This window comes from Klenkia soli (assembly GCF_900103975.1).
Taxonomy (GTDB): Bacteria; Actinomycetota; Actinomycetes; order Mycobacteriales; family Geodermatophilaceae; genus Klenkia; species Klenkia soli.
In genome coordinates this window covers 57009-109886 of sequence record NZ_FNIR01000012.1, presented here as the reverse complement: position 1 = coordinate 109886, position 52878 = coordinate 57009, and the positions used below count along the sequence as shown (strand labels likewise).

The following is a 52878-nucleotide window of genomic DNA, read 5'->3' as shown; positions in this document are numbered from 1 at the left end:
TCGGCCTACGCCTCGTTCTCCGGCTGCCGGCAGTACCACGAGGACGTCGCCCGGGCCCGGGTCGCGCTGGAGTCCGACCCCGACGGCCCCACCGGCCCGACGGCGGAGAAGCTGCCGCACTACTTCGACGCCGAGGGCTTCGTGCAGGCCAACGCCGACGCCCTGGCCGCAGCGCTGGCCGAGCTGCCCGCCGAGCTGCGCGACGGCGCCCGGCTGGTCGCCACCGCGCACAGCATCCCGAACGCGATGGCCGCCGTCGCCGGGCCGCAGGGCCACACCTACGAGCGCGAGCTCGAGGCCGCCGCCCGGCTCGTGGTGGACCGGGTCGCGCCGGGCCGGTCGTTCGACCTCGTGTGGCAGTCGCGGTCCGGCCCGCCGTCCGTCCCGTGGCTGGAGCCCGACGTCAACGACCACCTGCGCACGGTGGCCGAGGCCGGCGAGCAGGCGGTCGTGGTGTTCCCGGTGGGCTTCATCTCCGACCACCTCGAGGTGATCTGGGACCTCGACAACGAGGCCGAGGAGACCGCCGGCGAGCTGGGCCTGGCCTTCGCCCGCGCGGGCACGGCGGGCACCCACCCGGCCTTCGTGCGCAGCCTGGTGGACCTCCTCGCCGAACGCCGCGCCGGCGGCGAGCCGAGACTGGGCACCAACTGCCCCGCGAACTGCTGCTTCGTGGAACGCCCCGCCGGCCGCCCGGGGTCAGTCCCCGCGAGTTGATCATCGCCAGTTGCAGGTGGGACACCCCGGACGCCAGCGTGTCCCACCTGTCGATGGCGATGATCAACTGCGGGAGAAGCGGCTAGCGGGGGAGCCAGTTCCAGACGGCCGTGGTGGCTTCGCGGACGGCGTCGGCGAGCGGGCGCAGGGCCTGCTCCCGGGCGGCCATCTGGCCGACCGTGACCGCCGCACCCGGGGCGTCGGCGAGGGCCAGGTCGAGCACGGTGGCCAGCCGGCGGGCCCGGGTCAGGACCGAGACGGCGACCGGGTCGGTGTCCGGGGGCAGGCCCGGGTCCTCGGCGCGGCCGGCGAGCCCGGCCAGCAGGGCGGGGACCTCGGGGTGCCAACGGGCCAGGTCCAGGGCGGCCAGGGTGCGGGCGGCGTCGCCCACGGCGAGGTCCAGCCGGCCCGACAGCGACCGGAGCGTGCCCTCGACCGGCGGCGGGGCCAGCACCCCCGGCGGTACCTCGACCGCCGTCCACAGCACCGCCTCGGAGGTCGCCGACTCCGGCAGCAGGACCAGGGTGTCCCCGACCACCACCTGGCCGGCCTCGACCGCCGCGGCGGCCAGGCCGGGCAGCGGGGGCAGCCCGTGGACGTCGCCGGGCACCGGCAGCACCAGCCGCAGCCGGCGTTCGCCCCGTCCGCGCAGCGAGGTCAGCACCCCGCCGAGCGGCTGCGCGCCGTCGGGCAGGCCACCGACCACGTGGGCGCGGTCGCCGGTCACCGCCTCCAGCGCGTCGTCGTAGGGGGCGCGTCCACCCAGCCAGGCGGTGGCCCAGGCGGCGAGGCGGCCGGCGGGGTCGCCCGCGGCTCGGCGGGTCCTGAGGTCGGGCACCCGGTCGAGGGTATGCGCGCGACGGCGCGTCACCGGCGACCACCTCTGCCAGACTCGGGTCATGACCGCCTGGCTGCTCTGGTTGATCGCCGCGGGTCTGTTCACCGCCGGTGAGGTCGCCAGCCTGGACCTCGTGCTCCTCATGTTCGCCGGCGGTGCGCTGGGCGGGATGGCGGTGGCCCTGCTGGGCGGGGCGGTGGCGTTCCAGCTGCTGGCGTTCGTCGTGGTCTCCCTGGGCCTGCTGCTGCTCGTGCGTCCGGTGGCCAAGCGGCACCTGACCGAGCGCACCCCGGAGCAGATCGACGGGGTCGAGGTCTACGTGGGGCGCACCGCCGAGGTGAGCGAGCGGGTGACCGGGCAGTCGGGTCAGGTGCGCATGGGCCACGACGAGTGGTCGGCCCGCACCCAGATCGACGGCGAGACCTACGAGGTCGGCCAGACGGTGCGCATCGTGCAGATCGAGGGCCCGATCGCCTACGTGTCGCACGCCTGAGGCGACCTGCCGGTGGCCCCGCGGAACTGCAGCGGGCAGGATCGGCGGTGATCACCCGCCGACGTCAGGAGCGCACCACCCGTGGAAGCCCTCATCGCACTGCTCGTGATCGCCGTCCTGGTGATCATCGTGCTGGCCAAGAGCGTCACGATCGTCCCGCAGGCCCAGGCCAAGGTGGTCGAGCGCTTCGGCCGCTACAGCCGCACGCTCTCCCCGGGCCTGGCCATCCTGGTGCCCTTCGCGGACCGGGTGCGGGCCACCATCGACCTGCGCGAGCAGGTCATCAGCTTCCCGCCGCAGCCGGTCATCACCGCCGACAACCTGCAGGTCGGCATCGACACCGTCGTGTACTTCCAGGTCACCGACCCGCGGCTGGCCGTCTACGGCATCGCGAACTACATCACCGGCATGGAGCAGCTGACCACCACCACGCTGCGCAACGTGGTCGGCGGGCTGAACCTCGAGGGCGCGCTGACCGGCCGCGACGGCATCAACTCCCAGCTCCGCTCGGTGCTGGACGGCACCACCGGCCCGTGGGGCCTGCGGGTCGCCCGGGTCGAGATCAAGGCCATCGACCCGCCGCTGTCCATCCAGGACTCCATGGAGAAGCAGATGCGCGCGGACCGCGACAAGCGGGCCACCATCCTCACCGCCGAGGGTCAGCGGCAGTCGGCGATCATGACGGCCGAGGGCCAGAAGGCCAGCCAGATCCTCGCCGCCGAGGGCCACAAGACCGCGGCCATCCTCGAGGCCGAGGCCGAGCGGCAGTCCCGCATCCTGCGCGCCGAGGGTGAGCGCGCGGCGCTGTTCCTGCAGGCCCAGGGCCAGGCGAAGTCGATCGAGACGGTCTTCCAGGCGATCCACGACGGCAAGCCCGACCAGGGGCTGCTGGCCTACCAGTACCTGCAGACGTTGCCCAAGATCGCCCAGGGCGACGCCAACAAGATGTGGATCGTGCCCAGCGAGTTCTCCTCCGCGCTGGAGGGGCTGGCCAACCTCGGCGGCGCCGGCAAGGGCCCCGCTGCCGACGGCGAACCCCGCCGCTCCTGGCTCGACGTGGACGCCCAGGAGCCGGCACCGGCCCGGCCGGCCCAGCAGCTGGACACCTCGGACTGGTTCGAGTCCCGGGTGCCGCGTGCGGCCGACCAGCCCGAGGCCAAGCTCGAGATGAGCACGCTGGACGACGTCGCGCCCGAGTCCCCGCACCCGGCGATGCCCAGCACGCCGTCGCTGGCCGAGCTCACCGCCGAGGTGAAGGAGTCCGGCGCCGCGGCCGACCCGCGCAACCAGGCCGCCGACGAGCCCGAGGACGACGACGACGCCCCCGTGCCGCCCTCGCCCTACGGCCAGCAGGGCCCGCAGCAGGGCGGCCAGTACGGCGGCCCGCCCCCGCAGTGGCAGCAGACCCAGCAGCAGGGCCCACCACCCGGCTGGCAGCAGGGTCCGCCCCCGGGCTACCAGGGCCGCTGAGACGACGAACCCCCCGTGCCGCACTGCGGACACGGGGGGTTCGTCGTGGAGGGCTCAGTCGTCCTTCAGCAGTCCTTCGCGGAGCTTGGCCAACGTCTGGGCCAGGAGCCGCGAGACGTGCATCTGGGAGATGCCGATGTCCGCGGCGATCTGCGACTGGGTCATGTTGCCGAAGAACCGCAGGATGAGGATGCGGCGCTCGCGGGCCGGGATGGTGGCCAGCAGCGGCTGCAGCGACTCGCGGTACTCGACGCCCTCGAGCGCGGCGTCCTCCTGGCCCAGGGTGGCGGCCAGGGTGGGGGAGTCCTCCTCGCCCGAGAGCCGCTCGTCCAGCGACGAGGAGCGGTAGGCGTTGGCCACCTGCAGGCCCTCGAGCACCTCGGCCCGCGGGATGCCCAGGTACTCGGCGAGCTCGGACGGGTTGGGGGCCCGGCCGTTCTTCTGCGCGAGGTCGCCGACGGCGGCGTTCAGCGACAGGTGCAGCTCCTGCAGGCGGCGCGGCACCCGCACCGACCAGCCCTGGTCGCGGAAGTGCCGCTTGATCTCCCCGGTGATGGTGGGGACGGCGAAGGACAGGAACTCGACGCCGCGGGTCGGGTCGAACCGGTCGATCGCCGCGATCAGGCCCAGCGTGCCGACCTGCAGCAGGTCGTCGAAGGGCTCGCCGCGGTTGCTGAAGCGCCGGGCGAAGTGCCGGACCAGCGGCAGGTGCTCCTGGACCAGGGTTTCCCGCAGCCGCTCACGGCGCGGGTCGTCCGGTTCGAGGCCGGCCAGCTCGACGAACAGCGGCGCGGTGCGCTCGGCCCGCCGCCGGTTCTCCGAGACGGGGGGAGCCGGCTCGGCGGCGGGTGCCACCTCGGGCGCCGCCACCTCGGGGGTCTCGTCGGGGGTGGGGGGGTTCTCGGGAGTCGTCACGGCATCCACGTCGGAGCTCGGTGGGGGGATGGTCGGGGCCATGTCGGCCGTCCGCGTCACCGCGCCACCGAGAGGCCGGCGTCGCTGCCGCCCGCTGAGGTGCGCACCGCCGGCGGGAGCTCCTTGGTGAGCACGATGCGGGCCACGGCGCCGTCGCCGCCGTCGCCGGCGGGCACGTCGGCCTGGGTGGACGGCCCGGCGTCGACGGAGTCGACCAGTGCGGCGATGACGGCCCAGCCGAAGCCGTCGCGGGGCACGTCGGTGCCCGGGGCGGTGGACACCCAGGCGTGGATGGCCAGGCCGTCGGGGCCGGCCTCGAACACCGTCACCAGCGGGGTGCCGGGCAGGGCGACGGCGGCCAGCGTGGCGCTGGCCTCGTCGACGGCCAGGCGGAGGTCCTCGACGGCGTCCAGGTCGAAGTCCATGCGCATCGCCAGGTCGCCGGTCATCGCCCGGACGGCGGGCAGCTGGGTGCGCGAGGTGGGGACCCGGAGCTCCAGGCGTTCGGTGCGGCGCGCGCTGGCGCCACCGGTCGTGTCGACCATCGGCTGGTTCGCTCCTCGTGTCTCGTCGTCGCCCACGACGGGCGACCCGGACCAGTCTCCCGCACGCCCCCCGGTCGTGCGCGGCACCTCCACCCGTCCGGGTCCCTCCCCGCAGTTGCCGGGTCCGATGACCTGGGGTGGGATGGTTCTGATGAGCGCTGCCCCGGGGAACCCCCGTCCGCGCGTCGACCCCCTCGTCCTGGACCTCCCTGCGGTCGCGGCCTCCCTGGTCACCGTCCGCCGAGCGCTGGGGCGGTGGCTGTCGGACGCCGAGGTGTCCGCCGACGTCGGCGGGGCGCTGCAGGTGGCGTTGGGCGAGGCCTGCGCCAACGCGGTGGACCACGCCTACCCGGTGGGCACCGAGGGCCCGATGCAGGTGCGGGTGGAGCGCGACGCCGACGGCCGGGTCACCGCCGTCGTGGCCGACCAGGGCTACTGGCGCACCCCGGACGTCGACCCGGGCGACCGCGGCCGCGGGCTGCTGATCATGCACCAGCTCCTCGAGGACGTCGAGATCTCCCGGGGCCCGTCCGGCACCACGATCACCCTGCGGGTGCCGGCCCGCGCGCTCCCCGAGCGGGCGACCGCGTCGGTCGACGAGCTCGCCGTGCTCGAGATCGACCGCAGCGCCGCCGTCCCCCGCGTGGTGGCGACCGCCGCGCTGCCCGACGAGGGTGCCGCCGGGGTCCGGCTGCGGCTGCTGGAGGCCTCGCGCGGCGGCGTCGTGGCCACCGTGCTCGACCTCACCGGTGTCGGCTCCCTCGGCGACGAGGTCGTCGCCGTGGTGGCCGAGGTCGCCGCCATCGGTCGGGCCAACGGCTGGACGCTGCGGGTCGTCGGGGCCGAGGGGCAGCCGGTCCGGGCACTCGGGCACGCCGGGGTGGCGGTCGTGGAGGGCTGAGCTCCCCCCGTCGGGGTACGGACGTTTGCGCAGGCCCGGCACGGAGCACGAACGCCGGGGTGAGGTTGCGCCGCAGCGATGTCCGCGCCCCCGGGTGGACCCGGAAGGGCGTGGGTCGCGGCTGGGCGTTCTACGACGAGGACGGCACGCTGATCCGCGATGCCCGCCGGGCCCGGATCGAGGGTCTGGCCATCCCGCCGGCGTGGCGCGACGTGTGGATCTGCCCCTGGCCGCACGGGCACATCCAGGCCACCGGCACCGACGCCGCGGGCCGGCGTCAGTACCGCTACCACGACGCCTGGCGCACCCAGCGCGACGCCGCCAAGCACGAGCGCGTGCTGGCGATCAGCCACCGGCTGCCCGACGTCCGGGACGAGGTGACCGCGGCGCTGCGTCGGCGGGGGCTCACCCGGGAGCGGGTGCTGGCTGCCGGCGTCCGCCTGCTCGACCTCGGCGCCTTCCGCGTCGGCAGCGACCAGTACACCGAGGACAACGGCACCTACGGCCTGGCCACGCTGCGGCGCGAGCACGTGCAGGTCCGTGGGCGCACGGTGGCCTTCTGCTACCTGGCCAAGGGCGGCAAGCAGCGCGAGATCGAGGTCACCGACGCAGCCACCGCGACCGTCGTCCGGCAGCTGCTGGACCGCCCCGCCACTGCCGGTGAGGAGCTGCTGGCCTGGGAGAACGCGGACGGCAGCTGGCGGGACGTGCACAGCGACGACGTCAACGCCTACCTGCGGGAGGTGTCCGGTGCCGAGATCACCGCCAAGGACTTCCGCACCTGGACCGCCACCGTGCTCATGGCCGTGCTGCTGGGCGAGCAGCCGCTGCCCCGGTCGGCGTCCGGGCGCACGAAGGCGGTGCGGGCCGCCTACCGGGCGGTGTCCGACCAGCTGGGCAACACCCCGGCGGTGTGCCGGGCCAGCTACGTGGACCCGCGGGTGGTCGACCGGTTCGAGCACGGCGAGACGGTCGCCGATGCACTCGTCGAGGCCGCGGGTGCCGCCGACGACCGTGAACGGCAGCGCACCGTCGAGGCCGCGGTCTGCCGGATGCTGTCCGCCTAGCAGAAGGACCCCGTCACCCTGCTCCTGGTGGAGCGGCCCCGGCCGGGCCGGGAAGGTGCGGGGTCCTGCTGGGGTGAGGCGGGTGGGTCAGGCGTTGCCGTCGACGATCGTGAACAGGTCGATGAGGCCGGTGACCTCGAGCGGCCGGGTCACGGCGCGGGTGGAGGCGACCAGCTTGAGGCCGACCTCGCGGGCGCGGGCGGACTTCTGGGTCTCGACGAGCACGGCGAGGCCGGCGGAGCCGAGGAACTGCACGCCGCAGAGGTCGATGACGAGCTCCTCGGGCTGCAGCTCGAGCTGGGTGTCCAGCGAGGCACGGAGGACCGGCGCGGTGAAGGTGTCCACCTCGCCCACGACCGTCACCGTGACCGCGCCGTCGGCGTCCGTGGACGTCGAGAGGGTGATCACGTCGTCGAAGGGAGCGTCGGCGGTGTCGGTGGGAGCCGACGCGTCGCGCTGCCCCTCGGCGGGCAGGTCAGATGAGGTCACGGACTGGAGCTCCTCTCAGCGGCGTGGCCCGACGGGCGCACATCAGCACTTACAACGTACCTGTTGGTCGCCAGGGCCGATTGCGTCCCACCCGGGACCGGGCCACGTCATCGGTGGCGCGGCACTCGGAGGGGTGCCGCGCACGGGACGGGCAGCTGGCTGCTCAACCGCCCGGTCGGACCCTAGACAGCCCGAGGGCGCCCCACAAGCCGACGTGGGGCGCCCTGCCGGAGGTCCTCAGTCGACCGGGTGCACCGCCCGCTCCTCGGGCCCCTCGCCGCCGGAGGCCGCCTCCTCGGTGGCCAGGACGTCGTCGCCGACCGAGTCGGTGCCCGAGCTGTCCAGCGGCTCGCCGTCCTGGTCCAGCTGCAGCGCCGGCCCGTCGGGGTCGGCCGCCGGGCGGGTGCCGGGGTCGACGTCGACGTCGGGCTCCTCGCGCGCCAGTCGACCGTCGAGCGGCTCGCCCTCGGCCTGCTCGGCGGCGGTGGTGCCGAAGTCGGTGCTGGCGCCGGCGGTCTCCCGGCCCATGTCGGGGGCGAACTGGGGGTCCTCGGCGGCGGCGGCCTCGGGCGAGTCGTCGGCGATCTCGGGGATGCCGTCGTCCTCGGGGAACTGGTCGCGGGCGGTCTGGCCCTCCGGGTGCGTCATGAGGGGCCCCTACCCCCGTCGCACCGTCGTCCACACCCCGGAAGGGGTGGTCTGCGGGTGCCGACCGGTGGTCGTCGCCCCTACGCTGATCTTGCACACGGCGACGAGGGGACGAGCATGCGTTCGATCTGGAAGGGCGCGGTCTCCTTCGGGCTGGTCTCGATCGCGGTCAAGCTGTACTCGGCGACCGAGGACCACGACGTCAAGTTCCACCAGGTGCACAAGACCGACGGCGGCCGGGTGAAGTACCGCCGCGTCTGCTCCGTCGACGGCGAGGAGATCGAGTACCGCGACATCGCCAAGGGCTTCGAGCTGCCCAACGGCGAGCTGGTCGTGCTCACCGACGCCGACATGGAGGAGCTGCCGCTGGGCAGCACCCACGAGATCGAGGTGCTGCAGTTCGTCGAGCAGGCCGAGATCGACCCGATCCACTTCGAGAAGACGTACTACCTCGAGCCCGAGGGCACCGCGACCCGCCCCTACGTGCTGCTGCGCACCGCGCTGGAGAACGCCGGCCAGGTCGCGATCACCAAGATCGCGATCCGGCAGCGCGAGTCGTTGGCCGCGCTGCGTGTGCGCGACGGCGTGCTGGTGCTGCACACGATGCGCTGGCCCGACGAGATCCGGGCACCGGAGTTCGGGTTCCTCGACGAGGACGTCGCCGCGAAGCCCGCCGAGCTGAAGATGGCCGAGTCGCTGATCTCGACGATGAGCGGCGAGTTCGACCCCAGCGTCTTCACCGACGACTACAAGGACGCGATGGCCAAGCTGCTGGAGGCCAAGCAGGCCGGTGGCGAGGTCGTCCGTCCCGAGGAGGTCGAGGAGGACGAGGACGACGGCTCGGTGGTGGACCTGATGAGCGCTCTGCGGCGCAGCGTCGAGAAGGCCGGCAAGAAGGCCCCTGCTGACGACGCCGACGTCGACGCCCCGGCGCAGGGGTCGCCGGCGAAGAAGGCGCCCGCGAAGAAGGCGGCGGCGAAGAAGGCCGCCCCGGCGAAGAAGACCCCGGCCAAGAAGGCTGCCGCCTCGAAGTCCGCCTGAGGTGGTGGACGAGTCGACCCGGCCGATGCTGGCAGTCGCCGGGGAGCTGCCGCGCACCGACGACGGCTGGGCCTACGAGTTCAAGTGGGACGGCGTCCGCGTGCTGGCCCACGTGCGCGGCGGCGCACTGCGGCTGAGGGCGCGCAGCGGCACCGACGTCACCGAGCGCTACCCCGAGCTGGCCGTCCTGCCGGCGTCGCTGGCCGACCGCGAGGCGGTGCTCGACGGCGAGGTGGTCGCCCTCGACGCGCAGGGCCGCCCGGACTTCGGACTGCTGCAGCAGCGCATGCACCTGACCGGGCCCGAGGTGGCCCGCACCGCCCGCCGGGTGCCGGCGTCCTACTTCGTGTTCGACCTGCTGGCGCTGGACGGTGAGTCGCTGCTGGACCGGCCCTACCGCGAGCGCCGGGTGCTGCTGGACACCCTCGAGCCCGCCGCCCGCCGGTGGTCGCCGACCCCGTGGTTCGACACCGACGGGGCCCGGGTGCAGGCGGCCAGCCGCGAGCACGGGCTGGAGGGCGTGGTGGCCAAGCGGCTGGCCTCGCCCTACCGGCCCGGGGGGCGCGGGCCCGAGTGGCTCAAGGTCAAGAACGTGCAGCACCAGTCGGTCGTCGTCGGCGGGTGGCGGCCGGGCAACGGGCGGCGAGCCGGCGGGATCGGGTCGCTGCTGGTCGGCGTCCAGGGGCCCGGCGGGCTGCGCTACGCCGGGCGGGTGGGCACCGGGTTCACCGACCGGGCGCTGCGCGAGCTGGCCCGCGACGTGACCGGCCGCACGACCTCCCCGTTCGCCGGCGAGGTGCCCGCCGACGTCGTCCGCGAGGCGCACTGGGTCGAGCCCGAGCTGGTCGGCGAGGTGGTGTTCGCCGGCTGGACCGGCGACGGGCACCTGCGGCACCCGGCCTGGCGCGGGCTGCGCGACGACGTCGTCCCGACCGCGGTGGTGCCCGAGTGAGTCGGCAGCGGGTGTCGATCGGCGGGCGCCAGCTCGAGGTCTCCAACCTGGACAAGGTGCTCTTCCCCGAGGTGGGGTTCACCAAGGCCGAGGTGATCCAGTACTACGTGCAGATCGCGCCGGTGCTGCTGCCGCACCTGGCCGGCCGCCCGGTCACCTTCACCCGGTGGCCGCACGGGGTCGAGGGCGCTTCGTTCTTCGAGAAGAACAACGCCCGCCACGCGCCGTCCTGGGTGCAGCACGTCGTCGTGCCCGCGCCCGGCTCGACGAAGGACCGCGAGACCCTCGACATGGTGCTGCTCACCGACGTCCCCGACCTGGCCTGGTCGGCCAACCTGGCCGCGCTGGAGCTGCACGTGCCGCAGTGGCGGGTCGACGACGACGTGCCGCAGCTGCCCGACCTGCTGGTGCTGGACCTCGACCCCGGCCCGGGCACCGGGGTGGCCGAGTGCGCGGCGCTCGCCGTCCGGCTGCGCGAACGACTGGTGGACGACGGCCTGGAGCCGGTGGTGAAGACCTCGGGCTCCAAGGGCCTGCAGGTGTACGCACCGATCCGCTGCGCCGACCCCGAGCACCCCTCCCGGTACGCCAAGGCGCTTGCTCAGGCGTTGACCGAGGAGACGCCGGACGAGGTGGTGTGGCGCATGGAGAAGGTGCTGCGCCCGGGCAAGGTGCTGGTCGACTGGAGCCAGAACAACACGGCCAAGACCACGGTCGCGCCGTACTCGCTGCGGGCCCGGGCCGGCGCCACCGTGTCCACCCCGGTGGCCTGGGAGGAGCTCGACGGGCCGCTGGTGTTCGACACCGCCGCGGTGCTGGACCGGGTTGCCGAGCTGGGCGACCTGTTCGCCCTGGCCGAGCCCGCGGACCTGCCCGGCTAGCGTCCCCCCGTGAGCACCGACCCGGTCGTCCGTCCGCTGCGGTCCGCCGACCGCTCGGCCTGGGACCCGCTGTGGGCCGGGTACCTGGCCTTCTACCGGCAGGACCTCGCCCCCGACGTCACCGAGGCCGCGTTCGCCCGGCTCTGCGTCGGGGGCGACGACCTGTTCGGGCTGGTGGCCGTGGACGCCGACGACCGGCCGGTGGGGTTCTCGCACGCCCTGCTGCACGCCTCGACCTGGGCCCCCGGCGGGGTCTGCTACCTCGAGGACCTCTACGTCGACCCGGGCGTGCGGGGCGGCGCGACCGGCCGTGCGCTGATCGAGGCCACGGCCCGGGAGGCGCGGTCGCGCGGCGCGCAGACGTTGTACTGGCGCACCCAGGCATACAACGGCCGGGCGCGCTCGCTGTACGACCACGTGGCCCACCTGACCTCCGACGTCCTGTACGAACGCGACCTCGATGGCTGACCCCGTGGGCGGCCGCTCCGCGGAGGGCTGGGATCATCTCCGCTCGTGTCCACGAGCAATGCCGGCCGGCTGGTCGTCCGCTGTCCCGACCGCCCCGGCATCGTCGCCGTCCTGTCGCGGTTGATGGCCGACGCCGGCGCCAACATCACCGACTCGCAGCAGCACAGCTCCGACCCCTCGGGCGGCACGTTCACGCTGCGGCTGGAGTTCGTGCTCGACGACCTCGCCGGGCGCCGGGCCGGGCTCGAGGAGCAGCTCGCGGCCCTGGCCGGCGAGTGGGGGATGACCTACCGGCTCGTGCTCGCCGACGAGCGCCCGCGGCTGGCGGTGTTCGTGTCGAAGACCGACCACGTGCTGCAGGAGCTGCTCTACCGGGTCTCCGCGGGCGACCTGCGGGCCGAGATCGCCGTGGTCATCTCCAACCACCCCGACCTCGAGCCGGTGGCGACCGCGCACGGCGTCCCGTTCCACCACGTGCCGGTCACCCCGGGCACCAAGGCGGAGGCCGAGGCGCGGGCCCTGGAGCTGGTGGGGGACTGCGACCTGGTCGTGCTGGCCCGCTACATGCAGATCGTCTCGCCGGAGTTCTGCGCCCGGTTCCCCGAGCGGCTGATCAACATCCACCACTCGTTCCTGCCGGCCTTCGTGGGCGCGAACCCCTACCAGGCCGCCGCCGACCGCGGCGTGAAGCTGATCGGCGCCACCGCGCACTACGTGACCGCCGAGCTGGACGCCGGGCCGATCATCGAGCAGGAGGTCGCCCGCATCGACCACCGCGCGACGGTGGAGGACATGCGCCGGGTCGGCCGCTACGTCGAGCGGCAGGTGCTCGCGCAGGCCGTCACCTGGCACGTCGAGGACCGGGTCATCGTGGACGGCGCGAAGACCATCGTCTTCGCCTGACGCCCCCGCACAGCGGGCTCTAGGGTTCGACGGTCGACGTCGACACCTCCTGGAGGCTCCTGTGGCCGGTTCCACCCGAAGTGCACGCCCGGCGGTCGCCCGTGCGGCGGGGTGGGTGGCTCCGCTCTGCTGGGTCGCCGTCCTGCTCGACGGGTTCGAGCTCGTCGTCGTCGGCACCGTCGTCCCCACTCTGCTGACCCCCGAGGGCTTCTCGCTCTCGGGCACCGGCGCGACGGCGGTGGTGACCATCGGGCTGGTCGGCATGACGATCGGCGCGCTGTCGATCGGGGCGCTCACCGACGTCCTCGGACGGCGCAGGGCCCTGATCGGTGCGGTGGTGGCCTTCTCGCTGCTGACGCTGGCCTGCGCGGCCGCCCCGAACGCGTGGGTGTTCGGCGGCCTGCGCTTCCTGGCCGGGGTCGGCCTCGGCGGGTGCCTGCCGACCGCGATCGCGCTGGTCAACGAGTTCAGCAGGCGGTCGGGCCGGGCGACCACGACCGTCATGACCGGGTACCACGTCGGCGCGGTGGCCACCGCGGCCCTGGCCATCGTGGTGATCGAGCCCCTGGGCTGGCGCTGGATGTTCGTCGTCGGCGCCCTGCCGGCACTGGTGCTGGTGCCGCTCATGCTCAAGCACCTGCCGGAGTCGCCGGGGTACCTGGTCGCGCACGGCCGCCGGGCGGAGGCCGAGCAGATCGCGACCGCCTACGGGCTCACCCTCGAGCCGGCCGACGCCGCACCCGAGCCGACCACCGCGGCCACCACGGTGCGGGTGCTGTTCGGCCCGACCTACCTGCGCACGACGATCGCCGTCGGCGTCACCTCGTTCATGGGCCTGCTGCTGGTCTACGGCCTCAACAGCTGGCTGCCCACGATCATGCGCGAGGCCGGCTACGACCTGGGTGCCGCGCTGGCGTTCCTGCTCGCGCTCAACCTGGGGGCGATCGCCGGTCTGCTGGTCGCCGGCACGGTGGCCGACCGGATCGGTGCCCGGACGGCGGGCATGGCCTGGTTCGCCGTCGGCGCCGTGTTCCTGGCGCTGCTGTCGATCCGGCTGCCGCTGGTCGGCATCTACGTGATGGTGTTCCTGACCGGCTTCTTCGTGTTCAGCGCCCAGGTGCTGGTCTACGCCTTCACCAGCGCCAACCACCCGCCGCACGTGCGGGCCACCGCGCTGGGCTGGTCGGCCGGCGTGGGCCGGGTGGGGGCGATCAGCGGCCCGCTGCTCACCGGTGGGCTGGTGACGGCGGGCATCGCGTTCCCCTGGGGCTTCTACCTGTTCGCCGTGGTCGGCGTCCTGGGGGCGCTGGCGTTCGCCGTCACCCGCACCCGGGCCTGATCAGTCGGTGCCGCGGCTGCGGCGGTCCTGCTCGGCCAGGAAGGCCTCGATCTGGTCGGCCATCTCGTCACCGGTGGGCACCTCGCCGCTGGACCCGAGCAGGCCGGTGCCCTCGCGGGCGGCGGTGAAGTTGTCGAACTGCGCCTCGAGCTGCGCGACCACCGCGGTGTTCTCGTCGGAGCGGGCGATCTGCTCGTCGATCTCGCTGCGGTGGGTGCGGGCCGCCTCCTCGAGCGTCTCGGTGGGCAGGTGCAGCCCCGTGAGCGTGGAGAGGTGCTCCAGCAGCGTGAGGGACGCCGCCGGGTAGGTGGCCGACGCCAGGTAGTGCGGCACGTGCGCGGCCACGCCGAGCGCGTCCACCCCGGCCTCGCCGGCCCGCAGCTCGAGCAGGGCCCCCGCGCTGCCCGGGATGCGCATCTCGCCCCAGTACACGGGGTAGGAGGCGATCAGGTCGCGACGGGTGGCGTGCGCCGTGACCGTGACCGGGCGGGTGTGCGGCACCGGCATCGGGATGGCCTGCAGCATCACCATCCGGGTCACCCCGAGGGTCTCGACCAGCCCGAGGACGGCGGCGGTGAACCGCTCCCACGCGAAGTCCGGCTCGGCGCCGTGCAGCAGCAGGAACGGCGTGCCGCCGTCGTCGTCGACCGAGTACAGGGTGATCTCGGGGGCGGCGAAGGACTCGTAGTGGTCGCCGGAGAAGGTGATGCGCGGCCGGTGCCCCCGGTAGTCGACCAGGGCGTCGGCGTCGAAGCGGGCGACCACCTCGTGCGGCAGGCTGGCCAGCAGGTGCGACCCGGCCAGGGCGCCGGCGTGCGCGGCGTCGAACTCACCGGCCAGGTCGTGCACGAGCACCAGCTCGTCGGCGGCGGTGCGCTCGACCAGCCGCTCGTGGGCGGGCAGCAGTTCGACGAGGTCCTCGGGACGCTGTGGCACGGTCGGGCCCTCCTGGTGGTTCGACGGTCTCCCCGGATCAGCCCCGCAGGACCGCGGTGCATTCCCATCGTCCTCGCCTGGCGGCCCGCAGGGGTGGCGCGCACGCTCGACGGCATGGCGGACGGCGGGACGGACGACGTGGGTGCCCGGCTCGAGCGCCGGATCGAGGAGCTGCTGGACGCCCGGGCCCCGACGTCGTCGATCTGCCCGTCGGACGCCGCCCGGGCCGAGGACGCGGACGGGTGGCGGGACCTCATGCCCGCCGCCCGGGACGCCGCCGGCCGCCTGGTGGCCCGCGGCGCGGTGCAGGTGACCCAGCGGGGCGAGGTGGTCGACGTCGCCACCGCGCGCGGCCCCGTGCGGATCCGCCGGCCCCGGTAGGTCAGTCGCGGACCGGCTCGGCGCTGCGGGTCAGCCGGGCGCCGTCGGCATCGCCGACCAGCACGGGGACCCGGCCGTCGTCGTCCCGCTCGGGGTGCCGGCCGTCGAGCTGGTCACGGGCGTACCGGTAGCCGACGGCGAGCAGCGCGGTGACCGGCACGGCCAGGAAGGCACCGATGATGCCGGCCAGGCTCGACCCGGCCGTGACGGCGAGGATCACGACGCCCGCGTGCAGCTTGAGGCCGCGGCCCTGCAGGATCGGCTGCAGCACGTTGCCCTCGATCTGCTGCACCAGGACGACGATGACCAGCACCCAGACGGCGGTGCTGAACCCGTTGCTGACCAGGGCGATGAGCACGGCGAACCCGCCGGCCACGAACGCACCGATGATCGGGATGAACGCGGCGAAGAAGGTGATGACCGCCAGCGGCAGCACCAGCGGCACCCCGAGGACGAGCAGGCCGAGGCCGATGAACACGGCGTCGACCAGGCCGACCAGGGCCTGCTGGCGGATGAACTCGGAGAGGGTCCGCCAGCTCTGGTGGGACAGCTCGGCGACGTGCGGGGCGGCCTTGGGGCCGGTCTGGGCGGCCAGCCAGGGCAGGAACCGCGGGCCGTCCTTGAGGAAGAAGAAGGTGAGCACCAGGGCGAGCACCACGTTGACCAGGCCGGTGCCGATCGCGCCGGCGCCGGTCAGCGCGAGGTTGGCGATGTCGCCGGCGCTGGACTGCAGCTGGTCGATCGCCTGGTCGACGTAGGTGCCGATCTGCTCGGTGCCCAGGTTGAACGGCGGGCCCGACAGCCAGTCCTGCACGCTCTGCAGACCGGAGCTCACGCCGTCGGACAGCTCGTCGACCTGGGCCACGACCGAGGGCGCGATGGCGGCGAAGACGCCGATGACCGCACCCAGGAAGAGCACGACGGAGGTGAGTGCGGCCAGGGCCGGCGGGAACTTGGCCCGGCGGAGCAGCCGGGCCAGCGGCCACATGACGGTGGAGAACAGCAGGCCCAGGACGACCGGCAGCAGCACCGAGGACCAGAGCACGCCCAGCACGTAGCCGATCACGACCAGCGCCCCGGTGATCAGCAGCAGCCGCCAGGAGAAGGTGGCCAGCACCCGGCTGGCCGCGCTGAGCCGGGCGGCGCGCTCGGGCCCGGGCACCGGGGCGTCGGTCTCGGACGGCGGCTCGCCGGAGTCGTCGTGGAAGTCGGCGGGCGGCAGCCCGCCCGCACCATCAGGGGTGCGGCCATCACGGGTGCGGTCGTCGGTGGTGCGGTCACCGGCCGGGAGGTCGTCGCGGTCCTTCGGGGCGTCGGCCATGCGGAGATCCCAGCACAGACCGGGCTGCGGCACCGGACGGCACCGGACGGGACCGGTGGGTCGTGGGGGAGCACACGTCCACCGGGCGCGGTGTCGGACCCCCGTCGTAGCGTCCGGGCATGCCGAAGACCGCGACCGCCGACCGCGTCGACCTCGAGGGCCTCGTCGCCTTCCTCCGTCCGCGCCACAAGGCGCTGCTGATGACCCGCCGCGGTGACGGCGAACCCCAGATCTCGCCGGTCAGCTGCGGGGTCGACGCCGCCGGCCGCATCGTCGTCTCCACCTACCCGCAGCGGGCGAAGACCAGGAACGCCCGGCGCGACGACCGCGTCACCGTCGTCGTGCTCTCCGACGACTTCGACGGCCCCTGGGTGCAGGTCGACGGCACCGCCGAGGTGCTGGACCTCCCGGAGTCCGTCGAGCCGCTCGTGGAGTACTTCCGGGCGATCAGCGGCGAGCACCCCGACTGGGACGAGTACCGGGAGGCCATGCGCCGCCAGGGCAAGTCGTTGATCCGGGTGACGCCGGTGCGGTGGGGGCCCGTCGCGACCGGCGGCTTCCCCCCGGAGCTCGACAAGGATTGAGGCTTGCTCAGGGCCTGTGCAAGCTGTCATGCTTGCCCGATGCCGTTCGTGCTGACCGTCGACCAACGTGCGAGCCGCCGCGGCTCCGACCGCGTGGCCGGGGCGCTCGCCGTGCTCGCCGACGTCCCCGTGGTGCTCGGTTTCGAACGCACCGCCGGCGACGAGTTCCAGGGCGTGCTCGACCACCCCGCCGCGGTCGTGGCGGTCCTGGTCCGCCTCGTGCGGGCGGGCGGGTGGAGCGTGGGCATCGGGGCCGGCCCGGTGCAGACCCCCCTGCCCGACTCGACCCGCGCGGCGACCGGCCCGGCGTTCCTGGCCGCCCGGCGGGCGGTCGACACCGCCAAGGGCCGGCCCGTGCGCGTGGCGGTCCAGGGCCCGGACGCCGAGGCGGCCGCCGACGCGCAGGCGGTGGCCACCGTGCTGGCGTTGCTGCTGCAGCGGCGCAGCCCGCAGGCCTGGGAGGCGATCGACCTGGTCGCCGCCGGCCGCACGCAGGCCGAGGCCGCCGCCGCCCTGGGGGTCAGCCGGCAGGCGGTCGGCCAGCGGCTGGCGGCGGCCTCCTACGAGGCCGAGCTGGACCTGCACCCCACGCTGGGCCGGTTGCTCGCCCGCGCCGAGGTCGGCCGCCGGTGAGCGTCGCCGCGGCGGCGCTGCTGGTCCTGGCAGCCGTCCTGGGGGCGCTGGCGGTGCGGCGCGTGGAGGTCGGCCGGGCGCCCCGCCGCCGACCGCTGGTCGGGGTGCGCGGCGACCGGCGGCGGGGGAGCGCGGTCGCCCTCGTGCTCGTCGTGCTGGTCGGTGCGGCGGCGGCCCTGGCCTGGGTCGGTGACCCGGCGACGCCCTGGCTGAGGTCGGCCGTCGCGCTCGCCGCGGTCGCCGCCGCCGCGCTGGGCGGTGGGCCGGTGGTGACCGCCGTGCTGACCGCCGCCGACCCGGAGCGGGCCGTGGCGTCGCTGCGCGGCGACGCGGCCGGGGTGGCCGACCCCGAGGTCCTCCGCGGCGGCGCCTGGATCGGGGTGCTGGAGCGTCTCGCGCTGGCCGCGACCCTGCTGCTGGGGTGGCCCGAGGGGGTGCCGGTGGTCCTGGCGGTCAAGGGCCTGGGCAGGTTCGCCGAGCTCGCCGAGACCCCGGCCGCCGAGCGCTTCATCATCGGCACCCTGACCAGCGTCCTGTGGGCGGGGGCGTGCGCCGGCGTCGCCGTGCTCGCCGCCCGTTAGTCGGAGAAGACCTCGATCTGGGCCCCCATCTCGACCAGGCGCTCGTACAGCTGCTCGTAGCCGCGGGCGATGATGTCGACGTTGCGCAGCACCGACGTGCCCTTGCACGCCAGCATCGCCAGCAGGATGCAGACCGCGGGGCGCAGGGCCGGCGGGCAGACGATCTCGGCGGCCGACCAGTGCGTCGGGCCGGCGACCAGCACGCGGTGCGGGTCCAGCAGCCGCACGTCGGCGCCCAGCCGGGTGAGGTCCGAGAGGTGGATCGCCCGGTTGTCGTACACCCAGTCGTGGATGAGGGTGCCGCCGTGGGCGGTGGCGGCGATGACGGCGAAGAAGGGCAGGTTGTCGATGTTCAGCCCCGGGAAGGGCATCGGGTGCACCTTGTCGATCGGCGCCTTCAACGTCGAGGGGTGGATGGTGATGTCCACCAGCCGCGTGCGGCCGTTCTCGGCCGGGTACTCGGGCGACAGGTCGTAGCGCAGCCCCATCTCGCCCAGGATCGCCAGCTCGATCTCCAGGAACTCGATCGGCGCGCGGGCCACGGTGAGCTCGGAACCGGTGACGATGCCGGCGGTGAGCAGGCTCATCGCCTCGACCGGGTCCTCGGACGGGGTGTAGTCGACCTCGGCGTCCAGCACGGTGCGGCCGTGCACGACCAGGGTGGTGCTGCCGAACCCGTCGATGCGGACGCCGAGCAGCTCCAGGTACAGGCAGAGGTCCTGCACCATGTAGTTGGAGCTGGCGTTGCGGATCGTGGTGCGGCCGTCGTGCCGGGCGGCGGCCAGCAGGGCGTTCTCGGTCACGGTGTCGCCGCGCTCGGTCAGCACGATGCTGCGGTCGCGGGCCTCGGGGGTGGTGACCGTGGCCTGGTACTCGCCGGCGTGCGCCTCGATCTCCAGCCCGAAGTGCCGCAGCGCGATCATGTGCGGCTCGATGGTGCGGGTGCCCAGGTCGCAGCCACCGGCGTAGGGCAGCCGGAAGTCGGGCTCGCGGTGGATCAGCGGGCCCAGGAACATGATGATGCTGCGGGTGCGGCGGGCCGCGTCGGCGTCGATGGCCGCCAGGTCGAGGTTCTCCGGGACGACGATCGTCAGGTCGCGGCCGGCGGGGTCCCAGGTGGCCCGCACGCCGATCGAGCGCAGCACGTCGAGGATCCGCTCGACCTCCACGATGCGCGCGACGTTGCGCAGGGTCGTCGTCCCGCGGTTGAGGAGGGAGGCGCACAGCAGCGCCACCGCGGCGTTCTTGCTGCTCTTCACCGTCACCGAGCCCGAGAGCGCGCCGCCGCCGGTGACCCGCAGGTGGGTGGGGCCCGCTCGACCGACCGTGATCAGCTCGCTGTCCAGCGCCGCGGACAACCGCCCCAGCAGCTCGAGCGTGAGGTTCTGCGCCCCCTGCTCGATGCGGGCGATCGCGCTCTGGCTGGTGCCCAGCCGCTCGCCGAGCTGGGCCTGGGTGAGGCCGTGGTGGCGGCGGGCGTCGCGGACCAGGGTGCCGATCTGGCGCAGGGACTGACCGGTGGCTTCTTCGGTGAGGGACATCGCCGCCGACGATATCTCAGTTGTGAGATGCCTGCGGAGCGCCGCCGGGCGGGGTAGGAACGCCCCATGTGCCACGACCACGACAGCCGCCCTCCCGCTGCTCCCCGACCGGCCGCCGACGTGGTCGAGCGGGGCACCCTCACGATCGCCGGTCCCGAGGGCACCCCGTTCGCTGCCGCCTACGCGGCGCCGGCGGGCGAGGCCGCGGTCGGGGTGGTCGTGCTGCCCGACGTGCGCGGCCTGCACCCCTACTACGTCGCGCTCGCCGAGCGGTTCGCCGAGGCGGGGCTGCCCGCGGTGGCCCTGGACTGGTTCGGGCGCACGGCGGACCTGCCCGTGACCGGCAGCCGGGAGGAGGACTTCGACTGGTCCGCCCACGTCCCGCGGATGACCGACGCCGGGGTGGACGCCGACGTCCGCGCCGCCGTCGACTACCTGCGCAGCCGGACCCGGCCGGGCCTGCCGGTCGTCACCGTCGGGTTCTGCCTCGGCGGGAGCCACTCCTGGCGGCTGTCCGGCGGGGGCGCCGACCTGGCCGGCTGCGCCGGCTTCTACGGCAAGCCCGAGCGGGTGGGCGACGCCGCGGACCGGGCCGCCCTGCCCACGGTCATGCTGATCGCCGGGGCGGACTCCACCCCGGTCGACGACCAGCTGGCGCTGGCCGACCGCATGCGCACGGCCGGGGCCGACGTCGACACCCTCGTCGTCGACGGGGCACCGCACTCCTTCTTCGACCGGGCGTTCGGCGAGTGGTCGCAGGCCTGCGACGACGCCTGGGAGCGGGTCCTGACCCTCACCGACCGGGTCGCCCGCTGAGCGCCGCCGACCAGCTGCGGGCCGACTGCACCCGCTGCGCGGCACTGTGCTGCGTGGTGCCGGCCTTCTCCCGGGGTGCGGACTTCGCGATCGACAAGCCGGCCGGCACGCCCTGCCCCCACCTGACCGGGGACGACCGGTGCGGCGTGCACGACCGGCTGCGCCCGCTCGGCTTCCCCGGCTGCGTGGTCTACGACTGCTTCGGGGCCGGCCAGCACGTCACCGGCGCGGTGTTCCCGGGCCTCGACCTCGCCGACCGCGAGACCGTGCACCAGGTGGCCACGGTCTTCCCGGTCGTCCGGGCGCTGCAGGAGCTGCGCTGGCTGGTGCGGGCGGCCCGGGCGATGGACCCACCCGCGGCCCTCGCCGCCGAGCTGGCCGCGGCGGAGGACGACCTCGCCGCGCGCGTCGACGGGTCGCCCGACGAGCTGCGGACCACCGACGTGGCCGCCGTCCGCGGTGGGGTCAACGGGGCGCTGACGGCGGCCGGTGCCCATGCCCGCCGCTCGGTCCGCCGACCGCGCGACCTGCGGGGTGCCGACCTGGTCGGGGCCGACCTGTGGGGCGCAGACCTGCGCGGGGCGGTCCTGCGCGGTGCGGTGCTGCTGGGCGCCGACCTGCGGGGTGCGGACCTCCGGTTGGCCGACGTGACCGGCGCGGACACCCGGGGTGCGCGGCTCGGCGGTGCCGACCTGCGGCGGGCGCTGTTCCTGACCGCGGCCCAGCTCGAGGCGGCCTCAGGCGACGTCGGGACCCGGCTGGACGACGGGCTCGCCCGGCCCGCGCACTGGGCCGGTGCTGCCTAGGCTGGTGCGGGTGACCCCACCGCTGGACCCCGACGTCGTCGCCCTGGCCGAGCACGTGTTCGACCTGGCCCGCAGCGGTGGCACCGACGAGCTGCTGGCGTGCCTGGACGCCGGGGTGCCGGCGAACCTGACCAACGGCAAGGGCGACACCCTGCTGGTGCTGGCCGCCTACCACGACCACCCGGGCACGGTGGCTGCGCTGCTGCACCGGGGTGCCGACCACGACCGGGTCAACGACCGCGGCCAGACCGCGCTGGCCGCCGCGGTGTTCCGCCGGTCGGAGCCCTCGGTGCGGGCGCTGCTGGCCGCCGGCGCCGACCCCTCGCACGGCTCCCCGGACGCCCGGGCCACCGCCGCGTTCTTCGACCTGCCCGAGATGACCGAGCTGCTGGCATGAGGCTGGCCTCGGTCGACGGTGCGCTGCTGGACCTCCGCGTGCTGCGCCGGCAGAGCCTCGAGGTGCGGGCGGTGGAGCTGGACCGGCCCGACTGGACCCAGACGCTGCTGCTCGTGCGCGGCGAGGTGCGCACCGCCGACGGCCGGCACTGGGTGTTCCGCGAACCGTGCCTGACCCCGTGGGACGGCCACCGGTTGGCGGGCTGGCTGCGGGCGGTCGCCCACGGGCCCGAGGGCGTGCTGGGCGAGGGCCTGGTGTTCACCGACCCGACGCTGTCCTGGGTGCTGGACGCCGCCCGCGAGGACCGCCGGCTGCTGCGGGTGCACCTCTCGGGCCCGGCGGCCTGGACCGACCCGGGCACCGGCGTGCGGCTGGGCGGCGGGGTCCCGCTGGACGTCGAGGTGGGTGCGCTCACCGCGGCGGCCGACGAGTGGGCCGCCGCGGTGAGCGAGGGGGACTAGCGGGACCGGCCGCCGGAGGCTCGCCGGAGGGCGAGCAGCACGACGAGGGCGGCTCCGGCGAGCAGCCCCCAGCGGGGACCGCGGGGAACCGTGGCCAGCACCGTGCGCGCGGACCCGGCACGGACGGCGGAGGATCCGGTGAGCGCCCGGCCCAGCGGCGAGGACACCCCCGCACCGAGTTCGGCGACCCGGCCGTGCGGGCCGGTGACGTCCACGTGCAGGCCCTGCGCGGCGAGGAGGCCGGCCAGCTCGCCGACCGCCCGGGGACCGCTGCGGGCGGTGGCCCCGGCCGGCCAGGGGAGGTCGGTGACCGCCCGCCACAGGCCGATCGGGTCCGTCGACGCGAGCACCAGGTCGGCGCCGTCGCCGGTGAGCCGGGCGGTGGTCCCGCCGGCCTGCAGGGTCAGGTCGGCCCGGACGGCGAGCGGGCCGACGGTCATCCCTGCGAGACGCCCTCGGCGGTGGTGATGCGCAGCGTGCCGTTGAGCTTCCAGGTGGCGCGGGGGGCGTCGGCGCCGATCTCGCGGGGGACCTCGACGGTCATGTCCACGAACTCGTAGTTGATCGCGGCGCCCTTGCCGGTGAGGTAGGACCACATCTCCTTGCCGAGGTCGGCGAAGGAGCGGGTGTCGGTGGTGTCGCTGGGAGAAGTCATGACCGGACGATGACCTGGGCCGACCGTTCGCAAACTTCGTTTACGCAGCTATGACGCACGTCGCGCGAGCAGGACCGCGTACTCGAACACCCGGCCCTCGCGCTCCACCGGGAGCACGAGCTGCTCGGCGTCCACCGCGCCGGGCAGCGCGGCCAGCCGGTCCAGCAGGGCCGGGGAGGGATCGGCCGACCAGATGGCCAGGACCCCGCCCGGGCGCAGGGCCGCCAGCGCCCGGGCCAGCCCGCGGGTGCCGTAGAGGCCCGCGTTGGAGCCGTGCACCAGGAAGTCCGGCCCGTTGTCCACGTCGAGCAGGACGACGTCGTACCGGCCCGGGGTGAACGCCGCCGCGACGTCGCCGGCGACCAGGTCCAGCCGCGGGTCGGCGGTGCTGGGCAGCCCGGGCAGCAGGCCCTGGGCCGCCCACCCCAGCAGGGCGTCCTCGAGCTCGACCACCACGACCTCGGCCACACCGGGGGAGCGCAGCACCGCGGCGGCGGTCCAGCCCAGGCCCAGCCCGCCGACCAGCACCGCCAGCTCGGCACCCTCGGCCCGGGCCAGCGCCTCGGTGGCCAGGGCCCGCTCGGTGGAGGTGTCGACGTCGTCCATCGCGAACACGCCGTCGACGACCAGCTCGGTGACGACCGTGCCGTCGTCGTCGGTGCGCCGCCACAGCGCGACCTCGCCGTGCGGACCGGACACCCGGCCGACTTCCTCCCGCATCCGCGACATCCTGCCGGTGCGGGAACAACGCGGCGTGGCCCGGTGTCATCCTGGGGCGTGAACTCCCGCCGCGCGTACGTCGTCTGGGTGGTCGGGCTGCTGGCCTACGCGGTCGCGGTCTTCCACCGCGGATCCCTCGGCGTCGCCGCCGTCGACGCGCAGGAGCGGTTCTCCGCGGGCGCCTCGGCGGTCAGCCTGTTCCTGGTGCTCCAGCTGGCCGTCTACGCCGGGCTGCAGGTGCCCGTCGGCATCGCCCTGGACCGGTTCGGCTCCCGCACGATGGTGGCGGCCGGTGCGCTGACCATGGCCGCGGGCCAGCTGCTGCTCGCCTTCGCCACCGACGTGCCGACGGCGATCGCCGCCCGCGTGCTGGTCGGCGCCGGTGACGCCATGACCTTCATCAGCGTGCTCCGGGTGGTCACGCTGTGGTTCTCGGGGCCGACCGTGCCGGTCATCACCCAGCTCACCGGCATCCTCGGTCAGCTCGGCCAGATCGCGGCGGCCTACCCGCTGGTCCTGGCCCTGCACCACACGTCGTGGACGGCGACCTTCACCGGGGCCGCCGCGCTGGGGGTGCTGGTCGCCGTCCTGGTGCTGGCCGCGCTGAAGGACGCCCCGCCCGGCACCCCGGTCACCCCGGTGGCCGGCTGGGCCGAGATCAAGGACAACGTCGCGGGGGCCTGGCACGAGTCGGGCACCCGGATCGGGCTGTACACCCACCTCGTCACCCAGTTCTCGGGCACCGTGTTCGCGCTGCTGTGGGGCTTCCCGTTCCTGGTGCTGGGCCAGGGGCTGTCCACCGGCACCGCGGCCGGTCTGCTGACGCTGCTCGTCGTCGTCGGCATGGGTGTGGGCCCGCTGCTGGGCAAGCTGTGCGGGCGGTGGCCGCTGCGCCGCTCGGCCCTGGTCTTCGGCATCTCGGGGGCCACCATCACGGCCTGGACCGCGGTGCTGCTGTGGCCCGGGCGTGCGCCGCTGTGGCTGCTCGTGCTGCTGGTGGTCGTGCTGGCCACCAACGGCCCCGGCTCGATGATCGGCTTCGACTACGCGCGCACCTGGAACCCGGTGCACCGCCTCGGCAGCGCCACCGGCGTGGTGAACATCGGCGGGTTCGTGGCCTCGCTGCTCACCGTGCTGGCCGTGGGCGCGGTGCTGGACGCCATGACCCCCGGCGCCTCCACCGCCTACGACCTGGGGGCGTTCAAGGCGGCCTTCTCCGTGCAGTACCTGTTCTGGGCGATCGGGCTGGTCGGCGTCTGGACCCACCGCCGGCGGCTGCGCGACCGGCTGGCCGGGGACGGCGTGGTGCTCACCCCGCTGTACACGGCGATGGTCAGCCGGGTGCGCCGGCGATGACCGTGCCGGCCGGGTTCTTCGCCCGGCACACCCGCCTGGTGCGCACCCCCCTCGTGCCCGAGGTGGCGCTGCACCTGGCCGACGACGTCGCCGCCCTCTGGCAGGCGATGGAGGACGACGAGGGCACCCCCGGGGCAGGGGACGCCTCGCCGTTCTGGGCCGCCGCCTGGGTGGGCGGGCAGGGGCTGGCCCGGTACGTGCTGGACACCCCCGACCTCGTCGCCGGGCGCACCGTGCTGGACCTGGGCGCCGGCAGCGGGCTGGTGGCGGTCGCGGCCTCCCTGGCCGGGGCCGAGCGGGTGCTGGCCAGCGACGTCGACCCCTACGCACTGGCGGTGATCCCGCTGAACGCGGCGGCGAACGGTGCCCGGGGCATCGAGCCGGTGGGCGACGTGCTGGACGCCGACCTGCCGGAGGTCGAGGTGGTGCTGGCTGGCGACGTGTTCTACGACCTGCGGATGGCCGACCGGGTGCGGCCGTGGCTGTTCACCGCCTGGGTGCGGGGCGCCGTCGTCCTGGTCGGGGATCCCGGCCGCTCGCAGCTGCCCGAGGGGCTGCGCGAGGTGGCGGGGTACCAGGTGCCCGACTCCGGGGTGGACGTCGCGCGCCGCACCACGGTGTGGCGCCTGCCCTGAGGGGAACAACACCTGTGGAACTCGACCACGCCGCTTGTGCTCTTCTGTCACGAACTCGTAACGTGTGCCAGGTCCGGTCGGCCGCACCTCCCTCCCCGGGAGACCGCACCGGGCGCCGCTGAGTCACCGCCGCGGGCAGCGCAGCCCGGGCACCAGGTGAATCGGGGACCCACCGCAGCACCGGGGTGAATCCCGGCGAGACCGCGCACCGCGGCGACGTCGGGTAGGGCTACTTCCCGCCCGAACCCGTCAGCTAACCCGGTAGGCGGCTGCACCGACCAGCACGGTCGGCGCACTCGGAAGACGAGGACCCGCACGCCCGCATGAGCGCACGCCATTCCGCACGTCCCGCTGGCCGCGACGACCAGCAGACCCGCACCGTCGAGGCGATCACCGGTGAGTTCGCGGCCCTCCGCGCCGCCGGGGAGACCGCCGCCGCCGAGACCGTCGACGCCGTCGCGCGTGGTCGGCACCGCCTGCTCCCCGTGCGCCGTCCGGCCATGTACCTGGCCGCGGCCGCCGCCGGCGCCGTGCTGGTGAACGTGCTGGTGGGCGGTGGCCCCTCGGCCGAGGCCGACACCGCCACCGAGCCGGCCGCCCAGGCGGTCAGCGTGGCGCAGCAGCTGGGCATCTCAGCCCCCGCCGACGCGACCCAGGCCGCGTCCGAGCTCTCCGGGCACCTGCAGGAGCTGGCCGCGAGCCGGGCGCAGCGGGAGTCCGACGAGGCATCCGCGGCGCAGGCCCAGGCCGCCGCCGACCAGGCCGCCACCGACGCCGCGGCCGCCGCTGCGGCCCAGGCCGCCGCGGACGCCGCCGCCGCTGCGCAGGCGCAGGCCGCCGCCGATGCCGAGGCCGCTGCCGAGAACGCCACCGCCTCCGACTTCCACGACTACGCGCTGGCCCAGCTGGGCGGCGACGCGAGCCAGTTCTCCTGCCTGGAGAGCCTGTGGGGCCGCGAGTCGAAGTGGGACCCCGACGCGCAGAACCCGAGCTCGACCGCCTACGGCATCGCGCAGTTCCTGGACTCGACGTGGGCCGGCACCGGCATCGCGAAGACCTCGAACGGGTTCCGGCAGATCGACGCCGGGTTGATCTACCTGGACGAGCGCTACGGCTCGCCGTGCGGCGGCTGGGCCCACTCGCAGGCCACCGGCTGGTACTGAGTTTCCGGACCGGGGGGCTCGGGGCACGGGCTCCCCATGGCTGAACTCACCGGGAAGACCATCGCCGTGCTCGCCGCCAAGGGTGTCGAGTCGATCGAGCTCGAGGAGCCCCGCAAGGCCGTGGAGGCCGCCGGGGCGACCGTGCACCTGCTGTCGGTGCCCGACGGGGTCGAGGACGGCCGCGTGCAGGGCGTGGACGGCGACATCCACCCGGGCGCGACCTACGCCGTCGACCACCTGGTGGCCGACGTGTCGGCCGCGGACTACGACGGGTTGCTGCTGCCCGGCGGCGCGGTCAACCCCGACACCCTGCGGCAGGACCAGGACGCCCTGGCGTTCGTCACCGCGTTCTTCGACGCCGGCAAGCCGGTGGCCGCCATCTGCCACGCGCCCTGGACGCTGCTGGAGGCCGGGGTGCTCGAGGGCCGCACGCTGACCTCGTACCCGAGCATCCGCGGCGACCTCCGTCGCGGCGGGGCGACCGTCGTCGACCAGGAGGTCTGCCGGGACGGCAACCTGGTCACCAGCCGCAACCCCGACGACGTCCCGGCGTTCTCGACGGCCGCCGTGGAGCTGTTCGCGGGCCGCTGACCAGCGTCTGCCCGGGCCCCGCTGTGCAGGGCCCGGGCGCACCCGTCAGACTTGCGGGGTTTGCACACCCCCTGGGAGGACGGTCAACCGTGGCCAAGCACCGCGCCGGCCAGACCGGCGAGACCGACTTCGACGACGCGACGACGGCCCTGGCCGACGTGTCCGGCGACTACGTCGTGGACCTCGCCCACACCCGGATCGGTTTCCGGGCCCGGCACGCCATGGTGACCACCGTGCGCGGCACGTTCACCGAGTTCGAGGGCACCGCACACCTGGACACCGCCGACCCGTCGGCCAGCCGCGTCGAGCTGCGCATCGACGCCGGCAGCCTGGACACCGGGCAGACCGACCGGGATGCGCACCTGCGGTCGGCGGACTTCCTCGACGTCGAGCAGTTCCCCGAGATCAGCTTCGTGTCCACGGCCGTCGAGCAGATCGACGACGAGGAGTACACGGTCACCGGTGACGTGACCATCAAGGGCCAGACCCGGTCGGTGGCGGTCGACTTCACGCTCACCGGCAGCGCGCTGGACCCCTTCGGCAACACCCGGGTCGGCTTCGAGGGCGCCGTGGCGCTCAAGCGCAGCGACTGGGGCCTGGTCTGGAACGCCGCGCTCGAGACCGGCGGCGTGCTGGTCAGCGACAAGGTCCAGCTGGAGTTCGACGTCTCGGTCATCAAGCAGGGCTGACGCACCCCCGCCTGAACCCGGCATGGGAGCCCATGCCCCTACCTACGGGCCTCGTGGGTAGGGGCATGGGGTCCCATGCCGGGGATGGGGCCTACGCGGGCAGGGCCTCGACCGTGCCGGCGTCGATGCGGTCGGCCAGACGTCCGGTGGCCCAGGCGCCGTCGCCCAGGAGGTGGTCGATGGCGGTCAGCCGCGAGGTGTAGTGCCCCACGGAGTACTCGGCGGTGACGCCGATCCCGCCGTGCAGCTGGATGGCCTCCTTGCCGATGTGCCGGCCGGCCTTCGACGTCTGCAGCCGGGCCCGGTCGGCGGCGGCCAGCACGGCCTCCGGCGACGACCCAGGAGCGTCCAGGACCATCGTGGCCCACAGCGCGATGCTGCGGACCAGCTCCAGCGACACGTACATGTCCGCGGCCCGGAACGTGAGCGCCTGGAACTTGCTCAGCGGCACCCCGAACTGCTTGCGGGTCTTCAGGTACTCGCTGGTGGTGGTCAGCGCGGTCTGCATCGCGCCGACCGCCTCGTGGGCGTAGGCCACGGTCGCGCGGGCCAGGGCCAGCTCGACGTCGGCGGTGCGGTCGGCGGTGCCGTCGCCGAGCAGCTCGGCCGGGGTGCCGTCGAAGGTCACCCGGGCGGCCCGGGTGCCGTCGTGCGTGCGGTACCCGCTGCGGGTCAACCCGGCGGCCTCTGCGCGGACGACGAACAATGCCGTCCCGCCGTCGACCGCGGCGGACACCACGAGGACGTCGGCCCGGGCGCCGGAGGGCACCGGCTCCTTGACCCCGGTGAGGGTCCAGCCGTCACCGGCCTGCGCCGCGGTCACGCCGGAGGCCGACGCCGTCCAGCGGCTGTCCGGCTCGGCGTGGGCGAACACCACCAGCGAGGCGCCCTCGGCCAGCGGGCCGAGCAGCTCGGCACGCTGCTCGGCGGTGCCGACCGCGGCGACCAGGCCGCCGGCCAGCACCACGGACTCGACGAACGGCTCGGGGGCGAGCACCTTGCCGATCTCGGTGGCGACGAGGGCCACCTCGGCCTGGCCGGCGCCCATGCCGCCGTCCTCCTCGGCGAAGGGCAGGCCCAGCACGCCCATCTCGGCGAGGCGGGCCCACGTCCCCTCGTCGAAGCCGGGGTCCTTGGCCGTCACGGCCCGGCGCTTCTCGGGGTCGTAGGCCCGCTGCAGCAGGCCGGCGACGGCCTCGCGGAGGGCGTGCTGCTCGGTGTCGAAGGTGAAGTCCATGTCAGATCACAACCCCAGGATCGTGCCGGCGATGATGGTGCGCTGCACCTCGTTGGAGCCTCCGTAGATGGAGACCTTCCGGTAGTTGAGGAACTCCGGGGTGGCCACCCGCGCCCACTCGGGGACGTCGGTGTCGTCGTCCTCGGCGAAGGAGGCCAGCGACAGCGGGCCGGCGATGTCCACGATCAGCTCGGTGGCCGACTGCTGCAGCTCCGAGCCGCGCAGCTTGAGCACCGAGGAGGCCGGGTTCGGCTTGCCGTCGGTGGAGTTGGAGACCACGCGCAGCGCGGTCAGCTCCAGGGCCAGCAGCTCGGTCTCGAGCTCGGCGATGCGGGCGCGCATCGAGGGGTCCTCGATCAGCGGGCGGCCGCCGGAGGTGATGCGGGTGGCGTGGGCCTTGGCGTCGACCAGCATGCGCTTGGTCGCCCCGACCCGGGCGATGCCCACGCGCTCGTTGCCCAGCAGGAACTTGGCGTAGTCCCAGCCGCGGTTCTCCTCGCCGATCAGGTTCTCGGCGGGCACCCGGACGTCCTCGAAGAAGACCTCGTTGACCTCGAAGCCGCCGTCGAGCAGCTCGATCGGGCGCAGGGTGACCCCGGGGGTGTCCATCGGGAAGACCAGCAGCGAGATGCCGCGCTGCTTCTTCTCGGCACCGGGGTCGGTGCGGCACAGGCAGAAGATCCAGTCGGCGTACTGGCCGAGCGTGGTCCAGGTCTTCTGGCCGTTGACCACCCAGTCCTCGCCGTCGCGGACGGCGGCGGTGCGCAGGCTGGCCAGGTCGGAGCCGGCGTCGGGCTCGGAGAAGCCCTGGCACCACCAGATGTCGAGGTTGGCGGTCTTCGGCAGGAAGCGCTCCTTCTGCTCCTGGCTGCCGAAGGCGGCGATGACCGGCCCGATCATGGAGGCGTTGAACGCCAGCGGCTCGGGGACGGCGGCCAGCTGCATCTCCTCGCGCCAGATGTGGCGCTGCAGCGGCGTCCAGTCCCGGCCGCCCCACTCGGCGGGCCAGTGCGGCACGGCCAGGCCGGCCTCGTTGAGGATCTGCTGGACCTCGACGTACTGCTCCTTGGTGACGTCGCGGTGGGCGGCGACGTCGTCCCGGATCGACTGCGGGACCTTCGTGGTGAAGAACGTGCGCATCTCGTCCCGGAACGCCTGGTCCTCGGGCGACAGGTGCAACTGCATGGACGACCCTCTCTCCTCCGGTGGCGGCGGCGCGCACCGTGGGCTCCGACGATCCCACACTTCCTACTGGCGGGTAACCGGGGATCAGTAGGCGACCGTGCCGGGGGTGCCACCGCCGACCGCGACCGCGTCGCCGGTGATCGCGACGCTGCGCGGGGAGCAGAGGAACGCCACCACGTCGGCCACCTCGGCGGCGGTGACCAGCCGACCGATCCGGGTGTCCGCGGGGGCCGCGGCGACGTCGGGCGGGGTGCGCTCGGTGACGGTGCGCCCGGGGTGGACGACGGTCACGTTGACCCCCGCCGGGCCCAGCTCCTCGGCCAGGTTCGCCGTCATCGCCGCCACGGCCACGTTGCGCACCGTGCCGACCAGGTTGCCGGTGGCCCGGGCGTTGAGCCCGCTGACGTTGACGATCCGGCCCCAGCCCTGCGCGGTCATGTGCGGGGCCACGGCCCGGGCGGTGCGCAGGTAGCCCAGCACCTTCGTCTCCACCTCGACCCGCAGGGCGTCGTCCTCGAGGTCGGCCAGCGACGGCACCGGTGCGCTCGACGCCGGCCGCGCCGCGGCGTTGACGAGCACGTCGACCCCGCCCCAGGCCTCGACCACCGCGGTGACGGCGGCCCGCACCGCGGCGTCGTCGGTGGTGTCGGCCGGCACCACCAGCGACTCCCCGGGCAGCGAGGCGGCCACGGCCTCCAGGTCGTCGCGGGAGCGGGCCAGCAGCGCGACCCGCGCCCCCTCCTCGGCCAGCCGCAGGGCGACCGCCTTGCCGATGCCGCGCCCGGCGCCGGTGACCAGCACCCGCTTGCCGTCCAGCTGCAGGTCCATCAGGCACCCACCGTCGCGAGGAAGCCCGGCGCCCGGCGGGCCTGCGCCTGGTCCTCGAAGTCGGCGGCGACGTCCAGCAGGTCGGCGTCGGCCCAGCCGGTGCCGATGAAGCTGACCCCGACCGGCAGCGCGCCGCGCGGCCCGGCGAACCCGGCCGGGACGCTGACCGACGGGTAGCCGGCCACCGCGGCCGGGCTGGAGGAGCTGTAGACGAAGTCGTCGGCCACGCCGTCCACGCTCGCGTACCGGGTGACCCAGGCCGGCGTTCCGGTGAGCGCCACGATCGCGGTCAGGTCGTCGTCCTCGCCCGGCCCCTGGGCGAGGGTCTCGTCGACCGACCGCTGCGCCAGGTCGCGGATCGTGTCGCGGGTCTGCTCGGCGTCGGGGGCCTCGATGGCCTCGGTGAAGAGCTCCTGGCCGAAGTAGGCCAGCTCGACGGGGTCGTCGGCGTTCTCGGCGACCAGGCCGGCGAGGTCGTCGGGCACGTCGCCGTCGGTGGCCGCGAGGTAGGCGGTCAGGTCGCGGTCGAACTCGGCCAGCAGCGCCGGCGTCTCGCCCGCGCCGATCTCGTCCTGGTAGGGCAGCTCCACCGGCACGGTCGTCGCCCCGGCGGCCTCCAGCGCGTCGACGGCGGAGGTGAGGACGGCGAGGGTCCCGGCGTCGACCCCGGCATCCGCGGCGGGGGACCAGACCCCGATGCGCGCGCCCTGCAGGGCGTCGAGGTCCAGGTCGGCGAAGCCGGTGTCCACGTGGTCCGGGGACTGCCCGGTGGCGTCGTCGGCGTCGTCGGGGCCGGCCACGACCGCCATCAGCAGTGCGGCGTCGACGGCGTGCCGGGCGATCGGCCCGGCGGTGTCCTGCTCGGCGGAGATCGGCACGATGCCGTCCCGGGAGACCTGGCCGATCGTCGGCTTGAGCCCCACCACGCCGTTGGCGCCGGACGGGCAGACGATCGAGCCGTCGGTCTCCGTGCCGATCGCGACCTGCGCGAACGAGGCCGCCACGCCGGCCGCGGAGCCGGAGGAGGACCCGCACGGGTTGCGGTCGAGCACGTACGGGTTCGCCGTCTGCCCGCCCACGCCGGACCACCCGCTGGTCGAGTCGTCGCCGCGGAAGTTCGCCCACTCCGAGAGGTTGGCCTTGCCGATCACGACCGCCCCGGCCTCGAGGAGGCGGGTGGTGATCGTCGCGTCGTCGGGCTCGGAGTCGACCAGCAGCCGGCTGCCCGCGGTGGTGGGCAGGTCGGCGGTGTCCACGTTGTCCTTGAGCAGCACCGGGATGCCCTCCAGCGGGCTGCGTGCCCCGCCGTCGGCCCGGGCGTCGTCGCTGGCCTGCGCGTCGGCCAGCGCGTCGGGGTTCAGGGTGAGGACGGCGCCGACGTCGTCGTCGTGCTCGGCGATGCGGTCCAGGTAGGCCTGGGTCAGCTGGACCGCGGTCAGGTCGCCGTCGTCCATCATCGACTGCAGGTCGGGGATGGTCAGGGCGTCCAGGTCCAGGGGGTCCAGCGGTGAGCCGGTGCCGGCGGTGGCGGCCGCGGGTTCGGCATCGCCCCCCGAGGTGCAGCCGGCCAGCAGCAGCGCGGCGACGGCGAGCAGGGCAGGCGTCCGGGGTGAGCGCATGCCCCACGCTAGGAGTGCGTCGACCCGCCGGCCACCTCACCCGGGAGGGGGACCCCGAGGCGCCCCGGCTCCAGGCGGGCCCGCGCGGTGCCGAGACCGGGGGCGTGGCCGTTCCCGTCGTCGTCCCCCCGTCCGGGGTGCCCGGACCCGGGCGCCCGGGTCCGGTCGGCCGCGCGGGCGCGCTGGACACGGCCCGGGTCAGCCGGGCGGTCGTGCACGCGGCCTCCGTCCGGGTGGACGTCGCCGTCCTGGTCGTCACCACCGACGGGGACGCCGCCCGGGTCCGCTGGGCCAACGCGGGTGTCGAGCGGCTGCTCGGGCACGCCGCGGCCGACCTGGTCGGCACCCCCCTCGACCACCTCTTCCCGCACCCCCCGCTGGGCGGGGTCGCCGCGCTGCTCCGCCACGAGCGCTCGGTCACCGTCGAGCTGCAGGCCCGGGACCGCACGGGGTCGCTGGTCGAGCTGGCCGTGGTCACCACGCCGTCGACCGACGCCGGGGTCTGGACCGTCTCGGCGCAGCACGCCCGCAGCGACGCCGAGCGGGCGCTCGCCGACTCCGCGGCGGCCCACGAGCGGCGGTTCACCACCCTGACCCAGCGCTCCCCGATGCCGACCCTGCTCTCGGAGCAGGGCCTCCGGCTCGCGCACGTCAACGACGCCTTCTGCCGCCTCACCGGCCGTCAGGCCGAGGAGCTGCTCGGCACGGGGTGGCTGGCCAGCGTGCACCCCGACGACGTCGACGCGGTCGTCGACGTCGCCGCGGCCGTGCTCAGCGGCGGTGCCGGCGACATCCGCGCCCGGCTGCTGCGCGGCCCCGACGACGAGCGCAGCGCCCTGCTGCGCTTCTCCCACCTGCACACCCCGGACCTCGGCAGCGGTTTCGTGGCCACCGCGGAGGACGTCACCGAGCGGCTGGCCTTCGAGGCCCAGCTCGCCCACCAGGCCACCCACGACCCGCTGACCGGCCTGCCCAACCGGGCCCGGCTGGCCACCTACGTCGGCGAGCGTTTCCTGCCCGGGACGCGGGACGGGCTGGGCTGCCTGTTCCTCGACATCGACGACTTCAAGGTGGTCAACGACTCGCTCGGCCACGCCGCCGGGGACCAGCTGCTGGTGCAGGTGGCGCAGCGGCTGCGGACCGCCGTGCGGCCCACCGACCTGGTGGTGCGGTTCGGCGGCGACGAGTTCGTGGTGGTGTGCGAGGACGTCGACGAGGACGCCGTCGTCGCGCTGGGCCGCCGGATCTCCGTCGAGCTGGCCCGCCCGGTGCAGCTGGGCGGCGTGAGCGTGAGCGTGCGGGTCAGCGTCGGGGTCACCGTGCAGACCCCCGCGCACCTGACCGCGGACGAGCTGGTCCGGGACTGCGACATCGCCATGTACCAGGCCAAGGCCGACGGCAAGGGCCGGGTGTCGGTGCTGGACCAGAGCTCCCGCGAGGAGGCCCGCGACAAGCTGCGGCTGGTCGCCGACCTGCGGGCCGCGATCGACGGGGGCCTGCTCACCCTGGCCTACCAGCCGGTGGTCGAGACGGCCACGCTGGCCCCGGTGGGCGTCGAGGCCCTCGCCCGCTGGACCCACCCGACCCGCGGGGCCGTGGGGCCCGACGTCTTCGTCCCGCTCGCCGAGGAGAGCGGGCTGGTCGACGCGCTGGGCAGCTGGGTGCTCGAGGAGGCCTGCGGCCAGCTTGCCGCGTGGGACGCCGAGCTCGGCCTGGCGGCCCCCCGCACGGTCAACGTGAACGTGTCGGCGCTGCAGCTCGACGACCACCTGCCCTCGCTGGTGGCCACCACCCTGTCCCGGCACGGGGTCGGCGCCGAGCGGTTGTGCGTCGAGCTCACCGAGTCCGCGCTCATGCGCGACGCCGACCAGGCCCGCGCCGTGCTCGACCAGCTCCGCGAGCTGGGTGTCACCATCGCCGTCGACGACTTCGGCACCGGCTACTCGTCGCTGGCGCACCTGCGCCGGCTGCCCGTGGACCGGCTCAAGATCGATCGGTCCTTCGTGGCCGAGCTGTCCGAGGGCCACCCCGAGATCACCGGCGCGGTCGTCGCGCTGGCCGTCGGGCTCGGGCTGGACAGCGTGGCCGAAGGGGTCGAGGACGTGTCGCAGGTCCGTGCACTGGCCGAGCTGGGCGCCACCCACCTGCAGGGGTTCGGCATCGCCCGCCCCATGAGCGGGGCGGCCACCGCCGCCTGGTTCGCCGAGCGTGCCCGGTGAACGCGCTGCTGGTGGACGGCGCCGAGCACCCGGAGGTCGACGAGGCCGACGGGCCCGCCGCCGACGTCCTGCTGCCCGAGGCCACCTTCGACCCGCACGAGGTGCTCGCCAGCATCGACAGCATGGCCGCCCAGCGGCCCGTCGCGGCCCAGATCGTGGCGCTCACCCACGCCGACGACGCCGGTGCCAAGGAGCTGGCGCGTCTGCTGGCCGCCGACGTCGCGCTCACCGGCCGGGTGTTCAAGCTCGCCAACTCGGCGTACTACGGGCTGAGCGGGCGGGTCTCCTCGCTGCAGTTCGCCGTCACGGTGGTCGGCTTCTCCACGGTGCGGTCGATGGCCAGCGTCGCGCTGACCAGCACCGACCAGACGAACCTGCCGCCGGAGCACTGGACGACCAGCACCCACCTGGCACTGGCCGCCTCGGCGCTCGCACCCCGGATGGGGCACCGGGCGGCGGACGCCCTCTGCGTCGGGTTGCTGGCCCAGCTGGGGGCGGCGCTGCTGCACCACCACGACCCCGAGGGCTACGGCGAGCTGACCACCGAGCACACCGCGGCCGCCGCCCGCCGCGCCGCCGAGGTGGAGCGCTACGGCGTGCACGCGGTCGAGCTGACCGCCGCCGCCATGCGCCAGTGGGGCTTCCCCGCCGCCATGATCAGCCCGTTGGCGCAGCTCCAGGACGACACGTCGGTGGACGGCGGGCTGCTGCGCGGGGCGTTCGAGGTCACCGAGCGCCTCACGGCCAAGGGTCACCGGCCGGTGCCCATCCACCGGCTGACCTGCGAGCGGATCCGCGAGGTGGACGTCGTCCCGGTGCTGACCCACGTCCGCACCGAGGCCGCCGACCTGCGCCGGGTCCTGCAGAGCTGACCGTCCTCCGCTCACGGGTGGACGATGGTCGGCGTGTTCGAGATCGACGAGATGGCCCTGCTGACCCGGGAGGTCCTCCGCGAGCGGGGCGCCGAGCTCATCGCCGAGGCGTGCGCGTGGGCGGTGGGCACCGGTGACCGGCCCCACCACACCCGCCGCCGCGGCCGGCTGGTCAGCACCGGCACCACGGTGGGGGTGCGGGCGGAGAACGGGCAGCTGCTGGGCGACGAGGAGGCCGGCCGGCTGGACCTCGCCGACGCCCGGCCGGGCAGCTTCGGCGACGCCCTGAACATGGCCGACGGCGAGGGCGGGCTGTACGCGGAGCGGTTCGACGTCGAGGTGCTCGAACCGTTCGTGCTGGCCACCTGCGTGCTGGCCGCCGAGCGGTTGCGGGCGGCGCGGCCCGGGGCGTGGGCGGAGCTGGCCGACGACGTCGGTGAGGACGCCGACGACCTGGCCGCCGTGGTGCGGGCGGGGGAGTGGGAGGCGCCGTTGCGGATCGTCGCCGAGCACCTGGTGCTGGCCGCGATCGGCGACACCCCGCTGGCGCTGGTGGAGGCCGAGGGCGTGCCGCTGTCGCTCGTGCGCGCGGCCGAGTCGATGACCCGGGAGGCCGCGCCGGTGCCCCCGGCCGAGCCGGCCGAGCTGTCCGGGGTGCTGTTCTTGGCCCGGGCCGCCGTCGCGGACCTGCCGAGCCCCATCCCGGCGTCGGAGGTGGACCGGGTGCTCGCCGCGCTGCTGGCCGAGGGGCTGGAGCGGGACGAGGTGCTCGCCGTCCTGGCCGACCTGCCCCTCGAGCCCGCGGCCGAGACCGACCTGCGGCGGCTCGCCGAACGCCTCCCCGGGTAGCGCCGGGGGCAGGTCCGCAGTCCCCAGGACGCAGCGGGTCCTCGCGACACCAGCGCGAAGCTATTCACATGATGACTACACGTGGTGTAGACACACGCCCATGTCGTTGACCGAGGTGCACTTGGCGCTCCTCGCGGGTGCGCCCCGGCACGGGTACGAGATCAAGCGGGAGCACGACGCCTGGTTCCCGGACACCCGCCCCCTGCCCTTCGGGCAGGTGTACGCGACGCTGGCCCGCCTGCAGCGCGACGGCCTGGCCGAGGTGGTCGAGACCCGCATCGAGAGCGGGCCCGAGCGGACCGTCTACGCGCTGACGGCCGACGGGGTGGCCCGGCTGCGCGCCTGGCTGGCCGAGCCGGCGGTGGCCACGGGCTCGGGCGCCGAGGAGATCGTGCGCAAGACCATCGCCGCGCTGCACACCGGCATCGACGTCGACGGGTTCATCGCCCGCCAGCGCGCCGCGCACCTGCGTTGCATCCGCGACCTGCAGGCCGAGCCGCCGCACACCGCACCCGCCGAGCGGCTGGTCCGCGAGCACCTGATCGCGCACCTCGACGCCGACCTGCGCTGGCTCGAGCAGGCCGCCGAGCTGCTCCCGGCCTCACCCCCGCCCGGTTCCGCACCCACCGACGTCGTCCCGACCACCGAGGGAGAGCACCCATGACCCGCACGCCGTCGTCCCGACCGGACGAGCCCGCCGTCGTCCTGTCCGGGGTCGGGTACAGCTACGGCCGGACGCCGGCGCTCGAGGATGCGTCCCTCACCGTCGCGGCGGGGGAGGTCGTGGCCGTCACGGGCCCCTCGGGCTGCGGGAAGTCCACGCTGCTGATGCTGGCCGCCGGGGTGCTCCGCGCCCAGGCCGGTCGGGTGCAGCTGGCGGGGCAGGACCTCGGCTCCCTCGGTGAGGCCGACCGGGCACGCCTGCGCCGGCGCGAGGTCGGCCTGGTCCTGCAGTACGGGCAGCTGGTCCCGGACCTGGGCGTCGTCGACAACATCGCGCTGCCGCTGCTGCTCGAAGGGCGTCCGCCCGGCGACGCGCGGCGGGCGGCGACCAGCTGGCTGGAGCGGGTGGGGCTGGAGCTGACCGGGGACGAGCGACCCGGCGAGCTCTCCGGCGGGCAGGCCCAGCAGGTGGCGGCGGCCCGGGCCCTGGTGGCCTCGCCCCGGCTGCTGCTGGCCGACGAACCGACGGCGAGCCTGGACCCCCGTGCCGGCCGCGAGCTGCTGGACCTCATGGTCACCACGACCCGCAGCAGCGGCGGGTCGGTCGTGCTCGTCAGCCACGACAACACGGTCGCCGCCCGGGCCGACCGCGAGGTGCGGCTGCGCGCTGGGCGGGTCGCCCACGAGGTCGGTCTGGCATGAGCACCTCCGACGCCGCGCGGTGGCCGGCGCTGTGGGCGATCGCCCGGACGGGCGCGCTCTCCAGCCGCACCCGGTCCCGGGTGGTCGCCCTGGGCAGTGCGGGCGCGGGTGCCCTGCTGCTGACCGTCCTCGCCGTCCTGCGCACCCCCGCGCGGCCGGTGCCCACGGGGCAGGAGGTCGTCGTCGTCGACACCTACTACGACCCGGGCTTCTCGCCGCTGGTGACCAGCGCGGAGATCCGGGTGGGGGTCCTCACCGGCATCCTGCTGGTCACCGCGGCGGCTCTCGCCCTGGTCGGGCAGGCCCTGACCACGGGGAGCGTCCGGCGCCGGCGGACCACCCGGGCGCTGGGCCTGGTCGGCGTCACCCCGGGTGAACTGCGTGCCGTCAGCGCCCTCGCCCTGGTTCGGGCCGGCCTCGCGGGCGGCCTCCTCGCGGCTCCGCTCTACCTGGTCCTGTGGGCGGCCCTCGGTCCGGCGGCCGACCCGGTGTTCCGCTTGCTGCCCGCCATCGGGTGGCCCGACCTGCTCGGCTGGGTCGTCGTCGTCCTGGCCTGCGGGGGGCTCGCGGCGGCGGCGGGTGCGGTCACCGGGACGGCACGGACCTGGCTCCCGCCGCTGCGGTGGGTGGTGCTCGGCCTCGTCACCGCCCTCGTGGCTGCGGTGGCCGCCGTCCCCGTGCTGGGGACGTGGGACCGGCGGGCCGGGGTCGCCGGTGTGGGCCTGGTCGTGGCCCTGCTGCTCGCCCTCGCGCTGACCACGGGCACCGGGTGGGCGTACCACCGCGCAGCCCGCCTGCTGCGCTCCGGGACCGCCGGCGCCGTCCTCACCGCGGCCGGCCTGACCGCCGCCGCCGGGCCGATCGGCACCGCCGCGGCGGTCTGCCTGCTCGCCGGGCTCGCCCTCGGCGTCAGCTCGACCCTGCTGGCCACGACGCTCGCCACCCCGGTCGACTCCGTCTACGCCGGGCAGCTGCCCGGCATCGCGCTGACCGCGACCGCGGCCGGGTCGGCGCTGCTCATCGCCCTGGCCACCGCCACGCTGGGAGCGGTCGACGACCTCGCCACCCACCGGCGCACGTGGGCGGCCACCGCGGCACTGGGGGCAGAACCCGAGCTGTTGCACCGCGTGCACGCGCGACGGCTGCGCATCGCGACCGTCGTCCCGACCACCACCGGAGCGGCCGCGGGCGCCCTGCTGGGCACCGCGGTCACCGGAGCCGGCGGTGAGCTCATCCCGCTGACCGCGGCTGTCGTGCTGAGCTGCGTGGCGACCACCGCCGGCGTCGTCCTGGGCCTCAGCGCGCTGGTGTCCACCCTGCTCCGCGGTCGGCTCGCGCGCGCCGTCGACCCGCACGCCCTCCGGGTCGCCTGATGGCCGAGGCGCCCGTCCCCGGTCCGGAGCCGGCGAGCGTCGTCGCCGCCCGGCAGCTGGCGCAGGAGGCGCGCGACCGGGTCCGACGGGATCCGGGCAGACCGGGGACGACGGTCCGCCGCCGACGGTCGCGGTAGGCCGTCCGCCCGTGCCGGCCCGTCCGCTGCGGGTCGCCGGGATCAGGCCGGCCGCAGCGTGACCAGCGCGCCGGACTCGCGGCGGTGGCGGCCGCGGGGACGCAGCTCGGCGGTGGGGTGCCAGCCCGGCGTCGGCGGTGTCCGCAGGGGACCGTCGTCGAACCACCGGGGGCTGCTGTCCACGGCGCGCAACCGGAGCGATCCCGGCACGGTGCCGCGGAGGGTGCCGGGGGCGTCGGCCTCGACCTCCTCGCTGATCACGTGCACGTCGACGACGGTCCCCGACACCGCCCGCTCGAGGCGGAGCAGCGGGTCGACCACCAGGACCCCGACCAGGTCGACCGCGCCGTGCACCTCCCGCGGAGCCGACCAGTGCGCCCGCCAGTCGACCGCGTCGAGGCGGGTCGGCCACGCGGGCCCGGTGGTGCCGTCCGGTTTGCGCCGGTTCCACGGCTCGGCCCAGGTGTTCCCGTGCGCGTGGAGCTCCTGGACGGTGGGATCAGCGCCCGCGGCGGGATCGCGTTCGTGGAAGGCCAGCCGGTAGACGACCTGGTCGCCGCGGGCGGGGGGTGGTACGGCGCCGTCACCGAGGACCCAGGAGGGGACGACGACCAGCAGCTCGGTCACCGCCCCAGCGTGCCGCGGCGACCTGGCCGCCGTCCACGGGCCCGTCGGCGGTGCCCGGTTTGCCCCGGCTTCGTGCGGGCACGGCTCTCCCGAGATCGAATCGACTGCGAGGAGATGGCCCGATGGCCGAGCACGGTGTGGAGAAGGTCCGCGAGCTGGTGGCGGACGAGAAGATGGCGATGCTGACGACGGTGGGCGCCGACGGTTCCCTGGAGAGCCGGCCGATGTCCCTGCAGGAGGTCGAGTTCGACGGCGACCTGTGGTTCTTCGCCGAGGCCGACGGCGGGCCGGCGAAGAGCATCGCGGCGAACCCGAAGGTGAACGTGACCACCGGTTCGCGGTCGAGCTGGGTGTCCATCGCCGGCGAGGGCAGCGTCGTCACCGACGTGGCGAAGAAGAAGGAGCTGTGGAACTCCGGCGCCGAGGCCTGGCTGCCGCAGGGCCCCGAGGACGCCTCCGTCGTCCTGATCAAGGTCGACGGCAGCAGCGCGGAGTACTGGGACACCCCGGGCGCCGTGGCGACCGCGATCAGCTTCGTGAAGGCGAAGGCCACGGGCGAGCGCGCCCAGGTCGGCGAGAACGAGAAGGTCGACCTGCCCTGAGCCGGCCGGGGTCGGGTCCGCCCGCGGGCGTGCCCGACCCCGCCCCGCGTCAGCCCGCTCCGTGCTGCGGCGGGGGAAGCCTGCGCAGCAGGTAGGACTGCTGGCCCAGCGTCCAGAGGTTGGTGGTGATCCAGTACAGGAGCACGAGGATCGGGAAGAACAGTCCCGAGGCGAACAGACCCACCGGCGTGCCGTACAGCAGCACCTTCTGCACGGTGGCGGCCTGGCCCTCGACCGGGCCCGAACGGCGCTGCATCTGCCGCTGGGTCCAGAAGGTCGTGGCGCACGTGGCGACCAGCAGCAGCACAGCCACCAGGCGGGCGTCGCCCGCCGTGGAGGAGGAGGCGACGGGCGCGCCGAGCAGGGTGGCCTCCGCGGCCTGGCGGGTCAGCTCGGTGGACCAGCCGTAGAGACCGGCGGCGCCCGGTGCGATGCGCCGCAGCACGTGGAGCAGGCCGAGGAAGACCGGGATCTGCGGCAGGACCGGCAGGCAGCCGGCCAGCGGGTTGACCCCGCGCTCCCTCTGCAGGTCCAGCACCGCCTTGCTGAAACCCGCCGTGTCGTCGCCGTGCCGGGTGCGCAGCCGGTCGATCTCGGGGTGGAGCTCCTGCATCGCCCGCTGGCCGGCCACCTGCCGGGCGGCCAGCGGGAACAGCAGGACGCGGACGGTGACCACCAGCAGGACCACGGACAGCGCCCAGGTGACGCCTCCGGCCGGCGGCAGGACGGTGGAGAGCAGTGAGTGCCACACCTCGAGCACCCACGAGACAGCGGTGTAGAGCCAGTCGAGCACGGGACGTCCCCCTCGGACGCGGACCCGCGGGACCTCCTGCGCCACGGGCAGGGTCCGGCGAGCAGATGGGCCTGGACGGCGCCGGCGGGAGTGCCGGCGGTGGTGCGAACCGTTCAGGCGGCCTGGGGAGCCCGGGGGAGGGGACGGCCGGGGGTGCGGGGGTGCGACTGCCGGCGGAAGGAGCCCCGGCGGCAGCGCTCGTCGCGCCGGGGGGTGTGCACGGGCCCGGCCGAGCGCGCGTCGATGCCGGTGCCCCGACGGGCGCCGAGGACGAGGGCGGCGAGCAGGCCGGCGGCGAGCACGGTCGTGGCCAGCAGGGCCGGGGACGCCGACTCCTGCACGCCGAGGACCCAGAGCCCGGAGGCGAGGACGACGAGGAGCCAGGCCTGCACGGGCAGCCCCTTCCTCGACGTCGGTCGCGCCTGCGCAGCATGGCAGGACGAAGGGACCGTGTACACCGACGGGGCGCCGGCCGACCCTCGACTCAGGGCTGCACGAACCCCCGGTGGACGGCGGTGACCAGCCGGCGGGGGACGAGCACCGGCCGGCCGTCGACGACCACCGGCACCAGGTCCGGCGGGGTGGCCCGCCACGTCGCCCGCCGGTGCCGGGTGCTCGACCGGGACAGCTTGCGCTTCGGGACGGCCATCAGCCGCGCTTCCCGTAGCGGCGCTCGAACTTCTCGACCCGGCCGGCGGTGTCCAGCACGCGGGCGCTGCCGGTCCAGAACGGGTGCGACGCGCTGCTGGTGTCCACGGCCACCAGCGGGAGCGTCTCGCCGTCCAGCTCGATCACCTCCGTCGACGTGATGGTCGACCGGGTGCGGTAGACCGTGCCGGTGGCCGCGTCGCGGAAGGCCACGGTCCGGTACTCGGGGTGGATGCCCTGCCTCATCGGTTCTCCTCGCTCAGGTGGGTGCTGGGGTCCGCGGGGCTGGAGGCCTCGCAGGGGTCGGTGTGGGTCTCGCCGAAGGGGTCCTCGAACGCCCGCCAGCCCTCGGGGCCGAGGGCGAGCTCCTCGTCGGTGAGCAGCGCGCCGGCCAGGGCGCCGGTGAGGACGTCGGCCGGCTGCCGGTGGGTGAGGACGACGAGCTCGGTGTCGCGGTCGCCGTGCACCGGGTCCCAGCGCAGCGCGGCGGCCACCCGGCGCTCGTCGTCCACCTGGGCCCACAGCTGCTCGTCGTCCCCGATCGTGGCCAGCCACTGGCCGGCGTCCCCGATCTGCAGGCCGCCGCCGGCGGACTCCAGCCACACCGCGTGCTCGTGCTGGGTGGCCAGCCACAGCCGGCCGCGGGCACCCACGACGCCGTCGAGCAGCACGTCGAAGGCCTCGTGCAGCCGCTCGGGGTGGAACGGTCGCCGCGCGGAGAACCGCACCAGCTCTATGCCGGCGTCGGCGTCCAGCGGGGGCTGGCCGGTCAGCTGCGCGTCGTGCGGGTGCCGCACGCGGCCACGCCGGGCGGTGCGGGGGAGGCCGGTCAGCACCCGGGCAGGGCGCCAGTGCTCGATCGACCCGGTCCGGGCCGACGGCGTCCAGCGGTCCAGCGCGGCGTGCAGCCTGGCCGCCGTCCAGTCGTCGACCGGGGGACCGGCCAGCAGCAGGACGTCGGCGAACCCGGTGAGCCCGAGCAGCACCTGCGCGACGGTGCGCTCGTCGTCGGCGGTGGCGGCCATGCCGCGCTCGGCCATCGTCTCCTCGCCGGTCACGTCGTCCAGCCAGGTGGCGGCCGCCAGCACGCCGACCACCGCCTCGACCGCGACCGCCTCGCCGGCGGTGGACCCGTCGTCGAGGACCAGGGCGTCCAGCGCGACGCACAGCTGCTCGGGCTCCAGTGCCGGGTCCAGCTGCAGCACGACCCGCTCGACGTCGGACCGCTCCGCCAGGGCGCGCAGCAGGGGGAGGACGTCCAGGCGCAGCGTGCAGGACAGGCAGCCGTGGGCCAGCTCCAGGGCGGTGCGCTCGGTGCGGCCGGCGCCGTCGGTGACGGTGCGCAGCACGACGCCCTCGGCGAGACCGCGGACGTCGTGGTGCACGAGGACGGTTCCCGGCGCGGAGGCCAGGAGGTGGGCGGCAGCGCGGCCGGTGTGCTCTCGGTGCAGACCGGCCACCAGGACCAGCGGGGTTCGGCTCATGGCGGTCGACTGTACATGCGAACGGGAATCATTCTCATGTAGGGTCCTCCGCCATGACCACCTACTGCGAGGTGACCGGTCGCCGTCCGACGTTCGGCAAGGCCGTGAGCCACTCCCACCGGCGGACCAGCCGCCGCTTCGACCCCAACCTGCAGCGCCGCCGCTTCTGGGTGCCCAGCGAGCACCGGTTCGTGCGGCTGACCGTCTCGACCCGTGGCATCAAGACCATCGACGCCCAGGGCATCGAGGCCGTCTGGGCCCGCGTGCGACGCGAGCGGGCGGCCGGCTGATGGCCAAGACCTCGATGATCGCCAAGAGCGAGCAGCGGAAGGCCGTCGTGGCGCGCCATGCGGCACGGCGCGCCGAGCTGAAGGAGCAGCTGCGCACCGGGTCCCCGGACGAGCGGGCCGCCGCCGTGGCCGCCCTGCAGAAGCTGCCCCGCGACTCCTCGGCCACCCGGGTGCGCAACCGGGACGTCGCCGACGGTCGCCCGCGGGCGTACCTGCGGGCGTTCGGGCTCTCCCGCGTCCGCTTCCGCGAGATGGCGCACCGCGGCGAGCTGCCCGGCGTCACCAAGGCCAGCTGGTGAAGCCCCCGCCGCGGCCCCGGAGGACGCGCCGTCTCGACGGCCCGGTCGACTGGAAGGACGCCCAGCTGCTGCGCACCTTCGTCGGCGACCGCGGCAAGATCCGCGCGCGGCGGGTGACCGGCCTGGAGCCGAAGGCCCACCGCGAGGTCTCGCGGGCGATCAAGAACGCCCGCGAAATGGCGCTGCTGCCCTACCCGTCGAGGGGCCGCTGACTCCGCTCCCGCACCGGAGAGGTGGGTCTTGACAGGCGGTCCGGTCGCGATCAATGTACTAATGCATTGGTTCATTGGTCGGGAGGCGTCATGGCCGGGTTGTCCACCTCGGTGCCGCTGGTGCTCGTCGTGCTGGCCGCGTCCGCGCTCGTCGTGGGGCTCGCCGCGACCGCCGTCCGCCGGCGGCAGCTCGACCCGCAGGTGGCCGACGCTCGACGGCACGGCGCGGGGGCCGGTGGGTTCGCGCTGCTCGCCGGGTCGGCCGCAGCGGTGCTGGTCGGCCTCGCCGATCCCGCTGCCGGTCTCGGGCCCGGGGTGTCGGTCGCGCTGGCCCCCCTCGCGTTCGCCGCCGTGCACACCGCGGTGCTCTGGGTGGCGGAGTCGGCCTGGCCGCGGCCGCGCGGTGCGGTCCGCACGGCCTCGCTGGCGCCCCGGCGGTTCCCGGTGCCGGCGCGGCGGATGCGGGCGGTGCTGGTCCTCTCCGTGGCCGGGGCCGCCGGGGTCGCGGTGACCGGGATGGCCACGGCCGCCCCGGACGGGCGGTCGATCGCCGGGGCGGTGCACGTGCTGCCCGACGGGCTCGGCTCGGTCGGGCCCTCGGCCGCCGGGCCCTACCCGGGGGCCGTCTACGCCGCCCCGGTGCTGGTGGGCCTCGTGCTCCTCGTCGTCCTGGTCGTCCTCGCCGTGCGCACCGCCCTGACCCGGGCAGCGGTCCCGGGCGACGGGTCCGCGGAGGTGGTGCTGCGCGCGGCGTCGGTGCACCGGATCCTGCGGGGCGCGTCGGCCGGTGTGCTCGTGGAACTGGGCGGGCTGCTCGCCTTCGGTTCGCTGGCCCTGCGCTCGGTGGCGCACGGCACCGCCGCCGGCGTCGACGACCGGGTGTTCGTGGTGGGCGGCAACCCCCTGCTGGAGGTGCTCGCCACGGTCGGTGCGGCGGTCGGCGGGCTCGCAGCACTGGCCGGCATCGCGCTGCTCGCGGTCCCGGCGCCGCGGCTCCGCCCGGTGCCACCGGCGCCGTCCGGCCCGCCGCCGGCCGCGGTCCCGGCGGGGCTGCCGTGACCGCCACCGATGCCGGGAGCCTGGTCCTGCGCGTGGACGTCACGTCGCCGGTGCCGGTCTACGAGCAGCTGCGCGCCCAGGTGACCGCGCTGGTCACGGCCAGGCAGCTGGTGCGCGGTGACCGGCTGCCCGCCGCCCGCGCCCTGGCCGCCGACCTGGGGCTGGCGGTGGGCACGGTGGCGCGGGCCTACCGCGAGCTGGAGGCGACCGGCGTGGTGGTGTCCCGCAGGCGCACCGGCACGGTGGTGGCCGGCCCGGTGGACCGCCGTCCGGACGCCTCCGCGGACCTGGTCGCCGGTGCGGCCGCCGACCTGGTGCGGGTGGGCCGGGCCGCCGGCTGGACCGACGAGCAGCTGGTCTCGGCGCTCCGCGCGGCCCTCCTCCACCCCCCACCGTGATCATCGGGGAGCGGGGGCTCAGCGGCGGTAGCGGACCAGCCGGGCGCTGTTGGCGGCCACCGCGACCGAGCTGGCGTTGTGCAGGACCGCCGCGAGCACGGGCGACAGGGCCCCGCCGCCGGCGACCACCAGGCCGACGCCGTTGACCGCGATCGACATGCCGTAGTTCTGCCGCACGATGTGCAGGGTGCGCCCGCCCAGGTCGCGCAGGTCGAGCAGGTGCCGCAGGTCGTCGCCGACCAGCGCGACGTCGGCGGTCTCCACCGCGACGTCGGTGCCCGAGACGCCCATGGCGATGCCGATGTCCGCGCTGGCCAGGGCCGGGGCGTCGTTGGTGCCGTCGCCGACCACGGCGACCACGTGACCCTCGGCCTGCAGGGCGCGGACGACGTCCTGCTTGTGCTCGGGCAGCACCTCGGCGCGCCACTCGTCGATGCCCAGCTCGGCCGCCACCGCTGCGGCCGCGGTCGCGTGGTCGCCGGTCAGCATCACGATCCGCCGCACCCCGGTCGCCCGCAGCCGGGCCAGGACCTCCGGGGTCTCGGGCCGGATCTCGTCGCGCAGGCTGACCAGCCCGACGAGCTCGCCGTCGACCGCCAGCAGCAGCGGCGTCTCGGTCTGCGCCCGCAGGTCGGCCAGCCACCGCACCGCGTCGGCGGGCACCGGGACGCCCTCGGCGGCCATCAGCGCCTCGCTGCCCAGCAGCAGCACCCGGCCGTCGGCCTGCGTGCGCATGCCCAGCCCGAGCAGCACCTCGCACTCCTCGTGCGGCGGGATGAACACGTGCCGCTCCTCGGTGGAGCGGATCACCGCCTGGGCCAGCGGGTGCCGGGAGTGGATCTCCGACGACGCCGCGTAGCCCAGCACCTGCTCCGGCGTCCACCCCGCGTCGAAGGAGACGACGTTGGTGACCACCGGGCGGCCGACGGTGAGCGTGCCGGTCTTGTCGAACACGACGGCGTCCACCCGGCCGGCGGCCTCGAGGTGGGCGCCGCCCTTGATCAGCACCCCGCGGGAGGCGCCGTTGCCGATGGCGGCGCTGACGGCGGTGGGGGTCGAGAGGCCGACCGCGCACGGGCAGGCGACCAGCAGCATGGTCATCGCGCGGCGGACGTCCCGGGTGACCAGCCAGGTGGCCGCGGCCAGCGCGAAGGAGGCGGGCACGAAGCGCCGGGAGAACTCGTCGCCGACGGTCTGGATCGGTGCCCGGTCGTCCTGGGCCTGCTCGACCCTGGCGATGATCCGGCCGATCGCGGTGTCGGCACCGGTGGCCGACGCCCGGACGACGATCCGCCCGCGCAGGTTCACCGACCCGGCGTGCACGACCGAACCGGCCCGCACGGTGACCGGCAGCGGCTCGCCGGTGATCGCGGCCTGGTCGACCACGCCCTCGCCCTCGACCACCTCGCCGTCGACGGCGATCGTCGCCTGCTCGTGCACGACCACCAGGTCACCGACGCGCAGGCGGGCCAGGTCGACCTGCTGCTCGACGCCCTCGGCGGCGAGGACCCAGGCGGTGGACTCGGTGCCGGCCAGCAGGGCCGAGATGGCGTTGCGGGTGCGCCGCAGGGTGAGGTCCTGCAGCCACTCGCCGATGTTGAGCAGCCACAGCACGGTCAGCGCGACGACGTTCTCGCGCAGCAGCAGGCTGGCCACCGTCGCCGCCGTGACCAGCGCGTCGGTGCCGGCGGTGCGCTGACCGGTGAGGGCGCCCACGGCACCCTTCATGAACGGGTACCCGGTGAAGACCGTGACCGCGGTGGCGGCCAGCCGCGACTGCCCGGACAGCACCGGGGGCCGGCCCAGCACGTAGCGGCGGACGCCGAGCAGCACCAGCGCCGCCCCGCCGACGGCGATCCGCAGCAGCTCGCCGTTGCCGACGTCGGCCGACCGGGGACGGCGGGCCACGACGGCGTCGGCCGGACGGGTGGACGCCTCGACCACCGCGGCCAGGACGGCCTCCCGGTCGGTGCCGGGAGCGGTCCACACGACGACGTGCCCGGTCACCGGGAACGCCTGGACGGCGAGCACGCCCGGCACCTCGTCGAGGGCGTCCTCGACCAGCACGGCCCGCGACGGGGACCCGACGAGCTCGGGGACGGCCAGCCGCAGACGACCGCCGGCGTCGGCGACGAGCATCAGTGGCTGTGGTCGTGCCCGGCGGAGCGGTCGGCCGGCGGCGGGGCCTGCTCGCCCAGGTCGGCGTAGGCCTTGGCGCGGACGTCGCCGGCGGCCAGGCGGGCCTTCTCCACGGCCTTCTCGGCCCGCCGGGCGCCCAGGATGCCGAGCTTGGTGGCGCCGACGGCGACCTTCGACGGCAGGCTGCCGGACTCCCCGCGCTCGGCCGCGCGGACCACCACCACCCCGACGACGCCGGTGGCGACCGTGCCCACGGCCTTGCGGAGCAGGGACCCGGCCCCGGCGGTGCGGGACTTCTTCGACTCGGCCACGGGGACTCCTCGTCCTGGTTCGGCGTGCGACGCTGTGCGCCGACACGGTACTGGGAACCATGTTCATGGAGGAGAGCCGGGTGCTGGACGAGGCGCAGGTCACGGGGCACCGTGTGCGCTCCACCGACGTGCTGGTGGTCCTGCTCCTGCTCGTCGTGGCCGCCCGGTTCCTCCTCCCCGGGGCGTTCGACGCGCCGGTCGTCCAGGCCTGGTCGACGGTGTTCGTGGCGGTGTGCCTGCAGGCGTTGCCGTTCCTGGTCCTCGGCGTCCTGCTGTCGGCGGCGATCAGCACGCTGGTCCCGGCCTCGTTCTTCGCCCGGGCACTGCCCCGGCGTCCGGCGCTGGCGGTACCGGTCGCCGGGGCCGCCGGTCTGGTGCTGCCCGGGTGCGAGTGCGCGTCGGTGCCCGTGGCCGGCAGCCTGGTCCGCCGCGGCATCACCCCGGCCGCGGCGCTGGCGTTCCTGCTCTCGGCACCGGCGATCAACCCGGTGGTGCTGGTGGCCACCGCGGTCGCCTTCCCGGACGCCCCCGCGGTGGTCGTCGCCCGGTTCGTGGCCTCGCTGGCTGTGGCGCTGGTGATGGGCTGGCTGTGGACGGCGTTCGGGCGGGGGGAGTGGCTGCGGCTGCCGACCCGCCACGAGCACCCGCCCGGCGACGGTCGCGCGGCGGCGTTCCTCGGCGTGGTGCAGCACGACCTGGTGCACGCCGGCGGGTTCCTGGTCGTGGGCGGGCTGACCGCGGCCGCGCTGAACGTGCTGGTGCCCCGGGCCTGGCTGGACGCCCTGGCCGCCGAACCGGTGCTGGCGGTGCTCGTGCTGGCCGCCCTCGCCGTGCTGCTGGCCATCTGCTCGGAGGCCGACGCGTTCGTCGCGGCCGGGCTGACCTCGTTCTCCCTCACCGCGCGGCTGGCCTTCCTGGTGGTCGGACCGGCGGTCGACGTCAAGCTGGTGGCCCTGCAGGCCGGCACGTTCAGGTCCCGCTTCGCCGTCCGGTTCGCGCCGGTCACCTTCGGCGTCGCGGTCGCCTCGGCGTCGCTGGTCGGCTGGTGGCTGCTGTGAACCGGCTGACGCAGCACCTGCTGCTGGTGCTGCTGGGCGGGGTGACGCTGCGGGTGGCGCTGGGCCAGGGGTACCTGGCCTACGTCCAGGCCGGGTTCCGCCCGCTGCTGGTCGCCGCGGGTGCCGCGGTGCTGGCGGTCGGCGTGCTCGGCGTGCTGCGCGGCCGGCCCGGGACCACGGAGCACCCGGGCCCGCGGGTCGCCTGGCTGCTGGTGGCGCCGGTGGCCGTCCTGCTGGTCGTCGCGCCCGGACCGCTGGGCGCCTTCACCGCCCAGCGCCAGGCCGCCCCGGTCAGCGCACCGGCCACCGAGGTGCCGCTCGGGATCGGGGCCGACGACCCGGGTGCGGACCACCGCACGATGACGTTGTCGGGGTACGCGATCCGCACCCAGCAGACCGACACCTCCCCGCTGGAGGGACGCACCATCCGGCTGGTCGGGTTCCTGTCCCCCCGCGAGGGCGGGGGTTGGTACCTCGCGCGCATCCGCATCGCCTGCTGCGCGGCCGACGCGACCGCCGTCCAGGTGGTGCTCGACGGCGACGTGCACGGCACGGCCGACCAGTGGGTGGAGGTGGTGGGCCGCTACGCCCCGTCGTCGCCGCACCCCGGTCTGGGCTACCCCGAGCCCACCCTGACGCCGGACACGGTCACGCCGGTCCCCGCGCCGGCCGACGGCTACGAGGACTGAGCGACCCGCTGCCCGGCCCAGGCCGCGTCGTGGTCGAGCTCGTCATCGGGGAGCCGCGGCGGAGGTGGCCCGGCGGGGGAGCGACCACGCGGCGGCCACGGCCGGCAGCGAGAGCAGCGCCAGGGTGAGCAGGGTCGGTGCGGCGCGACCGCCGGCGACCTCGACCGCCAGCACCAACACCACCCCACCGGCGTTGCCGGCCAGCAGCAGCAGGCTGGTGGCCCGCGCGGCACGGTCGGCCCCGACGTGCAGCTCGGCCCACTCGAGGGCGACCGGCAGGCCGGCGAGCAGCACGAACCCGACCAGCGGCAGGACGACCAGCAGGACGCCGGTGGCCGCGCCGGCGGGCACGACGGCCGCGACCGCGAAGCCGCCGGCGCTGGCCAGGGCGGCGGCCAGCAGCACGACCCGCCGCCGGTCGCGGGTGGCGGCCCAGGCGGGCAGGGATGCCGCACCGGCGATGCCGGCCACGGTCATGCCCGCGATCAGCGGTCCGGCGAGCCCCGGACGACCCAGGTCGCCGAGCACGGGGTCCAGCCAGGTCGCGACCGCGTTGAACACCCCCACGCCGACGAACAGCATGACGGCCAGGCCCACCAGCAGCCGGTCGCGCAGGAGCCCGGGTGCACCGGGTGCGACGGCGGCCGGGGGCGTTCCGCGGGCGGGGACGCGGCGCACCAGGACGACGAACACCACCCCGACCGCGAGCACGGCGACGGCCTCGGCGCGCAGCAGCCCGGGCAGGCCCACCGCGTCGACCACGGGACCGGCGACCAGGGCGGCCACCAGGATGCCGACGAACTGCGCCGCGCTGGCCGCCGAGATGGCGGCGGTGCGGGCGGCCGGGGCGACGTAGCGGACGGCGAGCACCGTGGTCGCCCCCAGCACCAGCGGCTGCCCGGCCGAGACCATCAGCTGGCCGCCGAGGACCACGCCGTAGGAGTGGACGTCGACGGCCCGCACCACGGCCCCCAGCGCCGTCAGCGCGGCACCGGCGGTGAGCGCCTGGACCAGTCTGCGGTCCAGCCAGCGCCCGGCGGACACCGCGAGCAGGACGAAGACCAGCGGGTTGACCGCGGCCAGGTTGGCGATGGCCCCGGTGCCCACCCCCAGGGCGCGGGCCGACTCGTCGGTGACCGGGGCGAAGGTCAGCCACAGCACCTGCGTGGCGGCGACCAGGGCGCAGAACGCGACGACCAGGGCGGTGGCGCCCGCCGTCGTGCGGGGAGCGGCCGTGTCTCGATCGGTCATCCCGGGCTCCTCGTCGGCGGGCGTCCTGCTGGGCGCCGGTGCGGTGAGGGTGACCCACGCAACCAGTGTGGGTCAACCGTCCTGGTCGGGCGTCCTACTCTGCGCCGTGCACCTCGACGACCTCGAACGTGCGGGTGGGGGAGACGAACTCCTCCTGCGCGGCGACCGTGAGGATCTCCCGGCTGCCGGCCTCGGCGGTCATGCGCAGCAGCCCGAAGACCGACGCCGCCGCCGACCCCAGCGCCTGCGCGGCCGACCCGGTCGACATCCAGTGCGCCAGGAACAGCGCGGCGATCGCGTCGCCGGCGCCGTTCACCGAGAGCCCGAGCTCGGGCGTGCGCACCCGCCACGCCCGCCCGGCCTCGGCGGCAAGCAGGTCGACCGCGTCGTCCGGGGTGTCCTCGACGTCCAGGCTGGTCACCAGCACCACGCGCGGGCCGGTGGCCTGCAGCGCCGCCACGGCGTCGAGGACCTGCGGCAGGGTGGTCGTCGTCCGGCCGGTGAGCAGGTCCAGCTCGAAGTGGTTGGGGGTGACGACGTCGGCGGCCGGGACGGCGACGTCGCGCATGAACTCGGCGATCCCGGGCCGGACGAACACGCCGCGGCCGACGTCGCCGATCACCGGGTCGCAGCAGTAGACGGCGGACGGGTTGGCCGCGCGCACCCGCGCGACCGTGCCGACGACGGCGTGCCCGATGTCGGCCGAGCCCAGGTAGCCCGACAGCACCGCGTCGCAGGTGCCCAGCACCCCGCGCTCGGCGATCCCGTCGACCACCTCGTCGACGGCCTGCCCGTCGAAGACCCGCCCGGTCCACGACCCGTAGCCGGTGTGGTTGGAGAACTGGACGGTGTGCACCGGCCAGACCTCGTGCCCCAGGCGCTGCAGGGGGAACACCGCGGAGGCGTTGCCGACGTGCCCGTAGGCCACGTGGGACTGGATCGAGAGGACGTTCGCCACGGGCGGCGACCCTACTCAGCCGGTGCGGACCGCCGTCACCACGAGGTTGTCGGTGTAGCTGCGGGCGCCGGCGTCGAACGCCCCGGTGCAGGTGATCAACCGGAGCACGTCGTCGGTGGTGGCGCCGAAGACCGCCGCGGTCGGGAACGTGTCCTTGGCGACCTGCTCGGTGCCGGTGACCGTGTAGGTCGGCGTCGAGCCGTCGGCGGTGGTCAGCTCCACGGTGTCGCCGGGCGCCAGGTCGCGCAGTGCGTAGAACACCGCCGGGCCGGTGGTGGAGTCGACGTGGCCCATCAGCACCGTCGGCCCGCGGGCGCCGGGTCGGCCACCGGGGGTGAACCAGCCGACGTCGTCGAAGTCGGCGGGCACCTCGGCGGTGCCGTCGTCGGCCACGCCGAGACCGATCAGGTCCTGCTGCACCCCCAGCGCCGGGATCGACACCG

The 52878-nt window shown here is 75.2% G+C and carries 64 protein-coding genes and 1 riboswitch (2 of these 65 running past the window's edge); of the genes, 38 read left to right on the top strand and 26 right to left on the bottom strand.

Annotated elements, in window-relative coordinates; genetic code table 11:
• Positions 1-717, top strand: the 3' portion of a protein-coding gene (locus BLS67_RS18435; RefSeq protein ID WP_242654186.1) for a ferrochelatase. 465 nt of this gene lie to the left of the window's left edge; the window shows 717 of its 1182 coding nt (coding positions 466-1182); its start codon lies beyond the left edge, outside the window; its stop codon occupies positions 715-717.
• Positions 718-799: 82 nt separating this feature from the next.
• On the opposite strand, the gene BLS67_RS18430 is transcribed toward BLS67_RS18435, so the two are convergent.
• Complete coding sequence (locus tag BLS67_RS18430; protein WP_091247902.1) at positions 800-1555, bottom strand: hypothetical protein; 756 nt, start codon at positions 1553-1555, stop codon at positions 800-802.
• 61 nt (positions 1556-1616) lie between these two features.
• Here BLS67_RS18430 and BLS67_RS18425 point away from each other — a divergent pair, with 61 nt between their 5' ends.
• Complete coding sequence (locus BLS67_RS18425) at positions 1617-2048, top strand: NfeD family protein (RefSeq protein ID WP_091247900.1); 432 nt, start codon at positions 1617-1619, stop codon at positions 2046-2048.
• An 81-nt stretch (positions 2049-2129) separates the two neighbouring features.
• Positions 2130-3518 (top strand): SPFH domain-containing protein, encoded by a 1389-nt coding sequence (locus BLS67_RS18420; RefSeq protein ID WP_091247898.1) that lies wholly within the window; start codon positions 2130-2132, stop codon positions 3516-3518.
• A 54-nt stretch (positions 3519-3572) separates the two neighbouring features.
• On the opposite strand, the gene BLS67_RS18415 is transcribed toward BLS67_RS18420, so the two are convergent.
• Entirely contained in the window at positions 3573-4433 is an 861-nt protein-coding gene (locus tag BLS67_RS18415; protein ID WP_242654185.1) for an RNA polymerase sigma factor SigF, read from the bottom strand.
• Positions 4434-4489: 56 nt separating this feature from the next.
• Positions 4490-4978: an ATP-binding protein gene (locus BLS67_RS18410; protein WP_207500717.1), complete on the bottom strand. Its 489-nt coding sequence runs from the start codon at positions 4976-4978 to the stop codon at positions 4490-4492.
• 151 nt (positions 4979-5129) lie between these two features.
• Between BLS67_RS18410 and BLS67_RS18405 the strand changes: the two genes are divergently transcribed.
• Together BLS67_RS18405 and BLS67_RS18400 are read left to right on the top strand one after the other, a co-directional pair.
• Entirely contained in the window at positions 5130-5879 is a 750-nt protein-coding gene (locus BLS67_RS18405; RefSeq protein WP_165617653.1) for an ATP-binding protein, read from the top strand.
• A gap of 59 nt (positions 5880-5938) precedes the next feature.
• On the top strand, positions 5939-6946 hold the full coding sequence (locus tag BLS67_RS18400) for a DNA topoisomerase IB (RefSeq protein WP_091247892.1): 1008 nt from the start codon (positions 5939-5941) through the stop codon (positions 6944-6946).
• A gap of 87 nt (positions 6947-7033) precedes the next feature.
• On the opposite strand, the gene BLS67_RS18395 is transcribed toward BLS67_RS18400, so the two are convergent.
• Positions 7034-7435: an STAS domain-containing protein gene (locus BLS67_RS18395; protein ID WP_091247888.1), complete on the bottom strand. Its 402-nt coding sequence runs from the start codon at positions 7433-7435 to the stop codon at positions 7034-7036.
• A gap of 237 nt (positions 7436-7672) precedes the next feature.
• Positions 7673-8083: a hypothetical protein gene (locus BLS67_RS18390; RefSeq protein WP_091247885.1), complete on the bottom strand. Its 411-nt coding sequence runs from the start codon at positions 8081-8083 to the stop codon at positions 7673-7675.
• A 117-nt stretch (positions 8084-8200) separates the two neighbouring features.
• Here BLS67_RS18390 and ku point away from each other — a divergent pair, with 117 nt between their 5' ends.
• The 6 genes from ku to BLS67_RS18360 all read left to right on the top strand — a co-directional run bounded on the left by ku (position 8201) and on the right by BLS67_RS18360 (position 13667).
• On the top strand, positions 8201-9124 hold the full coding sequence (gene ku, locus BLS67_RS18385) for a non-homologous end joining protein Ku (protein ID WP_091247881.1): 924 nt from the start codon (positions 8201-8203) through the stop codon (positions 9122-9124).
• Between the two features lie 4 nt (positions 9125-9128).
• Entirely contained in the window at positions 9129-10076 is a 948-nt protein-coding gene (gene ligD, locus BLS67_RS18380; protein ID WP_242654184.1) for a non-homologous end-joining DNA ligase, read from the top strand.
• Entirely contained in the window at positions 10073-10957 is an 885-nt protein-coding gene (gene ligD, locus BLS67_RS18375; RefSeq protein ID WP_242654183.1) for a non-homologous end-joining DNA ligase, read from the top strand. Before ligD (BLS67_RS18380) ends, ligD (BLS67_RS18375) begins: the two co-directional genes overlap by 4 nt.
• Before the next feature lie 9 nt (positions 10958-10966).
• Positions 10967-11425 (top strand): GNAT family N-acetyltransferase, encoded by a 459-nt coding sequence (locus tag BLS67_RS18370; protein WP_091247874.1) that lies wholly within the window; start codon positions 10967-10969, stop codon positions 11423-11425.
• Positions 11426-11470: 45 nt separating this feature from the next.
• The gene (purU, locus tag BLS67_RS18365) at positions 11471-12328 is read left to right on the top strand and encodes a formyltetrahydrofolate deformylase (RefSeq protein WP_242654182.1); all 858 of its coding nucleotides are present in this window, start codon (positions 11471-11473) and stop codon (positions 12326-12328) included.
• A 115-nt stretch (positions 12329-12443) separates the two neighbouring features.
• Positions 12444-13667: an MFS transporter gene (locus BLS67_RS18360; RefSeq protein ID WP_242654181.1), complete on the top strand. Its 1224-nt coding sequence runs from the start codon at positions 12444-12446 to the stop codon at positions 13665-13667.
• Here BLS67_RS18360 and BLS67_RS18355 read toward each other — a convergent pair whose 3' ends face one another.
• On the bottom strand, positions 13668-14603 hold the full coding sequence (locus tag BLS67_RS18355) for a proteasome assembly chaperone family protein (protein WP_091247864.1): 936 nt from the start codon (positions 14601-14603) through the stop codon (positions 13668-13670). It abuts the gene before it with no gap.
• Positions 14604-14717: 114 nt separating this feature from the next.
• Between BLS67_RS18355 and BLS67_RS18350 the strand changes: the two genes are divergently transcribed.
• On the top strand, positions 14718-14984 hold the full coding sequence (locus BLS67_RS18350) for a DUF3253 domain-containing protein (protein ID WP_091248114.1): 267 nt from the start codon (positions 14718-14720) through the stop codon (positions 14982-14984).
• Position 14985: 1 nt separating this feature from the next.
• Here the strand turns inward: BLS67_RS18350 and BLS67_RS18345 are convergent, their stop codons facing one another.
• The gene (locus BLS67_RS18345) at positions 14986-16305 is read right to left on the bottom strand and encodes an AI-2E family transporter (protein ID WP_091247862.1); all 1320 of its coding nucleotides are present in this window, start codon (positions 16303-16305) and stop codon (positions 14986-14988) included.
• 119 nt (positions 16306-16424) lie between these two features.
• Here BLS67_RS18345 and BLS67_RS18340 point away from each other — a divergent pair, with 119 nt between their 5' ends.
• From BLS67_RS18340 to BLS67_RS18330, 3 genes are read left to right on the top strand one after another with little or no spacing between them, the layout of a single operon-like run.
• Positions 16425-16889 (top strand): PPOX class F420-dependent oxidoreductase, encoded by a 465-nt coding sequence (locus tag BLS67_RS18340; RefSeq protein WP_091247860.1) that lies wholly within the window; start codon positions 16425-16427, stop codon positions 16887-16889.
• A 39-nt stretch (positions 16890-16928) separates the two neighbouring features.
• On the top strand, positions 16929-17522 hold the full coding sequence (locus BLS67_RS18335; RefSeq protein ID WP_091247859.1) for a hypothetical protein: 594 nt from the start codon (positions 16929-16931) through the stop codon (positions 17520-17522).
• Positions 17519-18103 (top strand): hypothetical protein, encoded by a 585-nt coding sequence (locus BLS67_RS18330; RefSeq protein ID WP_091247857.1) that lies wholly within the window; start codon positions 17519-17521, stop codon positions 18101-18103. Before BLS67_RS18335 ends, BLS67_RS18330 begins: the two co-directional genes overlap by 4 nt.
• Here the strand turns inward: BLS67_RS18330 and BLS67_RS18325 are convergent.
• Positions 18100-19644 carry a helix-turn-helix domain-containing protein gene (locus BLS67_RS18325; protein ID WP_091247855.1) on the bottom strand — a complete coding sequence of 515 codons (1545 nt, stop codon included), beginning with the start codon at positions 19642-19644 and terminating at the stop codon, positions 18100-18102. The two genes, BLS67_RS18330 and BLS67_RS18325, sit on opposite strands and share 4 nt — an antisense overlap.
• 66 nt (positions 19645-19710) lie before the next feature.
• Between BLS67_RS18325 and BLS67_RS18320 the strand changes: the two genes are divergently transcribed.
• From BLS67_RS18320 to BLS67_RS18305, 4 genes are read left to right on the top strand one after another with little or no spacing between them, the layout of a single operon-like run.
• Complete coding sequence (locus BLS67_RS18320) at positions 19711-20460, top strand: dienelactone hydrolase family protein (protein ID WP_091247853.1); 750 nt, start codon at positions 19711-19713, stop codon at positions 20458-20460.
• A 56-nt stretch (positions 20461-20516) separates the two neighbouring features.
• A complete protein-coding gene (locus tag BLS67_RS18315; protein WP_242654180.1) occupies positions 20517-21266 on the top strand; it encodes a pentapeptide repeat-containing protein in 750 nt (249 codons plus the stop codon).
• Positions 21267-21276: 10 nt separating this feature from the next.
• A complete protein-coding gene (locus BLS67_RS18310; protein ID WP_091247850.1) occupies positions 21277-21663 on the top strand; it encodes an ankyrin repeat domain-containing protein in 387 nt (128 codons plus the stop codon).
• Complete coding sequence (locus BLS67_RS18305; protein WP_091247849.1) at positions 21660-22124, top strand: WapI family immunity protein; 465 nt, start codon at positions 21660-21662, stop codon at positions 22122-22124. The genes BLS67_RS18310 and BLS67_RS18305 overlap by 4 nt, the downstream gene beginning before the upstream one ends.
• Here the strand turns inward: BLS67_RS18305 and BLS67_RS18300 are convergent.
• The 3 genes from BLS67_RS18300 to BLS67_RS18290 are packed head-to-tail and all read right to left on the bottom strand — an operon-like array spanning position 22121 to position 23499.
• Entirely contained in the window at positions 22121-22564 is a 444-nt protein-coding gene (locus BLS67_RS18300) for a hypothetical protein (protein WP_091247847.1), read from the bottom strand. The genes BLS67_RS18305 and BLS67_RS18300 overlap by 4 nt on opposite strands.
• Complete coding sequence (locus tag BLS67_RS18295) at positions 22561-22779, bottom strand: hypothetical protein (protein ID WP_091247846.1); 219 nt, start codon at positions 22777-22779, stop codon at positions 22561-22563. Before BLS67_RS18295 ends, BLS67_RS18300 begins: the two co-directional genes overlap by 4 nt.
• Before the next feature lie 48 nt (positions 22780-22827).
• A complete protein-coding gene (locus BLS67_RS18290; protein WP_091247844.1) occupies positions 22828-23499 on the bottom strand; it encodes a polyamine aminopropyltransferase in 672 nt (223 codons plus the stop codon).
• A 57-nt stretch (positions 23500-23556) separates the two neighbouring features.
• On the opposite strand from BLS67_RS18290, the gene BLS67_RS18285 reads away from it, so the two are divergent.
• From BLS67_RS18285 to BLS67_RS18265, 5 genes are all read left to right on the top strand, one after another.
• On the top strand, positions 23557-24855 hold the full coding sequence (locus BLS67_RS18285; protein WP_091247842.1) for an MFS transporter: 1299 nt from the start codon (positions 23557-23559) through the stop codon (positions 24853-24855).
• Positions 24852-25490, top strand: coding sequence for a class I SAM-dependent methyltransferase (locus tag BLS67_RS18280; protein ID WP_091247840.1), 639 nt, complete (start codon positions 24852-24854; stop codon positions 25488-25490). Before BLS67_RS18285 ends, BLS67_RS18280 begins: the two co-directional genes overlap by 4 nt.
• Positions 25491-25633: 143 nt before the next feature.
• A riboswitch (cyclic di-AMP (ydaO/yuaA leader) is annotated at positions 25634-25757 on the top strand.
• Between the two features lie 56 nt (positions 25758-25813).
• Positions 25814-26653: an aggregation-promoting factor C-terminal-like domain-containing protein gene (locus tag BLS67_RS18275; RefSeq protein WP_242654179.1), complete on the top strand. Its 840-nt coding sequence runs from the start codon at positions 25814-25816 to the stop codon at positions 26651-26653.
• A 36-nt stretch (positions 26654-26689) separates the two neighbouring features.
• Positions 26690-27244 (top strand): type 1 glutamine amidotransferase domain-containing protein, encoded by a 555-nt coding sequence (locus BLS67_RS18270; RefSeq protein ID WP_091247838.1) that lies wholly within the window; start codon positions 26690-26692, stop codon positions 27242-27244.
• Positions 27245-27333: 89 nt separating this feature from the next.
• On the top strand, positions 27334-27933 hold the full coding sequence (locus BLS67_RS18265; RefSeq protein ID WP_091247836.1) for a YceI family protein: 600 nt from the start codon (positions 27334-27336) through the stop codon (positions 27931-27933).
• Positions 27934-28024: 91 nt separating this feature from the next.
• On the opposite strand, the gene BLS67_RS18260 is transcribed toward BLS67_RS18265, so the two are convergent.
• From BLS67_RS18260 to BLS67_RS18245, 4 genes are all read right to left on the bottom strand, one after another.
• Positions 28025-29170 carry an acyl-CoA dehydrogenase family protein gene (locus BLS67_RS18260; RefSeq protein WP_091247834.1) on the bottom strand — a complete coding sequence of 382 codons (1146 nt, stop codon included), beginning with the start codon at positions 29168-29170 and terminating at the stop codon, positions 28025-28027.
• A gap of 6 nt (positions 29171-29176) precedes the next feature.
• A complete protein-coding gene (locus tag BLS67_RS18255; RefSeq protein ID WP_091247832.1) occupies positions 29177-30355 on the bottom strand; it encodes an acyl-CoA dehydrogenase family protein in 1179 nt (392 codons plus the stop codon).
• An 84-nt stretch (positions 30356-30439) separates the two neighbouring features.
• On the bottom strand, positions 30440-31183 hold the full coding sequence (locus tag BLS67_RS18250; protein ID WP_091247831.1) for an SDR family NAD(P)-dependent oxidoreductase: 744 nt from the start codon (positions 31181-31183) through the stop codon (positions 30440-30442).
• Entirely contained in the window at positions 31183-32802 is a 1620-nt protein-coding gene (locus BLS67_RS18245) for an amidase family protein (protein ID WP_091247829.1), read from the bottom strand. Before BLS67_RS18245 ends, BLS67_RS18250 begins: the two co-directional genes overlap by 1 nt.
• Positions 32803-32906: 104 nt before the next feature.
• Here BLS67_RS18245 and BLS67_RS18240 point away from each other — a divergent pair, with 104 nt between their 5' ends.
• The 6 genes from BLS67_RS18240 to BLS67_RS23910 all read left to right on the top strand — a co-directional run bounded on the left by BLS67_RS18240 (position 32907) and on the right by BLS67_RS23910 (position 39480).
• On the top strand, positions 32907-35021 hold the full coding sequence (locus BLS67_RS18240) for a putative bifunctional diguanylate cyclase/phosphodiesterase (protein WP_165617652.1): 2115 nt from the start codon (positions 32907-32909) through the stop codon (positions 35019-35021).
• Complete coding sequence (locus BLS67_RS18235; RefSeq protein WP_242654178.1) at positions 35018-35893, top strand: HDOD domain-containing protein; 876 nt, start codon at positions 35018-35020, stop codon at positions 35891-35893. The genes BLS67_RS18240 and BLS67_RS18235 overlap by 4 nt, the downstream gene beginning before the upstream one ends.
• Positions 35894-35917: 24 nt before the next feature.
• Positions 35918-36742, top strand: coding sequence for a hypothetical protein (locus tag BLS67_RS18230; RefSeq protein ID WP_091247828.1), 825 nt, complete (start codon positions 35918-35920; stop codon positions 36740-36742).
• Between the two features lie 100 nt (positions 36743-36842).
• On the top strand, positions 36843-37406 hold the full coding sequence (locus BLS67_RS18225; protein WP_091247826.1) for a PadR family transcriptional regulator: 564 nt from the start codon (positions 36843-36845) through the stop codon (positions 37404-37406).
• The gene (locus tag BLS67_RS18220; protein ID WP_091247824.1) at positions 37403-38107 is read left to right on the top strand and encodes an ABC transporter ATP-binding protein; all 705 of its coding nucleotides are present in this window, start codon (positions 37403-37405) and stop codon (positions 38105-38107) included. Before BLS67_RS18225 ends, BLS67_RS18220 begins: the two co-directional genes overlap by 4 nt.
• Positions 38104-39480: a hypothetical protein gene (locus BLS67_RS23910; RefSeq protein ID WP_091247823.1), complete on the top strand. Its 1377-nt coding sequence runs from the start codon at positions 38104-38106 to the stop codon at positions 39478-39480. Before BLS67_RS18220 ends, BLS67_RS23910 begins: the two co-directional genes overlap by 4 nt.
• A 179-nt stretch (positions 39481-39659) precedes the next feature.
• Here the strand turns inward: BLS67_RS23910 and BLS67_RS18210 are convergent, their stop codons facing one another.
• On the bottom strand, positions 39660-40244 hold the full coding sequence (locus BLS67_RS18210; RefSeq protein WP_091247821.1) for a hypothetical protein: 585 nt from the start codon (positions 40242-40244) through the stop codon (positions 39660-39662).
• 122 nt (positions 40245-40366) lie between these two features.
• Here BLS67_RS18210 and BLS67_RS18205 point away from each other — a divergent pair, with 122 nt between their 5' ends.
• On the top strand, positions 40367-40846 hold the full coding sequence (locus BLS67_RS18205; RefSeq protein ID WP_091247818.1) for a pyridoxamine 5'-phosphate oxidase family protein: 480 nt from the start codon (positions 40367-40369) through the stop codon (positions 40844-40846).
• A gap of 49 nt (positions 40847-40895) precedes the next feature.
• Here the strand turns inward: BLS67_RS18205 and yidC are convergent, their stop codons facing one another.
• The 5 genes from yidC to mrf form a co-directional block, all read right to left on the bottom strand.
• Positions 40896-41639 carry a membrane protein insertase YidC gene (gene yidC / locus BLS67_RS18200; RefSeq protein WP_091247816.1) on the bottom strand — a complete coding sequence of 248 codons (744 nt, stop codon included), beginning with the start codon at positions 41637-41639 and terminating at the stop codon, positions 40896-40898.
• 113 nt (positions 41640-41752) lie between these two features.
• Entirely contained in the window at positions 41753-42031 is a 279-nt protein-coding gene (locus BLS67_RS18195; protein WP_091247815.1) for a hypothetical protein, read from the bottom strand.
• A gap of 92 nt (positions 42032-42123) precedes the next feature.
• Positions 42124-42288, bottom strand: coding sequence for a 50S ribosomal protein L32 (gene rpmF, locus BLS67_RS18190; protein ID WP_091247813.1), 165 nt, complete (start codon positions 42286-42288; stop codon positions 42124-42126).
• The gene (locus tag BLS67_RS18185; RefSeq protein ID WP_091247812.1) at positions 42288-42533 is read right to left on the bottom strand and encodes a type B 50S ribosomal protein L31; all 246 of its coding nucleotides are present in this window, start codon (positions 42531-42533) and stop codon (positions 42288-42290) included. Before BLS67_RS18185 ends, rpmF begins: the two co-directional genes overlap by 1 nt.
• The gene (mrf, locus tag BLS67_RS18180) at positions 42530-43771 is read right to left on the bottom strand and encodes a ribosome hibernation factor-recruiting GTPase MRF (RefSeq protein WP_091247810.1); all 1242 of its coding nucleotides are present in this window, start codon (positions 43769-43771) and stop codon (positions 42530-42532) included. The genes BLS67_RS18185 and mrf overlap by 4 nt, the downstream gene beginning before the upstream one ends.
• A 53-nt stretch (positions 43772-43824) precedes the next feature.
• Here mrf and rpmB point away from each other — a divergent pair, with 53 nt between their 5' ends.
• From rpmB to BLS67_RS18155, 5 genes are all read left to right on the top strand, one after another.
• Complete coding sequence (gene rpmB, locus BLS67_RS18175) at positions 43825-44061, top strand: 50S ribosomal protein L28 (RefSeq protein WP_091247808.1); 237 nt, start codon at positions 43825-43827, stop codon at positions 44059-44061.
• On the top strand, positions 44061-44360 hold the full coding sequence (gene rpsN, locus BLS67_RS18170; protein WP_091247806.1) for a 30S ribosomal protein S14: 300 nt from the start codon (positions 44061-44063) through the stop codon (positions 44358-44360). Before rpmB ends, rpsN begins: the two co-directional genes overlap by 1 nt.
• Complete coding sequence (gene rpsR / locus BLS67_RS18165; protein ID WP_242654177.1) at positions 44357-44572, top strand: 30S ribosomal protein S18; 216 nt, start codon at positions 44357-44359, stop codon at positions 44570-44572. Before rpsN ends, rpsR begins: the two co-directional genes overlap by 4 nt.
• A gap of 90 nt (positions 44573-44662) precedes the next feature.
• Positions 44663-45631, top strand: a complete 969-nt coding sequence (locus tag BLS67_RS18160) for a hypothetical protein (RefSeq protein WP_091247805.1) — start codon at positions 44663-44665, stop codon at positions 45629-45631.
• Positions 45628-46029, top strand: a complete 402-nt coding sequence (locus tag BLS67_RS18155; protein ID WP_207500715.1) for a GntR family transcriptional regulator — start codon at positions 45628-45630, stop codon at positions 46027-46029. The genes BLS67_RS18160 and BLS67_RS18155 overlap by 4 nt, the downstream gene beginning before the upstream one ends.
• An 18-nt stretch (positions 46030-46047) precedes the next feature.
• Here BLS67_RS18155 and BLS67_RS18150 read toward each other — a convergent pair whose 3' ends face one another.
• Both BLS67_RS18150 and BLS67_RS18145 read right to left on the bottom strand, forming a co-directional pair.
• Entirely contained in the window at positions 46048-48168 is a 2121-nt protein-coding gene (locus BLS67_RS18150) for a heavy metal translocating P-type ATPase (protein WP_091247803.1), read from the bottom strand.
• Positions 48168-48479, bottom strand: a complete 312-nt coding sequence (locus BLS67_RS18145) for a DUF1490 family protein (RefSeq protein WP_091247801.1) — start codon at positions 48477-48479, stop codon at positions 48168-48170. The genes BLS67_RS18150 and BLS67_RS18145 overlap by 1 nt, the downstream gene beginning before the upstream one ends.
• Before the next feature lie 59 nt (positions 48480-48538).
• On the opposite strand from BLS67_RS18145, the gene BLS67_RS18140 reads away from it, so the two are divergent.
• Together BLS67_RS18140 and BLS67_RS23905 are read left to right on the top strand one after the other, a co-directional pair.
• Positions 48539-49537, top strand: a complete 999-nt coding sequence (locus tag BLS67_RS18140; protein WP_207500714.1) for a permease — start codon at positions 48539-48541, stop codon at positions 49535-49537.
• Entirely contained in the window at positions 49534-50226 is a 693-nt protein-coding gene (locus BLS67_RS23905; protein WP_165617651.1) for a TIGR03943 family putative permease subunit, read from the top strand. The genes BLS67_RS18140 and BLS67_RS23905 overlap by 4 nt, the downstream gene beginning before the upstream one ends.
• Before the next feature lie 42 nt (positions 50227-50268).
• Here the strand turns inward: BLS67_RS23905 and BLS67_RS18130 are convergent, their stop codons facing one another.
• The 3 genes from BLS67_RS18130 to BLS67_RS18120 form a co-directional block, all read right to left on the bottom strand.
• Entirely contained in the window at positions 50269-51477 is a 1209-nt protein-coding gene (locus tag BLS67_RS18130) for an MFS transporter (RefSeq protein ID WP_091247800.1), read from the bottom strand.
• A gap of 94 nt (positions 51478-51571) precedes the next feature.
• The gene (pdxY, locus tag BLS67_RS18125) at positions 51572-52435 is read right to left on the bottom strand and encodes a pyridoxal kinase PdxY (RefSeq protein ID WP_091247798.1); all 864 of its coding nucleotides are present in this window, start codon (positions 52433-52435) and stop codon (positions 51572-51574) included.
• A gap of 15 nt (positions 52436-52450) precedes the next feature.
• On the bottom strand, positions 52451-52878 hold the 3' portion of the coding sequence (locus tag BLS67_RS18120; RefSeq protein WP_207500713.1) for a class F sortase. 199 nt of this gene lie beyond the right edge of the window; the window shows 428 of its 627 coding nt (coding positions 200-627); its start codon lies off the right edge, out of view — the gene reads right to left on this strand; it ends in the stop codon at positions 52451-52453.

Bases quoted from the DNA above. Each gene is read 5' to 3' on its own strand.
- BLS67_RS18350 (WP_091248114.1), top strand. From the start codon at position 14,718: ATGGCGGACGGCGGGACGGACGACGTGGGTGCCCGGCTCGAGCGCCGG.
- BLS67_RS18290 (WP_091247844.1), bottom strand. From the start codon at position 23,499: ATGCGGGAGGAAGTCGGCCGGGTGTCCGGTCCGCACGGCGAGGTCGCG.
- BLS67_RS18150 (WP_091247803.1), bottom strand. From the start codon at position 48,168: ATGCTCGTCGCCGACGCCGGCGGTCGTCTGCGGCTGGCCGTCCCCGAG.
- BLS67_RS18205 (WP_091247818.1), top strand. From the start codon at position 40,367: ATGGCCGAGCACGGTGTGGAGAAGGTCCGCGAGCTGGTGGCGGACGAG.
- BLS67_RS18335 (WP_091247859.1), top strand. From the start codon at position 16,929: ATGCCGTTCGTGCTGACCGTCGACCAACGTGCGAGCCGCCGCGGCTCC.
- BLS67_RS18320 (WP_091247853.1), top strand. From the start codon at position 19,711: ATGTGCCACGACCACGACAGCCGCCCTCCCGCTGCTCCCCGACCGGCC.
- BLS67_RS23910 (WP_091247823.1), top strand. From the start codon at position 38,104: ATGAGCACCTCCGACGCCGCGCGGTGGCCGGCGCTGTGGGCGATCGCC.
- BLS67_RS18260 (WP_091247834.1), bottom strand. From the start codon at position 29,170: ATGGACTTCACCTTCGACACCGAGCAGCACGCCCTCCGCGAGGCCGTC.
- rpmF (WP_091247813.1), bottom strand. From the start codon at position 42,288: ATGGCCGTCCCGAAGCGCAAGCTGTCCCGGTCGAGCACCCGGCACCGG.
- BLS67_RS18305 (WP_091247849.1), top strand. From the start codon at position 21,660: ATGAGGCTGGCCTCGGTCGACGGTGCGCTGCTGGACCTCCGCGTGCTG.
- BLS67_RS18425 (WP_091247900.1), top strand. From the start codon at position 1,617: ATGACCGCCTGGCTGCTCTGGTTGATCGCCGCGGGTCTGTTCACCGCC.
- BLS67_RS18410 (WP_207500717.1), bottom strand. From the start codon at position 4,978: ATGGTCGACACGACCGGTGGCGCCAGCGCGCGCCGCACCGAACGCCTG.
- BLS67_RS18230 (WP_091247828.1), top strand. From the start codon at position 35,918: ATGGTCGGCGTGTTCGAGATCGACGAGATGGCCCTGCTGACCCGGGAG.
- BLS67_RS18345 (WP_091247862.1), bottom strand. From the start codon at position 16,305: ATGGCCGACGCCCCGAAGGACCGCGACGACCTCCCGGCCGGTGACCGC.
- BLS67_RS18340 (WP_091247860.1), top strand. From the start codon at position 16,425: ATGCCGAAGACCGCGACCGCCGACCGCGTCGACCTCGAGGGCCTCGTC.
- BLS67_RS18280 (WP_091247840.1), top strand. From the start codon at position 24,852: ATGACCGTGCCGGCCGGGTTCTTCGCCCGGCACACCCGCCTGGTGCGC.
- BLS67_RS18250 (WP_091247831.1), bottom strand. From the start codon at position 31,183: ATGGACCTGCAGCTGGACGGCAAGCGGGTGCTGGTCACCGGCGCCGGG.
- BLS67_RS18245 (WP_091247829.1), bottom strand. From the start codon at position 32,802: ATGCGCTCACCCCGGACGCCTGCCCTGCTCGCCGTCGCCGCGCTGCTG.
- BLS67_RS18220 (WP_091247824.1), top strand. From the start codon at position 37,403: ATGACCCGCACGCCGTCGTCCCGACCGGACGAGCCCGCCGTCGTCCTG.
- BLS67_RS18325 (WP_091247855.1), bottom strand. From the start codon at position 19,644: ATGTCCCTCACCGAAGAAGCCACCGGTCAGTCCCTGCGCCAGATCGGC.
- BLS67_RS18160 (WP_091247805.1), top strand. From the start codon at position 44,663: ATGGCCGGGTTGTCCACCTCGGTGCCGCTGGTGCTCGTCGTGCTGGCC.
- mrf (WP_091247810.1), bottom strand. From the start codon at position 43,771: ATGAGCCGAACCCCGCTGGTCCTGGTGGCCGGTCTGCACCGAGAGCAC.
- BLS67_RS18300 (WP_091247847.1), bottom strand. From the start codon at position 22,564: ATGACCGTCGGCCCGCTCGCCGTCCGGGCCGACCTGACCCTGCAGGCC.
- BLS67_RS18140 (WP_207500714.1), top strand. From the start codon at position 48,539: ATGTTCATGGAGGAGAGCCGGGTGCTGGACGAGGCGCAGGTCACGGGG.
- BLS67_RS18185 (WP_091247812.1), bottom strand. From the start codon at position 42,533: ATGAGGCAGGGCATCCACCCCGAGTACCGGACCGTGGCCTTCCGCGAC.
- BLS67_RS18255 (WP_091247832.1), bottom strand. From the start codon at position 30,355: ATGCAGTTGCACCTGTCGCCCGAGGACCAGGCGTTCCGGGACGAGATG.
- BLS67_RS18405 (WP_165617653.1), top strand. From the start codon at position 5,130: ATGAGCGCTGCCCCGGGGAACCCCCGTCCGCGCGTCGACCCCCTCGTC.
- BLS67_RS18390 (WP_091247885.1), bottom strand. From the start codon at position 8,083: ATGACGCACCCGGAGGGCCAGACCGCCCGCGACCAGTTCCCCGAGGAC.
- BLS67_RS18225 (WP_091247826.1), top strand. From the start codon at position 36,843: ATGTCGTTGACCGAGGTGCACTTGGCGCTCCTCGCGGGTGCGCCCCGG.
- rpmB (WP_091247808.1), top strand. From the start codon at position 43,825: ATGACCACCTACTGCGAGGTGACCGGTCGCCGTCCGACGTTCGGCAAG.
- rpsN (WP_091247806.1), top strand. From the start codon at position 44,061: ATGGCCAAGACCTCGATGATCGCCAAGAGCGAGCAGCGGAAGGCCGTC.
- BLS67_RS18295 (WP_091247846.1), bottom strand. From the start codon at position 22,779: ATGACTTCTCCCAGCGACACCACCGACACCCGCTCCTTCGCCGACCTC.
- BLS67_RS18275 (WP_242654179.1), top strand. From the start codon at position 25,814: ATGAGCGCACGCCATTCCGCACGTCCCGCTGGCCGCGACGACCAGCAG.
- BLS67_RS18270 (WP_091247838.1), top strand. From the start codon at position 26,690: ATGGCTGAACTCACCGGGAAGACCATCGCCGTGCTCGCCGCCAAGGGT.
- BLS67_RS18130 (WP_091247800.1), bottom strand. From the start codon at position 51,477: ATGACCGATCGAGACACGGCCGCTCCCCGCACGACGGCGGGCGCCACC.
- ku (WP_091247881.1), top strand. From the start codon at position 8,201: ATGCGTTCGATCTGGAAGGGCGCGGTCTCCTTCGGGCTGGTCTCGATC.